This window comes from Motilimonas cestriensis, assembly GCF_021295315.1.
Lineage (GTDB): Bacteria > Pseudomonadota > Gammaproteobacteria > Enterobacterales > CBDFNC01 > Motilimonas > Motilimonas cestriensis.
Window position 1 is genome coordinate 115,343 of record NZ_JAIMJA010000001.1, and the last position, 57,671, is coordinate 173,013.

General features: G+C 44.1%; 49 protein-coding genes, 1 tRNA gene and 1 pseudogene (1 of these 51 cut by a window edge). 19 read left to right on the forward strand and 32 right to left on the reverse strand.

Annotated features, from left to right (window positions below; all coding sequences use genetic code 11):
- Positions 1–12 precede the first annotated feature (12 nt).
- Genes K6Y31_RS00510 through K6Y31_RS00520 form a run of 3 tightly spaced genes read right to left on the reverse strand, consistent with a single transcriptional unit; the run spans position 13 to position 3,631 of the window.
- Entirely contained in the window at positions 13–1,740 is a 1,728-nt protein-coding gene (locus K6Y31_RS00510) for a polyamine aminopropyltransferase (RefSeq protein WP_233050922.1), read from the reverse strand.
- Between the two features lie 5 nt (positions 1,741–1,745).
- On the reverse strand, positions 1,746–2,645 hold the full coding sequence (locus tag K6Y31_RS00515; protein WP_233050923.1) for a DUF350 domain-containing protein: 900 nt from the start codon (positions 2,643–2,645) through the stop codon (positions 1,746–1,748).
- A gap of 14 nt (positions 2,646–2,659) precedes the next feature.
- Entirely contained in the window at positions 2,660–3,631 is a 972-nt protein-coding gene (locus K6Y31_RS00520; protein ID WP_233050924.1) for a hypothetical protein, read from the reverse strand.
- Positions 3,632–3,891: 260 nt separating this feature from the next.
- Here K6Y31_RS00520 and K6Y31_RS00525 point away from each other — a divergent pair, with 260 nt between their 5' ends.
- Positions 3,892–4,380, forward strand: coding sequence for a DUF2919 domain-containing protein (locus K6Y31_RS00525; RefSeq protein ID WP_233050925.1), 489 nt, complete (start codon positions 3,892–3,894; stop codon positions 4,378–4,380).
- 44 nt (positions 4,381–4,424) lie between these two features.
- Here the strand turns inward: K6Y31_RS00525 and K6Y31_RS00530 are convergent, their stop codons facing one another.
- From K6Y31_RS00530 to K6Y31_RS00555, 6 genes are all read right to left on the reverse strand, one after another.
- A complete protein-coding gene (locus K6Y31_RS00530) occupies positions 4,425–5,711 on the reverse strand; it encodes an NAD(P)/FAD-dependent oxidoreductase (protein WP_233050926.1) in 1,287 nt (428 codons plus the stop codon).
- Positions 5,712–5,781: 70 nt separating this feature from the next.
- Positions 5,782–6,333 (reverse strand): alpha/beta hydrolase YcfP, encoded by a 552-nt coding sequence (gene ycfP, locus K6Y31_RS00535; RefSeq protein WP_233050927.1) that lies wholly within the window; start codon positions 6,331–6,333, stop codon positions 5,782–5,784.
- A 245-nt stretch (positions 6,334–6,578) separates the two neighbouring features.
- Entirely contained in the window at positions 6,579–7,175 is a 597-nt protein-coding gene (gene lpoB, locus K6Y31_RS00540) for a penicillin-binding protein activator LpoB (protein WP_233050928.1), read from the reverse strand.
- 11 nt (positions 7,176–7,186) lie between these two features.
- Positions 7,187–7,597 carry a YcfL family putative periplasmic lipoprotein gene (locus tag K6Y31_RS00545; RefSeq protein ID WP_233050929.1) on the reverse strand — a complete coding sequence of 137 codons (411 nt, stop codon included), beginning with the start codon at positions 7,595–7,597 and terminating at the stop codon, positions 7,187–7,189.
- Positions 7,598–7,619: 22 nt separating this feature from the next.
- Positions 7,620–8,942 carry a COG3014 family protein gene (locus tag K6Y31_RS00550; RefSeq protein ID WP_233050930.1) on the reverse strand — a complete coding sequence of 441 codons (1,323 nt, stop codon included), beginning with the start codon at positions 8,940–8,942 and terminating at the stop codon, positions 7,620–7,622.
- Positions 8,943–9,052: 110 nt separating this feature from the next.
- On the reverse strand, positions 9,053–9,412 hold the full coding sequence (locus K6Y31_RS00555) for an HIT domain-containing protein (RefSeq protein ID WP_233050931.1): 360 nt from the start codon (positions 9,410–9,412) through the stop codon (positions 9,053–9,055).
- A 483-nt stretch (positions 9,413–9,895) separates the two neighbouring features.
- On the opposite strand from K6Y31_RS00555, the gene K6Y31_RS00560 reads away from it, so the two are divergent.
- Positions 9,896–11,899, forward strand: coding sequence for a methyl-accepting chemotaxis protein (locus tag K6Y31_RS00560; protein ID WP_233050932.1), 2,004 nt, complete (start codon positions 9,896–9,898; stop codon positions 11,897–11,899).
- Positions 11,900–12,016: 117 nt separating this feature from the next.
- Here K6Y31_RS00560 and K6Y31_RS00565 read toward each other — a convergent pair whose 3' ends face one another.
- The 6 genes from K6Y31_RS00565 to yejK form a co-directional block, all read right to left on the reverse strand.
- Positions 12,017–12,880 (reverse strand): 6-carboxytetrahydropterin synthase, encoded by an 864-nt coding sequence (locus K6Y31_RS00565; protein ID WP_233050933.1) that lies wholly within the window; start codon positions 12,878–12,880, stop codon positions 12,017–12,019.
- Positions 12,881–12,969: 89 nt separating this feature from the next.
- Entirely contained in the window at positions 12,970–14,103 is a 1,134-nt protein-coding gene (locus tag K6Y31_RS00570; RefSeq protein ID WP_233050934.1) for an ABC transporter ATP-binding protein, read from the reverse strand.
- On the reverse strand, positions 14,084–14,965 hold the full coding sequence (locus K6Y31_RS00575) for an ABC transporter permease subunit (RefSeq protein ID WP_233050935.1): 882 nt from the start codon (positions 14,963–14,965) through the stop codon (positions 14,084–14,086). Before K6Y31_RS00575 ends, K6Y31_RS00570 begins: the two co-directional genes overlap by 20 nt.
- Positions 14,958–16,556, reverse strand: coding sequence for an ABC transporter permease subunit (locus K6Y31_RS00580; protein WP_233050936.1), 1,599 nt, complete (start codon positions 16,554–16,556; stop codon positions 14,958–14,960). The genes K6Y31_RS00575 and K6Y31_RS00580 overlap by 8 nt, the downstream gene beginning before the upstream one ends.
- Positions 16,553–17,743 (reverse strand): maltose/maltodextrin ABC transporter substrate-binding protein MalE, encoded by a 1,191-nt coding sequence (gene malE, locus K6Y31_RS00585; protein WP_233050937.1) that lies wholly within the window; start codon positions 17,741–17,743, stop codon positions 16,553–16,555. Before malE ends, K6Y31_RS00580 begins: the two co-directional genes overlap by 4 nt.
- Before the next feature lie 143 nt (positions 17,744–17,886).
- The gene (gene yejK, locus K6Y31_RS00590) at positions 17,887–18,894 is read right to left on the reverse strand and encodes a nucleoid-associated protein YejK (protein WP_233050938.1); all 1,008 of its coding nucleotides are present in this window, start codon (positions 18,892–18,894) and stop codon (positions 17,887–17,889) included.
- 74 nt (positions 18,895–18,968) lie between these two features.
- Between yejK and K6Y31_RS00595 the strand changes: the two genes are divergently transcribed.
- The 3 genes from K6Y31_RS00595 to K6Y31_RS00605 all read left to right on the forward strand — a co-directional run bounded on the left by K6Y31_RS00595 (position 18,969) and on the right by K6Y31_RS00605 (position 21,279).
- The gene (locus tag K6Y31_RS00595; RefSeq protein ID WP_233050939.1) at positions 18,969–19,181 is read left to right on the forward strand and encodes a YejL family protein; all 213 of its coding nucleotides are present in this window, start codon (positions 18,969–18,971) and stop codon (positions 19,179–19,181) included.
- Between the two features lie 95 nt (positions 19,182–19,276).
- Complete coding sequence (locus tag K6Y31_RS00600; protein WP_233050940.1) at positions 19,277–21,082, forward strand: DUF3413 domain-containing protein; 1,806 nt, start codon at positions 19,277–19,279, stop codon at positions 21,080–21,082.
- Positions 21,083–21,202: 120 nt separating this feature from the next.
- Positions 21,203–21,279 (forward strand) — tRNA-Pro (locus tag K6Y31_RS00605).
- 460 nt (positions 21,280–21,739) lie between these two features.
- Here the strand turns inward: K6Y31_RS00605 and K6Y31_RS00610 are convergent.
- The 4 genes from K6Y31_RS00610 to K6Y31_RS00625 all read right to left on the reverse strand — a co-directional run bounded on the left by K6Y31_RS00610 (position 21,740) and on the right by K6Y31_RS00625 (position 27,897).
- Entirely contained in the window at positions 21,740–24,913 is a 3,174-nt protein-coding gene (locus K6Y31_RS00610) for a glycosyl hydrolase family 18 protein (protein ID WP_233050941.1), read from the reverse strand.
- Between the two features lie 233 nt (positions 24,914–25,146).
- Entirely contained in the window at positions 25,147–25,536 is a 390-nt protein-coding gene (locus K6Y31_RS00615) for a RidA family protein (RefSeq protein WP_233050942.1), read from the reverse strand.
- 17 nt (positions 25,537–25,553) lie between these two features.
- Positions 25,554–27,005: an N-acyl-D-amino-acid deacylase family protein gene (locus tag K6Y31_RS00620; RefSeq protein WP_233050943.1), complete on the reverse strand. Its 1,452-nt coding sequence runs from the start codon at positions 27,003–27,005 to the stop codon at positions 25,554–25,556.
- Positions 27,006–27,030: 25 nt separating this feature from the next.
- On the reverse strand, positions 27,031–27,897 hold the full coding sequence (locus K6Y31_RS00625; RefSeq protein ID WP_233050944.1) for a MurR/RpiR family transcriptional regulator: 867 nt from the start codon (positions 27,895–27,897) through the stop codon (positions 27,031–27,033).
- Positions 27,898–28,164: 267 nt separating this feature from the next.
- Between K6Y31_RS00625 and K6Y31_RS00630 the strand changes: the two genes are divergently transcribed.
- Positions 28,165–29,427: an amino acid deaminase gene (locus tag K6Y31_RS00630; RefSeq protein ID WP_233050945.1), complete on the forward strand. Its 1,263-nt coding sequence runs from the start codon at positions 28,165–28,167 to the stop codon at positions 29,425–29,427.
- A gap of 91 nt (positions 29,428–29,518) precedes the next feature.
- Here K6Y31_RS00630 and K6Y31_RS00635 read toward each other — a convergent pair whose 3' ends face one another.
- Entirely contained in the window at positions 29,519–30,250 is a 732-nt protein-coding gene (locus K6Y31_RS00635) for a dienelactone hydrolase family protein (RefSeq protein WP_233050946.1), read from the reverse strand.
- Between the two features lie 154 nt (positions 30,251–30,404).
- A complete protein-coding gene (locus K6Y31_RS00640; RefSeq protein ID WP_251080724.1) occupies positions 30,405–31,253 on the reverse strand; it encodes a substrate-binding periplasmic protein in 849 nt (282 codons plus the stop codon).
- A 347-nt stretch (positions 31,254–31,600) separates the two neighbouring features.
- Here K6Y31_RS00640 and bamJ point away from each other — a divergent pair, with 347 nt between their 5' ends.
- From bamJ to K6Y31_RS00655, 3 genes are all read left to right on the forward strand, one after another.
- Positions 31,601–32,083, forward strand: coding sequence for a BamJ family beta-barrel-assembly machinery protein (bamJ, locus tag K6Y31_RS00645; protein WP_233050948.1), 483 nt, complete (start codon positions 31,601–31,603; stop codon positions 32,081–32,083).
- 124 nt (positions 32,084–32,207) lie between these two features.
- Positions 32,208–34,466: an arginine/lysine/ornithine decarboxylase gene (locus tag K6Y31_RS00650; protein WP_233050949.1), complete on the forward strand. Its 2,259-nt coding sequence runs from the start codon at positions 32,208–32,210 to the stop codon at positions 34,464–34,466.
- A 583-nt stretch (positions 34,467–35,049) separates the two neighbouring features.
- Positions 35,050–36,489: an SLC13 family permease gene (locus tag K6Y31_RS00655; RefSeq protein ID WP_233050950.1), complete on the forward strand. Its 1,440-nt coding sequence runs from the start codon at positions 35,050–35,052 to the stop codon at positions 36,487–36,489.
- Between the two features lie 341 nt (positions 36,490–36,830).
- Here the strand turns inward: K6Y31_RS00655 and K6Y31_RS00660 are convergent, their stop codons facing one another.
- The 7 genes from K6Y31_RS00660 to K6Y31_RS00690 all read right to left on the reverse strand — a co-directional run bounded on the left by K6Y31_RS00660 (position 36,831) and on the right by K6Y31_RS00690 (position 43,473).
- Complete coding sequence (locus K6Y31_RS00660) at positions 36,831–37,844, reverse strand: LacI family DNA-binding transcriptional regulator (RefSeq protein ID WP_345790225.1); 1,014 nt, start codon at positions 37,842–37,844, stop codon at positions 36,831–36,833.
- 36 nt (positions 37,845–37,880) lie between these two features.
- The gene (locus K6Y31_RS00665; RefSeq protein WP_233050952.1) at positions 37,881–38,723 is read right to left on the reverse strand and encodes an inositol monophosphatase family protein; all 843 of its coding nucleotides are present in this window, start codon (positions 38,721–38,723) and stop codon (positions 37,881–37,883) included.
- Positions 38,698–39,462 (reverse strand): MBL fold metallo-hydrolase, encoded by a 765-nt coding sequence (locus K6Y31_RS00670; protein WP_233050953.1) that lies wholly within the window; start codon positions 39,460–39,462, stop codon positions 38,698–38,700. Before K6Y31_RS00670 ends, K6Y31_RS00665 begins: the two co-directional genes overlap by 26 nt.
- Positions 39,452–40,492, reverse strand: a complete 1,041-nt coding sequence (locus K6Y31_RS00675) for an ABC transporter ATP-binding protein (RefSeq protein ID WP_233050954.1) — start codon at positions 40,490–40,492, stop codon at positions 39,452–39,454. The genes K6Y31_RS00670 and K6Y31_RS00675 overlap by 11 nt, the downstream gene beginning before the upstream one ends.
- A 10-nt stretch (positions 40,493–40,502) precedes the next feature.
- Positions 40,503–41,315 carry a carbohydrate ABC transporter permease gene (locus tag K6Y31_RS00680; protein ID WP_233050955.1) on the reverse strand — a complete coding sequence of 271 codons (813 nt, stop codon included), beginning with the start codon at positions 41,313–41,315 and terminating at the stop codon, positions 40,503–40,505.
- Positions 41,312–42,181, reverse strand: coding sequence for a carbohydrate ABC transporter permease (locus K6Y31_RS00685; RefSeq protein WP_233050956.1), 870 nt, complete (start codon positions 42,179–42,181; stop codon positions 41,312–41,314). Before K6Y31_RS00685 ends, K6Y31_RS00680 begins: the two co-directional genes overlap by 4 nt.
- A gap of 71 nt (positions 42,182–42,252) precedes the next feature.
- Entirely contained in the window at positions 42,253–43,473 is a 1,221-nt protein-coding gene (locus K6Y31_RS00690; RefSeq protein ID WP_233050957.1) for an extracellular solute-binding protein, read from the reverse strand.
- Between the two features lie 569 nt (positions 43,474–44,042).
- On the opposite strand from K6Y31_RS00690, the gene K6Y31_RS00695 reads away from it, so the two are divergent.
- From K6Y31_RS00695 to K6Y31_RS00720, 6 genes are all read left to right on the forward strand, one after another.
- Positions 44,043–44,267: a ParD-like family protein gene (locus K6Y31_RS00695; protein WP_233050958.1), complete on the forward strand. Its 225-nt coding sequence runs from the start codon at positions 44,043–44,045 to the stop codon at positions 44,265–44,267.
- Positions 44,260–45,045, forward strand: coding sequence for a type I methionyl aminopeptidase (map, locus tag K6Y31_RS00700; protein ID WP_232802575.1), 786 nt, complete (start codon positions 44,260–44,262; stop codon positions 45,043–45,045). Before K6Y31_RS00695 ends, map begins: the two co-directional genes overlap by 8 nt.
- A gap of 131 nt (positions 45,046–45,176) precedes the next feature.
- Positions 45,177–45,473 (forward strand): antibiotic biosynthesis monooxygenase family protein, encoded by a 297-nt coding sequence (locus K6Y31_RS00705; RefSeq protein ID WP_232802576.1) that lies wholly within the window; start codon positions 45,177–45,179, stop codon positions 45,471–45,473.
- 100 nt (positions 45,474–45,573) lie between these two features.
- The gene (locus K6Y31_RS00710) at positions 45,574–45,945 is read left to right on the forward strand and encodes a GFA family protein (RefSeq protein WP_233050959.1); all 372 of its coding nucleotides are present in this window, start codon (positions 45,574–45,576) and stop codon (positions 45,943–45,945) included.
- 214 nt (positions 45,946–46,159) lie between these two features.
- The gene (locus K6Y31_RS00715; protein ID WP_233050960.1) at positions 46,160–46,624 is read left to right on the forward strand and encodes a GNAT family N-acetyltransferase; all 465 of its coding nucleotides are present in this window, start codon (positions 46,160–46,162) and stop codon (positions 46,622–46,624) included.
- Between the two features lie 30 nt (positions 46,625–46,654).
- On the forward strand, positions 46,655–46,966 hold the full coding sequence (locus K6Y31_RS00720; protein WP_232802579.1) for a cupin domain-containing protein: 312 nt from the start codon (positions 46,655–46,657) through the stop codon (positions 46,964–46,966).
- Positions 46,967–47,201: 235 nt separating this feature from the next.
- On the opposite strand, the gene K6Y31_RS00725 is transcribed toward K6Y31_RS00720, so the two are convergent.
- Positions 47,202–49,127: a methyl-accepting chemotaxis protein gene (locus tag K6Y31_RS00725; protein WP_232802580.1), complete on the reverse strand. Its 1,926-nt coding sequence runs from the start codon at positions 49,125–49,127 to the stop codon at positions 47,202–47,204.
- A gap of 692 nt (positions 49,128–49,819) precedes the next feature.
- Here K6Y31_RS00725 and K6Y31_RS22240 point away from each other — a divergent pair.
- Positions 49,820–51,247: pseudogene (locus tag K6Y31_RS22240) on the forward strand (chitinase); the annotation flags it as partial.
- Positions 51,248–51,310: 63 nt separating this feature from the next.
- Positions 51,311–51,874 (forward strand): carbohydrate-binding protein, encoded by a 564-nt coding sequence (locus tag K6Y31_RS22480; RefSeq protein WP_427901886.1) that lies wholly within the window; start codon positions 51,311–51,313, stop codon positions 51,872–51,874.
- A 302-nt stretch (positions 51,875–52,176) separates the two neighbouring features.
- On the opposite strand, the gene K6Y31_RS00745 is transcribed toward K6Y31_RS22480, so the two are convergent.
- Positions 52,177–52,785 carry a glutathione S-transferase family protein gene (locus K6Y31_RS00745; protein ID WP_232802581.1) on the reverse strand — a complete coding sequence of 203 codons (609 nt, stop codon included), beginning with the start codon at positions 52,783–52,785 and terminating at the stop codon, positions 52,177–52,179.
- A 124-nt stretch (positions 52,786–52,909) separates the two neighbouring features.
- On the opposite strand from K6Y31_RS00745, the gene K6Y31_RS00750 reads away from it, so the two are divergent.
- On the forward strand, positions 52,910–53,818 hold the full coding sequence (locus K6Y31_RS00750; RefSeq protein WP_233050961.1) for a LysR family transcriptional regulator: 909 nt from the start codon (positions 52,910–52,912) through the stop codon (positions 53,816–53,818).
- Positions 53,819–53,997: 179 nt separating this feature from the next.
- Here K6Y31_RS00750 and K6Y31_RS00755 read toward each other — a convergent pair whose 3' ends face one another.
- Together K6Y31_RS00755 and glpD are read right to left on the reverse strand one after the other, a co-directional pair.
- A complete protein-coding gene (locus tag K6Y31_RS00755; RefSeq protein ID WP_233050962.1) occupies positions 53,998–54,762 on the reverse strand; it encodes a DeoR/GlpR family transcriptional regulator in 765 nt (254 codons plus the stop codon).
- A 283-nt stretch (positions 54,763–55,045) separates the two neighbouring features.
- Complete coding sequence (glpD, locus tag K6Y31_RS00760; protein ID WP_233050963.1) at positions 55,046–56,611, reverse strand: glycerol-3-phosphate dehydrogenase; 1,566 nt, start codon at positions 56,609–56,611, stop codon at positions 55,046–55,048.
- A 363-nt stretch (positions 56,612–56,974) separates the two neighbouring features.
- On the opposite strand from glpD, the gene K6Y31_RS00765 reads away from it, so the two are divergent.
- Positions 56,975–57,671: the 5' portion of an MIP/aquaporin family protein gene (locus K6Y31_RS00765; protein ID WP_233050964.1), read on the forward strand. The gene runs 152 nt beyond the window's last position; only the first 697 of its 849 coding nucleotides appear in the window; it begins with the start codon at positions 56,975–56,977; the stop codon falls past the right edge of the window.

Genomic DNA, 57,671 nt, shown 5'->3' on the forward strand with positions numbered 1-57,671 from the left:
CCGCTCTCACTGCTACTTTTCAGCTGTAATATCAATTTCTAACCCCATTTCGGCTTGCCAAGCTTGGTGATGATATTGGTATAAAGTATGCGTTCCCAACTCATTGACTTTTATCTGGTCGCGTTGGCGATAATAATCAGACGGAAAAACTAAAGCGGCCTGAAACACCTCGGCATTTAACCATGTAAGTTCGAAGGGCAACAATGGCTGTTGTTGTTTCGCACGCACACTAGCGGGAGCGCCCATTTTAGTTGCAATACTCCAACCCCATTCGCCAAAACTAGGCACATTCTGATGATATTGCTCAGTATGAGTGAACCCCGCGGCAGCAAGAGTGTTACCAATGGAAATAAACGCTTTTTTAGCATGAAATGGCGAGGTTGATTGCACCACTATCGCCCCGTCACCATACAAGAGTTGACGCAATCGAGCGTAGAAGTGTTTACTGTAAAGTTTATTTAAATCAGGATGACTGGGATCGGGTAAGTCAACAATAATGGTGTCAAATAAAGCACCTTGTTGCAGTAACGAGTCCACTTCAACAAAAGCGTCACTATTGATCACCTTGACCCTAGGGTCGTTAAACGAATCTTGCGTTAAACTCATCACCACCCGACTGAGATCACCGGGCAGGTAACGCTCAGGGTGCTGAAACAGATCTACCAATTCATCATCTAAATCGACAAGCTTAACACTTTGCACTGGCCACTTCAGTACTTCACGTAAGGCCAAGCCATCACCGCCACCGATAATAAGCACATTGTCATGACGCGCCGACACCGACATCGCCGGATGAACCAGCATTTGATGATAAATTTGCTCGTCCATACTCGAAAATTGTAAGCGGCCATTAATGTAGAAGCCGTAGGCAGAAGGCAAGTTACCTGACATATCTCGGCGAGTGAAAACAAGATTTTGAAATCGAGTTTGTTGCTGATGTACCACTTTATCTAAATAAAGTAAGTCCTGCATTTTGTTCGACCACTGACCGCCATAGCAATACACCATAAAAACCATTAATGCTAACATCAAATGACTGATGACCAGCCATACCCGAGTCTTAATTTGTCCTCGGTAGCGTACAAAAAATATCACTCCCGCCACCAAGTTTAGGCTCGCGGTTAAGGCCGCCGCTTGGTTAATTTCAATTTTTAGCATCACGATCACCCAGATCGCAGCGCCTACACCAGCCCCTATATAGTCCGCACCATAAATAGTGCCCACGTTATTACTTAAGTGCTTACCGTAAATATCTTCGCGGATCCTTGCGATGAGCGGGATTTCCATACCAATCAAAAAGCCGAGTATAAAGCCAAACACGTAAGGCATGACTAAAGTAAACTTGACTAAACTCGCAAACAAGCCACCTAAAGGCAGCATGTCAACGGGAATGGCAAAAGTGTCAGCAATTATTTGCGGTAAATATTGGGTAAAACCAATTAAACTAGCAAGGAATATCGTTGCCCCGCAGCCAATTAGCGCCACACTCACTTCTAACCAAGCGAAGCCTAAGTAGGGATCTTTGATTTTTTTCGCCGCAAATGCACCTAACCCCATGGCTACGATCATAATGCCTATCATGGCATAGATCACCGTTTCCATACTGCCGAGTACACGAGCGCTGTAGTGAGAGAGAAGGTATTCGTAGATTAAGCCACAAGCGGCCAGCACTGCCATGATGCCAATGAGCAGGCAATCATCAAGCAGCAACCTAGGGTTGCTGCGTAAATTTTTCAACATAAATTTTAAGCCATTAATGCACTAAGAACTAACGCAATCGATACATTAATCGCAAACTCAATAGACGCTACACCAACGTTGTGTTGCTGTTCTATCTCAACATCACGCTGAATCCCCATCAACACCATGCGCTTGGCAATATGGGCCAGTACTTTAAGTAGCACCATCATGATCAAACTAATACCAAACCACGATAATAGCCCTGCCACTAAGTATTCAGGATCATAGAACACAAAGTGACTTGCAGCGGTTACTGCGATCGCAGTACCAATGAGGTGGCCACTGTAACGCACCGCTAATGCTACATTGCCTTGAATAAGTGCAGGCTGAAAACCCGCAACATTACTTTGGTTATAGCGTTTTTCACGAATACGTGACACTAAAACTAAAATTATTTGGCTGATCAACCAACCAGTCAGGATAGCGATAAAGGTTGAAATGCCAAAGCCTTCTACCCAAATGAGTACGGCGCGAATAATAATAGCTGTAGCAATGGCACTTGCGGCATCGGTGAGCGCAACCGCTGTATTACGCTCTAAAATTAACTGCGCCTTATTAAACTGACCCAGGGAAAACTTATCATGTACCCAACGGCCCGCTTTTATTAAGAGTAAGCCAGCAATACCATATACTGACATGCCAATGATTTCATTCAGGTAGTTGTTAGCGCTTTCACCAGTGATGGCTCCGGTTAGTACAATGCCCATGGCCAGCACGCTGCCAGCCATACTAATGCCGTAGGCAAAATTATCACGTTTGGCCAGCTCTTCAGTAGTATCGATTTTGCCCATCACCCCCATGATATAGCGCATCGTACTTAGCAACAAAATAGCTATCACCACATCGATAAAAAGGTAGACTAAAAGTTCCGGATTAAATTCTAAAATGGCATTGATAGTGTTCATGTTATTGCCCTTCCTTATTTGCCACGACTGGGGCTACGCGAGCTAGTATTACGATTTGTGCGAAAGCTACTACTGTTTGAAGTAGTGCGGCTTGATTTGGACTTAGCATTGGAGTAACTCGATCGGCTAGCAAAGTGAGTCGTCGCCTTGGCTTTTTGGCTGGCACTAGACACTTGACTACTGCCGGTACGGCTCTTAGCGTAAGGACTGCTAAATTTACTATTATTATTGCCAAATTTTTTGCTGGTACGAGCAACTTGCTGCTCTTGGCTTTTATATTGTTTAGGACTGGTGTAGCGCGAACGACCATAATCGTTGTAATAACTGTAATCACGGTTGCGAGACCATGAATCATAAAGTACAGGCCGCGTTAAATTCGAGAATAACGCGTACATGCCGTACCATTCCCAAAACGATACGCCATTACTATTTTGACTCCACTGGCCGTAATTTGGGTTGCCCACTAACTGACTGCCATCACCAAAATCTTGCGCACCATTAGCTTGCAGACTCGATTGCTTACTTACCGCATTAACCCGAGCTAATTTGCCATCGGACATATCTGCCAGTACATTAATGGGATCAGATAAGGCATCTGAAAACAGATCAGGATTCGCCGCCTCTACAATATTTTCAAGCTCTGCCAGCTGCTCTTCTTTGGATACAAAGTTTTGTGGCGAGTCAATCGCTTGTTTTAAACGCTTTTGCAGCCCGGTAAACATCGGGCCGGAGGTAGTCGCATCTTTAGCCAGCTCATCAATCAACGGCCCATAATCTGGCTTTTGCTGTTTAAGCAAAGTGGCGTATTGTTTTAGTAAGGTGGCATTGCGTACTTGCCCCGCATCTAATTCACTCGCAAGGGTATTTAAGCGTAGCTTGGCCACACGTGAGTTAGCATCAATGGCCTCCCCCAACTTATCACTGCACCCAGAGATAAATAATACAAGCCAAAATAATAAAAATGCCCCCACCTTCGGATGGTTCATTTTGCTCCCTTAGTCTATAGACTGATAATGCCCAGACTTTACTTAAAATAAATGAAAATTAACAGCGATATTAATGTGTTAGTTGCTATTTCTAAAATAAGCTCCTCGCCAGTATAAAACGTCTCACAGCAAGAATAGTAAAACACAGCAGTTATTAAAAAGGGTTACGAAAACAGATATCAGTATCGCTGTACTTGAAATTCGTGACACAGCCCACATATCTGTTTAATCTGTGGCTCTACGTTAAGGATAACCACGCCATGCGACATTTATACCCTATCTCACAATATGACAATAATGGCGATCTTAAGCCACCTATTTGGTTTTATGCTAGCTTATTTTTTCTAGCACGAACTTGGGTCATTTGGATCATGTCAGCGACAATCCGCCCTGATGGCAGTAAAATTATGGCACTGTTTTATCCCATCAAAGTACACTTTTTTATGGGCATGGCCAGTGGCGCGTTAGCGGTTGTGTTATTTCTCATCGCAAGTCGTAAAGAAAATAAATGGATCGCGCCGCTTTGGCACAAAGGCAGAGCATTGCTGCTGTTTGCTGTTCTCATCGATTTTGGCTTATTGCTTAATGCCATTGTGGATCAACATTTTAGCTATTCTTGGGCCAGTGCTTTACAACTCGTTCTGGTGAGTTGGATTTTACTCTACACCTTAAAGAGCCAACGTTTAGCCGATTGCTTTAACAATTATCAGATTGGTAAGAAAACAGCCAATAAAAAAATACCTGCATAAAGCAGGCATTTTCCTAGGGTCTAAGACAAATCGTAACTATCGCACTAATGCAATTTTAATCGCGGTCGTAATACTCGGTTGATCCGGCCAACGACCGTCATTAATGCTGTTTTAATGTAGCCATGTAATGCTATTTGGTGCATACGATACAAGGACACGTAGACTAATCGCGCCATGCGCCCTTCTACCATCATCGAGCCACGCATCAAATTGCCCATTAAACTACCCACTGTACTAAATTGGCTAAGTGAGACTAAAGAGCCATGATCTTTATAAACATAGTCTTTTTCTGGTTTACCTTTTAGGCGGGCTAAAATATTGCTGTACACACAGCTGGCCATTTGATGTGCTGATTGCGCGCGAGGTGGAACTTGCGTGCCATCGGCCAAAGTGCAGGCAGCGCAATCACCCAGAGCATAAATGTTCTCATCTAAAGTGGTTTGCAAATTGGCTTTAACCACTAATTGATTGGCGCGGTTAGTTTCAAGTCCAGCAATCTCTTTCATGAAGTCAGGCGCTTTGATCCCTGCCGCCCAAACCATCAGATCAGACTCTATTAACTCACCTGATTTGGTCATTAAGCCTTCAGGCGTGGCTTGCGTCACCATCGTTGCCGTTCTAACATCAACGCCTAATTCTGTTAATTCATGATGCGCCGCACTTGAAATGCGCAGCGGCAATGCAGGTAAAATTTTATCCCCCGCTTCAACTAATGTGACATGTAAGTCACTGGCCGACATATCATCAAAGCCATAACTTTTTACTTGCTTAAGAGAGTTAAATAACTCAGCAGACAACTCAACCCCCGTTGCCCCCGCACCGACGATAGCAACGCTCACTGCCGCCGTTTGTTTTTCCCCTAATTGTAAAAATTTATTGAGCATTTTATGGTGGAATTTATGTGCTTGCTCTGGACTATCTAAGAAAATACAGTGATCTCTTACCCCTGGCGTACCAAAATCATTACTGACACTGCCCAGCGCCATGACTAAAATATCGTAATCAAGTTGACGCTCTCTAAGCACTTCTGAGCCATCATCATCTAACATGGCGCCCAAAGTAATGCTTTTTTGCTCACGTGAAATCGCTGACAGAGTGCCAAGTTGAAAATAAAAGCCGTGATTTTTTGCGTGAGCACGATAACTAAGGGCATCTACGCCATCATCAAGTGAGCCAGCTGCAACTTCGTGTAATAACGGTTTCCATAGGTGGGTGCGATTTTTATCGACTAAGGTGATATGCGCTTTCTTATTTCGGCCTAATTTTCGACCTAACTTAGTGGCAAGCTCTAATCCGCCTGCACCGCCACCAACAACAATGATTTTGGTCATGTAATACTCCAGTCAAAAGCAAAATAGCGCAGAGGGCTGCACTATTTTAGTCTTAGTAGAGTATTCAGACTTAAGCGAGGCTTCCCTGAGCTTTAAATTTTTTTATCGTTTGTAAGTGATGGGAAATATCTCGGAACTTGTGTTTTTGCTTTTCATCCCACACTATTTCGTAATATTCTTTCAGTTCCGTTTCAGATTTACTATTATCTAATACTTCATCGCCAGTTGAAAGGATACATAGGCAATTTCCTGAATTTTTATTACGAAAATCCGACACACACTTACTCCCGATATCCGTATATTCTTCTGGCCACTCTATTTTCCCGACCATGTTGTCTTCCGGATGAAGATTAGGATTGAGTAATACTTGGCGAATACCACATAAAAAACCAATGCGCTCACTCCAATAGCCACCGAGTCCGACACCACAGATAAGCGGAGATTCATCTTCACAGTGTTGGATATGCTTGTGTACTTCTTTTAGTAAATGGCTCATATCCATTCTGGGGTGGATAGTACTGTAATGAACAAAGCGTACATCATCGTCAATAAATTTCAGTTGCATCACTTTTTCATGATTACCCGGACTTGTAGCATCAAACCCGTGCAAGTAGATAATCATAAGCTCTCCTTCGTTGCCTGTGTTACCCGTCTTTTGCGAGTTTAGGCTAGTCTATTTTATTAAATATCAATTTACCCCGATAAACACGCTGGTCACTTGCATCTTTATCCCTCAGCTCATTCACAATGCACAATCATGCTCATTTGAAAGCGAAGTAAGAAAGTTTCAATTCTCTAGGGTCGGTTTGTCTCTCGAGGTTTCACTTTTGTTCGAGATAAAAGCCCGCATAAAGCGGGCTGTTACGTTTATAATCCGAACTTATTGCGTTCTTCCAGCTTGCGAATTTCTGTTTCATCCGCCCATTCAATGATGCCACTTTGCAAGTCCATCAAGCGCATTGTGAATTTATAATATACGTCTTTCTTTTTGCCGTTGTCTTTCACTATGCTAGACAAATTGCCATAGAGCATATATTGCGCGCCGATTTGCTTGCCAAACGAAATGGCCGTGGTTGGGTCAACCATACCGCCGTCATTTTGAAACTCTAACTGTTGGCGCACCGCTGCAACGCGTCCCATGTCAACAAAGCGAAACTTACCTGAGCGTAGTAAATTAGTTGAAATAGTATCTGAGATAGACTCAGTATCAATGTGCTCACTGGTTTTATTCTTAATACGCTCAACATACACCACAGGACGTGCTTTGGCGGTGATCGCTACAACCGCAGGAAAGGTCAACATATCGTCAGTCATGTCTTGGGCGACTTTTTGTAGGTCAGTTGAGCCAAAACCAATGTCGGTGGTCTCTACTTCGGTTGCATCACCGTAGCTAATTTGATTGGAACAACCCGCCATGGTTAACGCTGCAATACCGATTGATACTGCCATCAGTGTCTTCTTCATCTCAATAAACCTTACTGTTTAACTACTTCTCGAATATAGATATGTGCTTGTGCCGCACTGGCACTGGGCGCTGTTGCTTGAACGGTTACGTGCTGGTGCCCGTGTAACTTTAACGGTCGCCATGGCGTGCCATCGCGCTCAACTTCAAAACCAAATTGATCAAACCAATAAAACTTATATTGCAAGGTTTGATCTGTATCTGTGGTACTGATTGCACTTGCGTGAACAACTAATAAATCGTTGACCACTTTGGTCTTAATATCATTTAATACTAACTTGTTTGCCAAATTATGATTGTCTATTTTAACTACTGGTTGAGCGTTGATACTATCGATACTTAAGTCTATTCCCGAGGTGTTTTGGCTACAAGCCCCTAGTAATAAAGCTGTTAAACAAATAGACCATTTACTAAATAGATTCATAATTGAAGACCTATTGAGTGATTCATAAAGGAAAGACCTGACTAGTGATACCGCTGTTTTGTACCGAGATCAAGACTAAATTTAGCTTACCGGCCTGAACCTTGAAATCGATAGGGTGTTGGTGACGGCCATCTCGTAATATCACGCCGTGCTGACCGAGAGCAAGATGAGTATCAATAACAAGAGCCTCATTAGGTAATAGGCTCCAACTTCGTGTATCGGCTGTTTCCGAGGCCATATTGTAAAGGTTAATCAACAAATTTCCCCAATCACCCGCTTCTTTTGCCACTTTCTGGCGTAACATTTCTTTGGCGAACAAACGGATCCCCTGACGGATTAACTGCCCGGTTAAATCTTCTTGTAACTGTTTTGCCGCCATTGCAGTCAGCTTGGCAATGGGGGCGGCATCAAGTCGACGGCCTTCATCAATAATAGAAAAACTCTGTGCCTGGCCGTCGGGCTGATAAACAGGCATCGCCACATTAAAAACACCATAATAGCCATCAGAAGAACGGATTGGCACCGGTAAGCGCACTTCCTGCTTAGCTGCAATAAGTCCAGACTCAATCAAGAACACCACTCTAGCCGTCGATGTATTATGTTCAACCCTTGGTTTAAGTTGCCTAAAGTCACGTTCAAACTGTGCAATATCATCAACCATATTCAGCTGGTTAGCTAAATCAAATAAGCGGCGTTGAACATAGATATTATCGGGGGTAATTTCTAACGCACGTTTGTAATCGATGTACGCCGAATTGTATTCCCGCGCAGCATCGTATAACAGCGCCGAAAAATAAAAAGTATAAGCATTTTGATAGCCATTTTTCAGCTCACCAATAACCCCACTCATATCCGGGTAGGCATTTAAGGCACTTTGCGTATCGGCAAGTATTCCATTCTGCTTGGCCTTATCTACCGCACTCTGTAACCAAACTTGATGCTCCGCTAAGGCTTTTTCTTGTTGCAGATTCGCCCTGCGAATTTCAACTAATGCCGCCTCAGGTTGCTGTAAAGCAAGATAGTTCAAGGCTAAATAATGGTGTAATAAAGTACGCTCATAACTTGGCACAGCATAGATGATGGCATTATCGTTGCTTATTGCTGTGCTTAGTTGGTTGATACCTTGTGATAAACGGTACTGCGCCGCTTTATCTTGTGCCACTAAAACTGCATCAGCCTGCTTAAAAGTTTCTAAGCTTTGTTGCCATTGCTGAGCGAGAAACTGAGCTCTACCTTTTTCCAATAACAACAAGGTATGGTTATGTTCTGTGGGAGAGCCCGGCTCAATACTGTCTGCAGCAAGGCCAAATTGACCTTGTGCGACCAAGGTTCGCTGCGGCTGCATCTGTGCGCTGTATGTGACAAAAATATTTTTGACATTCGATGTTGAACACCCGCTAACCAGCAACACAAGCAGTATAAAACAAGAATACCATTGGCACCGAATAACGTTTGTTAGCATTTATTAACCGTCAGCATTGGACCTAACGGCTCGCCTCCGACCAAATGCAAATGAATATGGTAAACCTCTTGGCCGCCATGCTCATTACAATTCATGATCAAACGGTAGCCTGATTCATCAATGCCCTGCTCTTTCGCCAATTGTTTAGCAACACGGTACATCCGACCAATGACTACTTCATCTTCAATTTCAATATCATTGGCGGTGGCAATTTGTTTATTTGGTACAATTAAAATATGCACTTTAGCTTTTGGCGCAATGTCTGGAAAAGCGGTCACCAACTCGTCTTGGTATAACAAGGTAGCGGGAATCTCTTGACGAATAATTTTACTAAAGATGGTTTCCTGAGCCATGTCCTATCCCCTATGTAGTGGTTAAAATTGTGATATATACCATATAATGACAGAAGGCTTATCATTAAGCATGTTTTTTCTAAGCCAATGTAATTGCGATAAAAGCCTTCCTTACTTGACTCTCTTTTGATCTATCTGCCGAAACCTTGAGGTGTCTAGATTTGACACTAGTGATAACTTGATCCTCATTAAATTGAATGAGATTTTGAATGTTACAATTAGTTAAAAAGGGTGATGCACTCCAAAGTTGTAAGAAAAAATGTCATTTTTGATAGTTAAGTTAAAGATAAATAAGCATTTAACGATAACAATATAGGAAAGCAAAAAAAGTAAGACGCAGGATGCGTCACAATTACGGGTATAAGGGATGCCTTAGGTAAAAAATGTTTGAGGCACAGAATAAGTGCCACATTTTATATCTATGCTTGCTTAATAAAAACAAGGGCCTTGGCCTCTCTTTCTAATGCAAAGCACGAGTATTTTATGAAAAACTTTTGGAACAATCTATCCATCATACGCAAAGTAAGTTTGGGCTTTGTTTTGTTAGTGCTCATGTTGTTGTTCACTAACTTTATGTCCTTACAAACAGGCAACAAGCTTGAAAGTGCTATGGCTGACGTTACCGAACGCGCTACGCCCCTTGTTTTACAAACCAGTAAAACAGCGGTTGCACTGCTGCAAGCCGATAATGATCTTAAATATTTTCTACTCAGTGATAAACCAGAAGAATTAAGTAACCTAGTTACTCGTTTCAAAGAAAAACAACAAAGTTTTGAGTCTGAACTGAACCAGTTAGCGCAGATGGCACAAGGTCAAGGTGGATTAAGTGGACAGGTTGCCAGCATCACCGAGCAAGAGGTGCTTTATTTTGCTACAGCTAACGATGTAATGCCGCTATGGATTGATTTTGTTACTCAACGCGCAAAGTTCACTTCACTAAAAAGTCAATTCGCGGTAATGACACCGAACCTTAAACAAAAAATAGTCAGTTTAGCGAAAGACGATCCGAGTGCCGCAGCGACAGCCGATGCCATGGTTTCAAAAATATCCCTTTTAGAACTGAGTACCAATGACGCGCTTAATCAAGAAGACCCCGCAAAAGTAAAATCCACCTTGAGACGCAATAAATTTCAGATCCGTTCGATAGAGAATGCTGCAAAAACACTCGCAAAAATAAACCCAGAGTTTTCTGGCCAAGCGGCTGACTTAGTGGCACAACTTGTAAAAGACACCACCGATCCCAAATCAGGCCTGTTAGCTGATTACCAAAAACTGATGATTACTCAAGAAGGCATCATCACGCAAGTACAGCAAAGTGCCGAACAGGTTAACCAAGCTATTAATATGTTGATTGAAATTAACAATAGCGCGGAAGCGGTGGTATCCAGTGCAGTACAAAATACAAAAAGCACCCTCATCACTAGCCGTAGTAACCTGATTGTTGTGGCCGTTATTTCATTAATAGTGGCGTTTGTCGTGGCATTCAGCGTTGCTGTCAGTATCCGCAAACCATTACAGGCAATTTTAAATGTATTAACTGCCGTAACGGATGGTGACATGACGCAACAGGTAGGCTACAAAAGCAACAATGAGTTCGGTCAATTAGCCGAACAAGTCAACATCCTGGTTAAGCAAATGCGCGCTATTTTATCTGAGCTTGCAGAGGCCTCGCACAAGCTGTCAGATCTTGCCAAACTCAACCAGTCAACGATGGATAAGTCGAAGCATGAGCTAGACAACCAACGCCATGAAACCGCCAGTGTCGCCGCGGCCATGACCGAAATGGAGCAGTCGGTGCGTGAAGTCGCCAATGCCGCACACTCAACATTAGAGCAAGTCAATCACGTAGAGCAAGCTTCAAACACGGGCCGAGAAGTGATGGCCCACAACATCTCAACGACTCACCAACTTTCAAGTAAAATCCAGAATTCAAGTACAGTGATCGCCGAAGTAGGCAATTTAAGCAACAACATCGGCGGTATATTAGATGTTATTAGAGGCATTGCAGCGCAAACTAATCTACTTGCATTAAACGCGGCAATAGAGGCGGCACGTGCCGGTGAGCAAGGCCGAGGTTTTGCAGTGGTTGCTGATGAGGTGAGAGACTTAGCGCAAAAAACAACCAACTCGACCACAGAAATTCAAAGCATGATTGAAAACCTACAAACCAGTGCCAAAAAAGCGGTTGACGTAATGGCTGAGTGTTCAACAGAAATGGAAGCGAGTATCGCGCAAAGCTCAGATGCCAACGGTGCAATGGAAGAAATTCAAGGCATTATTACTTTGATATCCGATATGAGTAGTCAGATTGCGGCAGCGGCTGAGCAACAACAAGCCACCAGCGCCGAGATAGCGAATAACTTAAACCGCATCTCTGATATCTCCGATGTAAACTACCAAGGTATTGAAGAGTTAGCCAGCACTGGTCATGTGTTAGAAGATCTTGCCGCAAACCAAGATAAACTCGTTACCCGATTTAAGCTTTAAATAGACGAAATGACGCACTTTAACGCTGGTCAGTAAGCAACAAAAAAGCCGAGTTTTACTCGGCTTTTTGCTATCTCATCACTGCTTAAATATATGATTTTTTCGTTAATAGTGCATTTAATCAAGCTCTACTATTGCGCCCTTGCCTATGCCTTCATAGCCCATCACCTTGACTTTACATGTGGGATGATCAGCTTTAATCGTATGACAAAGGTACTCGGTTAAACTTTCAATGGTAGTATCAAGGGGTAGTAATTGACACAAACGCTGAGGAATGATCAACTCAAACAAGCCTTGAGAAGCCGTGTATTGAAAGGCATAACTCTGCTGCTGTTGATCGCACTGAATTGACAGATCCGCTAAGTCCACTTTATCTTCCATACTACCTAGGTAAATGTCCTGCCAAGCCTTAGCCCAGTGGTCAACAAGCCCATGCTCCCACTTGTCATCAAGGAAGATATCTAAACGCGAGCGATGACCATGTGCAATGCGCTGGCAATTGCCATCATGCTTTTTTAAACCGTGACTGTAATGATAAAAAGGGGTATCAATTTTTTCGTGACTTAAATTTAGCTTCAAGCCAGTTATATTATTGGGTAACTGAGATAAAATAGCGTGCTCCAAATAAGCGGTCAATCCAGCGATTGAAACGCATTCACTCTCTAGTAAACAGTAGGCTTCAGCTGGTCCGTTCAGCACAATAGCTTCGCCAGTATTTAGGGGAAAGCGAATTTGTTGTTGCTGTGTCCCTACCACTGAAATACCCGCGACCTGAGTTGGAACAATCAATTTATGATCAACCACATCATCAATGATCGATTTAATTTGCTTTTTGACTAACGAAAAGTCCAGCAGCATATTTTGATCATTAACACGCCCATCAAGCTCGACATCTACTTGATAGCTTTCTCCTACCATCCCTCTCGTCGTATCTAAGTAAGAAGAATCAATCACGGTAAGGGCTTTCACAAACAATTTCATAATAGGACCAAATTAACAATCAAGAGGCTATTATAACGGGATCTGACTTAGCAACAAGGGAGAAAAAGTAAGGTCAATAATTGGGTTAATCATAAATAAAGCTGCTCAGAGGTTCTTGGAAAAGCAATCCCCTGATCATTGAATAAATAGCAGGCCTCGCTTGGAAAGTGCAGCGGTATCTCACTGACGGAGGGCAAAGCAGTGGCCGTTATCATTCTCAATACCAGTTGCCTGCCTTGATGATTTAGGTACACAAACGTATCCGCGCCAAACTTATCAATGCCAACCACTTGCGCTAGGAGGTGTGTTTCTTGCGGATTCTGCGCTAACCGCAAATGCTCTGCTCTGATCCCTAGCGTGATGGCTGAACCGACCTCCCCTTGACGGGTATCGACTTGCACCGCAATTCGCTCACCTGAAGTAAGCTTGACCATACTAAGCTTATTATTGGTTTCGACCAGCGCCCCTTTTAAAAAACACATTTTAGGCTCACCAATTAACTGCGCGACTTGGGTATTTCTAGGGTTATGATAAAGCTCAAGTGGCGGGCCTACTTGCTCAAGGTTAGTCATGGTTTGATCAGATAAATGACTTATCACCGCCATACGATCTGCCACCGCCATTGCATCTTGATAGTGATGAGTCGTCATCACAAAAGTAGTGCCAAGTTGACGCTGAACACGGTTAAGCTCAAGCCTTAACTGACTTCTCGTATCACCTGACAAGCCGGCAAACGGCTCATCAAGCAAAACCAGCAAAGCCTGTGGGGCGATAGCTTTAGCTAGCGCGCCTCGTTGTATATTTTCACTGGATAGATGCATCGGCAACTGATTTATCACCCGTTCTAAGTCGAATAACTTACTTACCCATTTAACTCGCTGCCTTTGCTCCGCCTTAGTTAGCGACCGATGCTTCAAACCAAACAAAATGTTCTGCTCTAACGTCATATGGGGAAATAAAGCATGTTGCTGAAATACCATCTCCAAACCTCGACGGGTCACAGGCACAGTATTCATCAGCTTTTGATCGATAAAGATCTCACCTTGAGTCAAGGTTTCTAACCCCGCAATCATCCTCAGCAAAGTCGACTTACCCGAGCCAGAAGACCCTACAATGCCAAGGCATTCACCCTCATCGACATATAAATTAATGTCTAATAGCAGGTCAGGACGCCCCTGACTAATAAATGACTTACTGACATGACTAAGGATCAACTGCGACATAATCGGACTCTTTAACAGGTGTTTGACTAAAATGAACCAGCCAGTACTGAATCAATAGTAATAAAATAACTGCTGGGCTAGCACTGAGTAATGCAAAGGCGCAAAACTCCCCCCAGTTGTAATATTGCTCAGAGAGGTAAAATTGCGACCCAATTGCTAACGTGTACTGGTCTTGTTGCTGCAATAAAATCGACGCCAGTGGAAATTCGCCAAACGCCATCGTAAAAGAAATCAAAAAAGTCACCAATAGACCGGGTAACAGGAGTGGTAAAATAACATATGTCATGGTTTGCCATGAGCTAGCCGATGACACGCGAGCACTTTCTTCATACTCACTAGGCAGCCCTGCGATTTGCTCTTTTAAAAACCAAATAAAAAAAGCTAAGCCACCTAAGTAAACCACCACCAAGCCACCGTGACTGTTCACGCCTAAACTAGGAATATAAAAACCAAGTTTGCGCACTAAAATATACACCGCAACCAACGCCAACACCGACGGGAAAAACTGCATAAACAACAGACCATTTGCGATGGGCTTGGAGGCATATATATTTTTACGGACTAAGCCATAAGCGGCCATTGCGGCGAGGACGGTGCTCAAAACCGCGTAAATGAAAGCTACTTTTAAACTATTAAGTAGCCAAAGTAACGCGGGAAAGGGAGAAGTCACCCACTTGCCTTGATCGTTTTGTATCGCAAACCCCAGCACTAAACGCCAATAATCCAAGGTCCACTGCCCAGTTTGACTTCCAGGTGAGCCCAAAGACACCCATACAACCAATATCACTGGCGTTAAAATCAACCCACAGATACAACACAAAACTAAATGCTGCCACCAAGACGCATAAGACGGGTTACGCATGCCTTATCCCCGCAGGCAGAGAATTGCTGTTTAGCCAACGCCAACCAGCCAGCGCAACCAAACCAATGAGCACTAAACCAAAGGAGGTAATGGCACTGGCCAGTGCATAATTTTGCTGAGCACTAAATGCAATGGCATAAACATAATTGAGCAATAATTGTGAATAACCTGCCGCAGGAAAGGCATCCAACATCATCGGACGACCTTGATTGAATAAGTAAACCAACACGAAATTGTGTAAATTAAAAGCAAAAAGTGCAACTAGCACGGGCTTTAATGGCTTAAGCACCAAAGGAAAGGTCACATGAAAAAAACGTTGTAACGGTCCGTAACCAGCCACAGCTGCAGCTTCATAATACACAGCAGGAATGCGCTTTAAACTGGCTAAAACCAACAACATCACATAAGGGTAACCCAACCAAATACTTAGTCCTAGTAGTGTATAACGAGCCGAATCAACATCATGAGCCCAGTCAGGAGTAGTTGAAAACAGCAGCATGAACAAATTCGCCAGTTCGCCATGGTGCGGGGCGAGCAACACTTTAAAACTTAATATGCTTACAAACGGTGGAATAGCCCAAGGCAACAATAAAATACACCGATAAAGATAACCACAATACCCTAATGGACGAAGCGTTAACTGCGCTAAAATCAAACCGATAAAAAAACTACCTAGCAGGGATAAAGCTGCGAATACTAAGGTCCAACTCAGCACCTTTAGCAGCGGTAACAAGCTAGCAGGATCCGTAAAAATCGCAGCATACTGCTCGACACCGGTTAGCAATACAAACCCAGGCGTAACATATGGGCCAACAAATTCGCCTTGACCATCAATGGCTTGAAAATAACCTGTGGCCATATTGGCACGTAAAAAGTGCTCTGTCTGATTATCAAATAACGTATTTTCATCGCGGATCATGGTCCCGTTCGCCAACACTAAGCCTTCATTTAATTGCCGATAACGAGTCGCTACCAGCGCATAAGTTGAAAAATCCAACCGAGTGAGCTGTTGGCCAGTTGGTAAGACTAAAGGCTCAAAGGCAAATGCTTGTCGGAATATTACTTGCTTAGTCAAGTCAGCCTCAGGCAAAAATAAAGAGGCGCCTCCGGCTCGTAAACTTAGAGATTGTGTTGCAACGGGCGGTAATGAGAAGGGATTGCTTAAATATGATTCATCTTGTCGCATTAACTTTAACCGATAGAGCTCTCCATCGGCGAGCACTTGGTATTTATATGTTAGTCCTGTGACATAATATTCTTCTAGTAGGCGTGCGGTGACACTTTCTAAAGAGTTCATGTGACTACTGGCGTAATTAGTCACACTCATAAAAAGCGTGAACAATAAGGGCAGCACACTAAAACTAAAAATAACCGCTAACGCAGGAAACATCAGGCGGTAAGGACGACCAGCGCGGCTTCTATAAACCCACATCCCCGCCAAAGCAAGACAAAAAAAGAGCAAAGCAAAAACATATTCTTGGGCAGCCAGCAATACAACTAACAACACAATAATGATAGCGCCTAACAGTAAATCGATTATCGACAACCAACTACGCCGCTTGTTGAATTCAGTTACCTCATTTAATCTCATGGCAACGCGACCTCAGCCGGCATCATTTTGCGCTGAGCATCCAATAGTATGTCTGCGCCAGTGCGATCACTCGGGAGTTGCAACCAAACGCCCATAATTACACTAAAAAAACGACTAATTTCAGGGGTGTTAGGCGTCAACTGACCATACTTTAAGCTGCTAAAACTGGCTTGGATCCATGGGTTACTAGCCACTTGATTCAAGTATGGAATGTAGGCAGGCACTCCCAATGACACCTGATTATCAAGTGATGCTAACCCTTGCTCGGTGGTTAAATAATTTTCAATAAAATACCCGGCAATATCCTTCTGGTCGCTGTATTGATTAACTAACGCACTGTATACATTAATAAATGGTTTAGGTGGTACACCCTCTATGGTGGGAAGTACGCTTAACCCAACTTGAAAACCAAGCTGCTTTAAGCTTTGCCATTGCTGCGGTTTCACTAACATCATGGCTTGCTGCTGTTGACGAAAGTCTCGCTCGATCTGCCCTTGGCTAACCTCATCAGACAGCCATTGTTGCGCCAACAATGCGCGAATAAAATCAATGCCACGACTAGCCTTCCCTGCATTTAAGCCAACGTTATGACTATCAAAAACAAATCCAGAATGAGCAAAACTATAAGCACCGTATGCAGACAAAAATGGAAAACTCATTTCCGTGTCACGATAAGGCCAAACTAAGGATTTTTTACCTTGGCGACTGAGTATTTTTTGCCAATATTGCATTTCATACCAAGTGCTGGGAGGGTTGTTAATCAAGTTCTTATTGTAAGCTAAGTTCAAAACTTCAATACCCAAAGGATAACCATAGTATTGGTTTTGGTATTTGAGGCTATTAATGGCTAGGGGCACATATTTAGAAAAAGATGGAACGCTGTAATCAATGTCAGCTAGTAAGCCTTGGCGGGCCCATAAGCCAACATGGTGATGGTAAGTTAAAATGATGTCGGGGCCATTGCCGTTAGGCGCAAATAACGGAAACTTAGCGTCCGCAAATAGTGGCGTTTGCACTATCACTTTGATGCCCGAGGCTCGCTCAAAACGTTTCGCGATCGCTTTTATCCCTGACACACTCTGTTGCGCCGACATCCAGATAGTCAAAGGGGGTTGTGCCATTGCTGTATTAGCGAAAAATAATAAACCAAACAAGCTGCAGCAAACTCGGCAAAACAGGCACTTCAAAGCAAATTCAATCCTTGAATAGCAATAAACAAACGATAACAGTTATCTCACAGTGTTAATAAATAACAAGATAAGAATTAACATTTTGCCACAACGATCATTATGAGAGGCAACACTTCCCCTCATAATGACATAATAGACAACTATTTTCGTTTTAATTGCTCTCTAAGGTTGGGTGGCAATCCGGTGATGGTCAAGGTGTCAGTTAGCTCATCGTAAACCACGCGCTCACCTAAATGTTTTTGATCAAAACTAATACTTAAGCCGCCACCTGAGCCAACATACTTAGTCAATTTACGGATAGTGCTGCGATCAACGGGAAAGCGCTCTTCTAATTCGTAATCTTGCGATACAAAGTCATAAAAGCTGGCTTCATTTTGTTGTTCTGGTAACACTTCTGCTAAGGTTTTTAATTCTACTTCCTCACCTTGGCTAAGCTGCTCGGCACAGTAATTAAATACCGTTTCGCGGTATTCTTTGGTTTCGGTCTCAGGAAGCGCTTGGGTTTGACAAAACTCATCAACGGCTTTCATCAAGCCGACATTTTGCTGCTTAGCATCAAGGCCCGGCTGGCAGCCCATAAAATCTAAAAAGAAATCAGCCACTTTGCGCCCTACTCGCCCTTTAACATAAGAGATATAGCGATTACTTTCCGGCTCTCGTTGCCATTGAGTTAAGTCAATACGGGCCGCTAACTGTGCTTTACTCAGATCAAGATGTCGGCTTGAGCTAATATCTAGCTCGTCGGTCACCATCACAGTGTCTTTATTTGCCAACATCACTAGTAATAGGTAATCACTGGCCACCCAAGTGTACTTAGCAAGAAGCAACACGCCCTCTTCAGCAAACTCGTATTTGGATACCTCATTAGCCAGTAAATGCGCGGCTGACTGCGAAAATTCAACAAAACTGGTCTCATCAGAGACCACTTGCTGTAATAATCGAGAAAATTCCCCATTATGGTCTTCTTCATTAGAAAAAAAACCAAAGCCTTTGCCAGCCTTACTTTGGTAACTACTTTGTAGTTCTTCCACTAAGTGGTTTACGCTGTTATTAACTGGTAGCTCTTGGTCTCGCGTACGACAAACCAATTGCCCCTCGTTTCCCATCACTAGGGAATGTAAAATAATATTGTTTAATTCAAGACTCATAGAAAAAAAGTGTGTTAAGGATACCTGTGGGGTATTATATGCCGCTTTGCCAAAACAATCAGCACAGGATATTTATGCCAATCGTTTCAAAATATTCTAATGAGCGCGTGGAACAAATCATTGACGACGTTGTCAATGTGTTACAACGTCATGAAGCGCCATTAGATTTAGCCTTAATGGTCCTCGGAAATGCCACCACTGAGCTAATTAACGGAAGTGTTAAAGCCGAACAACGAGCCGCGGTGGCAGACAAGTTTGCTAAAGCGCTCACAGCCTCAGTAAAATAATACTAAGCTATTGTTTGCGCAGGTCTTGCTTGCGCAATAATAGAGAACAATAATGGATATTTTAAATCGCTATGGTCGAAACTGGTAATCGATATATGGACAATGTTTCCAAGCTAATAAGCTGGGGCCATTGGTTTAGTAGCTTTAACATACTGTTTGCCTTGATTATTGCGATTCGATACCTGGTTGCTGCTGAATGGCCACCAACCTTACTGGGTCAATCTTATCTACTGATCAGCTGGCTGGGCCATTTTAGTTTTATCAGTTTTGCTTTTTATTTAGTTTTTATCTTCCCAATCAGTTTTTTAGTGCCTTACGAGCGCATGTTACGGTTACTTGCCGTTTTTGCTTCCACCGCAGGCTTAACCATACTGTTGCTGGATACCCAGAGCTTTAGCTTATTTCGTTTTCACCTTAATCCGTTGATGTGGCAGTACCTCTTCAATGATAACAATCCAAGCACCGCCAATTTATTGTTTATCGCCATCCCCTTTATCTTTTTGTTGCAATTAACCGCATCAGAGCTCATCTGGCGCAATTTACGGCCCTTATATCTGGCTAATCGAGGCCCTAAAATAGCAGCAACATTAATCGTAGCGTTTCTCTTAACTCACTTGGTAAACATCTGGGCAGACGCCACGTTTTATCGCCCCATTACCATGCAAAAAGCTAACTTCCCACTTTCTTATCCGATGACAGCAAAGTCTTTTTTAATCCGTCAAGGATGGGTTGATGAGGCTGAGATCAGAGCGCATCAAAACCCACATCACGAAGGACGTACAATTAAGTACCCTCTTCGTAAAATCGAGCATAACTTACAAACACAATATCCAAATATCGTGGTGATCATGGTCGATGCGCTACGCGCCGATATGCTAAATAGTACCAACATGCCAAACTTGGCACGTTTCGCTCAAATGAGCACAAATTATCGCAGCCATTTTAGTGGCGGTAATCACGAAGATTTAGGTATTTATAGTTTCTTTTATGGCTTACCGGGCCGTTATTGGCCCGACATAGAGCAAAATAAGACCCCTTCTGTGCTATTGAGCAATTTGCAGCTGGCAGGGTATGAACTGGGTCTATTTAGCAGTAATCAAGCGCCGTCACTGCAGTCTATCGCAGCCAATAGTCAGCTAGATGTTGCCACTAATGAGGGCGCGGTTAAGGGCGATATCAAAGCGATTAACGAGTGGAAAGATTGGCAAAAAGAAAATCAATCTAAGCCGAGTTTTAGTTTTATTTATTTAACTGCAGCATCGGCAATGGAAACACCACCTGATTATCCTGAGCTATTTAGCCCTACAGCAATCACCCTAAAAAATAAACAAATAGCCGACTCTCAGCAACAAGAAGCTTTATTTAATCGTTATAAAAATGCAATTTCTTACACAGATGTTTTACTTGCCCAAGTATTTGATAGTTTGACTCAGTCAAACCAGTTTGACGATTCCATTGTCATTATTACCGGCGCTCATGGACAAGAGTTCAATGATTTAGGAACCAATCAATGGGGCAGTCACTCCAACTATGGTTGGCCGCAAACACAAGTTCCTTTAGTCATCCACTGGCCGGGCCAGACGCCAGAACAAATTGATCAAGACACCAGTCATTTAGACATGGTGCCTACGTTAATGGAACAAGTATTAGCGACTAAAACCCCGAGCCGTTTTTACTCAACAGGGCAAAACCTACGCGAGCCATTAAAACGTAATTACATTTTAATGGGAGATGATAATGACTATGTGGTTTATCAAAAAGACAGCATTATCGAGCTTAACGCGAAAGGCGATACTTATGTACTCGATCGCAGTTATCAACCTATTCCAAAAGCGGAGCCTGATGTATCAGTGCTGATGCAGGTCTTAAATGATTTACGACGCTTTTATCCTACAAAATAGCCACTTAACCTAAAAACTAACCAATTGGCTATGCCATTGATGATTTGCTGAGCAGTCAGTTTTGAAATGGCAATTGTTGCTTGCAATGCGTTAATAAATGCTTAATATAGCCTTACAAATCGGGATATAGCGCAGCTTGGTAGCGCATCTGCCTGGGGGGCAGAGGGTCGCAGGTTCAAATCCTGCTATTCCGACCAACTTCTAAGAAACCAGCCTTTGGCTGGTTTTTTTCGTCTATGAAACTATCAGGTACCGCAGCGCTTTGACACCGTCTTTCAATCCTCTAGACTAACCCTCTTTTATCCCCAACTAAGTGTAGATAATGAAAACAGTGGTACTCGGCGCGAAGGCCTAATCGGCCATGAATTACTTACCCTGTGCCTGCTCCTCGTGCAGCGCCCTGATACGCGCGCCCTTGAAGATGCCTGCCAGTGTGCTCTCGCCCCTAACGGCATTACTTATTGGCCCCTTAATAATAGTGCGCCCCATGAAAGCGGAGCTCGTCGCGGCGAGCATGCTCAGAACAAACACTGAATTATCAGCTTCACCTATCAAGGTAGCGACTAATTAACACAATGCACTAGCGATAGAATCAAACTAATCAGCCACAAAAAAACCCGCCGAAGCGGGTTTTAAGTATTAACTTTAACTAGTTAATTAAAGTGGACAAACTGGATTCCAGCCTGTTACCCAGTTCTCTGCAGAGCCGGGTTGACCATCGTTACCACCCCATGCACGAGCCCAAACTTGGCCTTTATGCGTTACCATATCGCCTTTACCGTAGTTAGCAGACCAACCACTTGTCCAAGGCTCTAATGTAGATACATCGATGCCACGGGCTTCACAGCCACCGTCAGTGATCATTTTCACTTCAGTTTTAGCCGCAAACTCACCTGAGCCAGTAGTAAATACGAATGAAGATGGGCCACCACCAATTGGTAAGTGAGCATCAATTTTAATCGTATGGCTTGCACCTGGCGCAATATTTACCGATGTAGCGAAACGATGGAAATCGTCTTGCATACCTGGCGCACCTTTGTTGCCACCGTTGTTAGCGTGGTTTAGTAGCGTGCCGACTGCCTTAAGGTCTTTGCTAACGTCAGTTGAAGACGGGATACTAAATGCAATCTTCGAGATAGTTTGAGTACTGTTATTAGTAAACAACCACTCTGAAGTTTGTGGCCATGCAACACTCTCGTCAGTTACGTAACCAACTAGTGAAACGGCAACATCCAGTTTCTGAGCAGGAAGATTAACTAAAGGATCAACCATGTTCATATCAGCCGCACCTGCCGCCGCTAGAATCTCATGACCTAATGAAGTTAAAGTACTACCCATGAAGTACTCACCGTTACCGGCAGCACAGTTTGATTCAGGAACAATCATTGAGGTACGAACACCATCTACTAACGCGTAACAGTTGTAGTCACCCGCCATTTCCCAGAACATGATACCGCCTAAGCCTTTATCTGCTACATATTGAGATTTAGCACGAACCGCTTGCTCGTCTTCAATGTTTAGCATTACTTTCTTAGTTGGGTTCCATAACCATGCCGCTTCAGCATCGTTGTCGTAGAAACGAGTATACGTACCTACCAACTTGTCAGCTTCGTTGTTAACTGGATCTAAACCATGTTGCTCAGCGTATGTACCGATATGAGCATTAGCTAAGTTTTTAACATGCCAGATTGGGTTTGAACCTGCGCCTAACTCTGCACCATGTGGGTCAGAATCATGCCACATGTTGTCGATACCAACTGCGCCGTTACCACAACCTTGCTCAGTACCTGTACCTGTACCGCGTTCACATTGGTCAGTTGGTGCTTTACCGCCGTAACCGTTCACGCCACCTTCAACGCCTTTCCAGCCACGCGTGTAGAATGGTAGACCAACGTTAATACGACCTGCTGGTACTACACCGCGGAAGTAATGGTAAGCCCAATCAATGTTTAAGTAACCAATGTTGCCATAAGCACCGTAAACACCAAATAGGTTCATTTCAGGATCTTTACCGTTATCGTAAAGTGGACCATTGAAACCAACTACTTCACCCCAAGAGCCAGAGAAGTCATAAGTCATCATGTTGATGAAATCAAGGTATTGGCCTGCAGAATACACTTCCATACCACGTAATAGGTAACCAGAAGATGGTACCGCTACAGTTAGGTAATAGTGAACACCATCTTCAGCAGACGCTTTATCGATTGCTTCACGAAGATCTTTCATTAACACATTGTAAGAAGCCATTAAACCACTACGACGAGGGTTTTGTGCCGCACGGTCATATGGATTACCGCCATCCATTAGTGCCGTTGGGTATTCGTAATCTAAGTCGATACCGTCAAAACCATAAGCACGAATGAAGTCTACCGAAGACTTAACAAAGGCATCAATACCTGCTTGATTGACACTACCGTCAGAGTTAGTGGTCATTGAGTAGAAGCCGCCGTTAACAACACGGCCAAGATCGTCAATTGGACAAGGACCTGTGTTTACTACACCATTCTTATCTGTTTGACCCGGCATCGTCCATTTGTCTTCAGCTGTTGGAGCATCTGTCATTGGACAAGTAGAGCCAGTGTTCGCGCCCCAGAAACCACCTGTTTCAGCCCAACCACCGACAGAAACCAGCGTTTTAACACCGTTTTCTTTCTTGTACTTGTTCAGTAAGTTTAAGTGGCCTTTGTATTTCATGCTTGGATCCATATCGGCATCCGTTGCACCTGGTACATCATTCCAAACCATACCCGTGTTAGGGTTAGTTGGATCAAGTTTGTAACCCGCTTCTGTTGGGTAAACATTATCACCAATAGAAACACGGTAGTTGTTATCGATATGAGCAAACGCATAGTTGATGTGCGTTACTTTATCCCATGGCACATCAGTCGCTAAGTAAGTCGCTTGACCGTTAGCACCATTACGCCAGTTAGTGAAGTAACCGATAACTCGGCGTGAGGTACCATTGATCTCTTTCTCAATACCACCTTCTTGGTAAACAGTACAATAAGGTACGTCTACGCCAGGTGTTTTGTATAAACCTTCAGGACGACAAGCTTCGTGATTGCCTGGACCAGGAGTTGGTTCAATGGTTGGCTCTGCTGTTGGTTCAACTGTCGGCTCAACTGTTGGTTCAGCTGTTGGCTCTACCGTTGGTTCAGCTGTTGGCTCTGCCGTTGGTTCAGCTGTTGGCTCTGCCGTTGGTTCAGCTGTCGGCTCAGCTGTCGGCTCAACTGTTGGTTCAGCTGTTGGCTCTACCGTTGGTTCAGCTGTTGGCTCTGCCGTTGGTTCAGCTGTTGGCTCTGCTGTTGGCTCTGCTGTTGGTTCAGCTGTTGGCTCTGCTGTTGGTTGCACGCCTGAACAAGGCACTTCCGTCCAGAACCAGTTTGAAGTCGATGGCGTTTCCCAAGTACCAGGGTTATTTTTTGCTTCGTAACAAACGCCTTTATGAATAACCACGTCGCCATTTTTAACTTTAGTTTGACCTGGTACCCAAGGGATTTCATTGCCCGGTACTGGCGTAGGTGCAACAGTTGGTTCAGCTGTAGGTACTGGTGTCGGTGTTGGTTCAACTGTAGGTAACGGAGTTGGAGCAGGCGTTGGCTCAACACCAGAACATGCTTGAGGTGTCCAGAACCAGCTTGAAGAAGCCGATGGAGTTTCCCATGTGCCCGGGTTGTTTTTAGCTTCGTAACAAGTACCTAAGTAAGAAACGACATCACCATTAGTGACTTTAGTTTTACCAGGAACCCATTCGATGGCATCAGCAGCATACGCTTGGCCGCCAATAGCCGCACTTAGCGCAAGCGCTAAGACAGATATCTTTGTCTTCATATTTTCATCCTTGAGATAAACAACCATCCATTGATTGCGGTTATATATTAGAGCAACTCGTTACCTACAGTGATGTATTTGTTTATACAACATGAGCTGTTTCAAGTTTTTTTGCTATATTCTTTAGTTAAACGACAAAAACGATGTAAAGATACACAGTAAGGAGAAGGTATTGCGGATAATTTATAAGCAGAGCCACCTAACTGGCAGCTCATATAAAGGTTAAATTATTGTTAAGCTTGTGCTTTAAAGCAGGTCACATCAACCTCAACTTTCACATCTACCACCAAGTCACATACCATACAAATACGCGCCGGAGGGTGCTCACCAAAGACTTCTTTAAACACTTTATTAAACGATTGAAAATAGCGCGAGTCCGTTAATACTACTTTTACGTGCACCACATCTTTAGTTTCATAGCCCGCATTAGCCATTATATCCAAGCAGTTTTGAATCGCTAAACGTGATTGTTCAACAATACCACCTTCAACGACTTCACCGTCTTTCATTGGCGTTTGACCTGACACATATAAAAAACCGCCCGCTTCAACTGCACTTGAAAACGGCAAGTGCTGCCCACCGGTTCCGGTTCCACCTTCTGCGCCATAACGTGTAATGCTCATGTGTTTCTCCTGATTATTTAATTATTAATTCCACGACGTAAAAAACGCCCTGCCCGCGCGGCGGGTAGCCGCCCTTGTTTAAAACTTAATTCTCCATTCACCCACACTTGCTCTATCCCCTTGGCACTTTGGATCGGGTCGCTGAAGGTGGCGGTATCAATAACAGTGTTAGCGTTAAATAAAACCAGATCGGCATAATTGCCCACTTTAATAACGCCACGCTTAGCTAAACCAAATTCTTGAGCACTCAGTCCCGTCATTTTGTAGATGGCTTCAGGAAGCTCAAACAACGCTTGCTCACGGCAATACCGTCCTAACACCCGAGGAAATGCCCCCCATAAACGCGGATGCGGGTGCGGATCGTTAGGTAAGCCATCAGAGCCTATCATAGTGCGTGGATAGGCCAATACACGTTCCACATCTTCAGGATGTAACCCATGGTAAACCGCCCCAGCAGGTTGTAATTTAATCGCTGTATCTCGTAGTGGCAGCTGCCATTCAAGGGCAATATCCGCCAATAATTTTCCGGCTTGCTCCGGCGCGCCTTCAGACCAAGTAATGAATATATCGAAGTCATCGGTCACTTGCGCTAAATCTAAAGTTGAAGAGCTGGCACTATAGGGGTAACAATCGCACGCTACTTTTTGCTGCTGAGCTTGCTGCTCTAAATAGGCCAACGTTTCTGTGGTTCGCCCCCAATTTGCAGCGCCAGCACATTTTAAGTGAGAAATAATCAATGGCACCTTACCATGCTCTGCGGTCTCAAACGCTTCTGACATCGCATCAATAATGCCATCAAACTCGGTTCGCATATGGGTCGTATAAATGCCGTTAAATTGCGCAAGCTCTGACACTAAGGCTTTCACTTCATTCATTGGCGCTTGCTTAGCACTAGCATAAGCAAGGCCAGAGCTTAAACCTAATGCCCCCTCAGCCATGCCTTGATTTAATTGCTGACACATTTGTTGTATTTGCGATGTATTCGCGGCTTGCAATAAATCATCCATATGATTACTACGCAGTGCCGTATGGCCAATTAACGCCGCCACATTCACGCGAGGGCAAGCAGCAGTCACAGCTTCTGCATATGCCGAAAAAGTAGGGTATTGAAAATCAGCGCGCTGACCTAATAAGTTCATCGGATCGGGCGGATCGCCCTTTAGCGTTACCGGGCTAGCACTGATACCGCAATTACCAACAATCACAGTGCTTACCCCTTGGCTAATTTTAAACAACATATCCGGCGTGCGGATCACATTGGTATCGTCGTGGGTATGCACATCAATAAAGCCCGGCGCGAGCACTAAACCATTTGCATCTACGGTTACTGTACTAGTAAATGATAGCTGCGGCCCAATGGCGATAATTTTATCACCTTTGATTGCCACATCGGCCTGCACACCGGGACTGCCAGTGCCATCTATTACATGTGCTTGTTGAATCAAGGTATCACAATACTCTTTTGTCATCGTTGCGCCTTTTCTTTCATCCCTATCAATCACCTAACGGTTGACGATCTACGCCACCACGATGTTGCTCTAATACCTGCTTCATTTTTCTTAGCTTATCTCTCGACTTGCGCTTATGTTTGAGCGCTAGCTCAGTCACTAACACATCCATTGCGGCCATCATGACAAAACGAGAAGCCGTTGGCTTAAAAATAAAGTCCGTTTCATGGCTTTGAATGGGTAACAAGACGTCAATCGCCTCTGCTAAGGGCGTGTCTGCTTTAGTAATACCAATCACTTTTACTTGTAATTGTTTAGCAATATTTGCCGCGGCTAATACATCCGGCGAAAATCCGCCTATCGATAAGCACACCACCGCATCACTGCTGTCCATGGTCGCACTGGCCATGCGCATTAACATAGGATCGCTATAAGCCGTGGCCGCATAACCCAAACGAAACAAACGATATTGCAGCTCTTGCGCAAGCATGGTTGATCCTCCGCCTACACCAAAAATAAAAATTTGTCGCGCCCGACTGAGTAGTGAGGTGGCGCTATCAATGAGCTCTTGGGTGATTAGCTGGCTGTTAAGATCGAGCGCGGCTTTAATGCCATCATAAATGCCAGAAATGCCAGTAGGTTCAACATTCAGATCAGAAATAAAGCGCTGACCCAACGCCAAGGACTGAGCAATTTTTAGTTTCAAATCGCGTACATTTCGACAATGCACCGCCTTCGCAAAGCGAGTAATGCTGGCTTCACTCACTTGCGCACCTTTGGCTAATTCACTAATACTGGCGTTGGCTGCAAACGTTAAATCAGCCAAGATAAATTGAGCCACTTTTTTTTCCGCATCGCGCAGCTGGCCAAAATGTTCGCCGATGATAGTCACTATATCGATTTCGTAATTCACACACTTCACCTAAGTCACTGCGTTATGAGATTAAACCTCTGTTCTATTTAGATTATTTTAAGCTAGCGATTAAGCCTTTTTAGACAACCATCTAACGGAGACAGAACAAACTTCACAATATACATTTTTGTTTGAAACTATCAAACTTTATTGATATTTACTACCGGTGTAATTTTATAGTCAACCCTCTAGAAATAATAGTCTCACTGATGCATCATGCGGTAAACCTTATATCTCTTTGTTTTCACCACTCAGTTAGAGGCTGTCATGTTTGTTACTAAGTATCAAGAATCATCCCTTACCAAAGGCCTAGGTGAGATAAGCTTGCCAAAATGGCGCTTATTAGAAGAAGAAGTAAGCTTACCTGTTGCCGTTCTTTATCAAAGCCGTATTGATAACAATTTGAATTGGATGCAAAAATTTGCCAATGCTTATGGAGTTAAGCTTGCTCCCCACGGTAAAACAACCATGACACCTGCGTTATTTCGTCAGCAACAAGCCGCTGGCGCATGGGGCATTACTTTAGCTACCGCACCACAGGTCGTTGCAGCTGCCGCACATGGTTGCAAGCGCATCATTATGGCCAATCAATTAGTGGGCAAACAAAACATGCGTTTGATTGCGTCTGTACTGAATGATCCTGAAGCAGAGTTTTACTGCTTGGTCGACTCTATCGCCCAAGTGCAGCAGTTAGCGGCATTCTTTGCTGAAACAGAGTTAACACTTAAGGTATTAATTGAAGTGGGCGTCAACGGCGGACGTTGTGGTTGTCGTACCCCTGAACAAGTCAAAGCCGTGGTCAACGAAATAGCCCTTCACCCCTGTATCGCCTTGGCAGGCATTGAGGTATACGAAGGTGTGATCCACGGTGAAAATGCACAGGCTCAAATACACGACTTTTTAACTGCCGTAATAACAATTTGCCATGATTTAATCACTCAAAACGCCTTTGACACTGAGCAAGTAATACTCACGGGTGCAGGCAGCGCTTGGTATGATGTGGTTGCATCTACGTTTGCCGAAGCAACATTACATCCAAGTATTATCCCAGTGATCCGCCCTGGCTGTTATCTCATTCACGACACGGGCATCTATCTAGACGCGCAAAATGACGTGATGGCTCGAAACTCAGTGGCATGTGATTTAGGCGGGGATTTACAATCGGCATTGGAAGTGTGGGCGTATGTCCAATCTATCCCTGAGCCGGGTCATGTCATCATAGGAATGGGTAAACGTGATGTCGCTTTTGATGCTGGCCTGCCTACCCCAGCATTACATTATCGCCCAGCACAACCAACAACTGAATCACGTCAGCAAAACCTGCCTACTGCAGCACCTAAAGAATGGCAAGTCACCGCGGTAATGGACCAACACGCGTTCTTATCTTGCCCCACTAACAGTGATATTGCCGTCGGTGACATGATTGCATTTTCAAGCTCACACCCCTGTTTAACGTTTGATAAATGGAAACATATCGCAGTTATAAATGATGAGTACCACGTCACCCAGTTACTCAACACTTATTTCTAAAAATAAGCCCCACTTAAGTGAGGCTTAACGCGAGATGACTTTGCATTGCAAGGTTTGCCAAGGATGGCAAATTTTTCATATTAAAGCGACGTTATAACTGTTTGTCTAAAAATTGCAGCATAGCCGCCCATGATTTTTCATCGGCTTGCTGCTGATAACGATCACTGCCGAATACGGTAAAAGCATGAGGCGCGCCAGAGTATACTTGAATTTCATAATCCACTTTAGCCTGCTCAAGCTCTACCGACAATTGTGCAACATCGGTCATCGGAATACCTGCATCAGCGCCGCCATGAGCAATGAGTATTGGCGCGTTTGCTGCGCTATAATTTTGCCCTTCTGGTGTCGCTAAACCACCATGAAAACTAGCGTAACCCTTCACTCCAGTACCTTTGCCTGAGCGCGCTAACTCAAGCACTGCCGCCCCACCAAAACAGTAGCCCATGACCACCATGGATTTGTTATTACTCAGTTGCTGCGCTTGAGACACACCCGCTAAAATCAGCTGGCGCATTTTCTCTCGATCTTGATACAGTTTCGCCGTCTCTGATTTTTTCATTTGCATTTCAACTGGGCGATTACCTTTGCCGTACAGGTCAACAGCAAAAGTATCGTAGCCTAATTTCGACAACATTTGACTGCGCTTTACTTCATAATCCGTTAGGCCATCCCAATCGTGAATCAAAATCACTAACCCTTTATTGGTCCCTTGAGCAGCCTCAAAAACGCCTTCATAAGTCTTATCGGCCACTTTATATTCAATGGTTTGCGCATTACTCGTGTGACTGAACAGTAACGCGGTCAAAAGTAGAGCAAATTTCATATCAACTATCCTTTTTTGCGGTCGACCGACCATGAGCTAGCAATGATTTGTACCCAAGCGAGTTAACAGTGCAGAATTCAGCACAAACACGTTTACGTTGTTTGGGTATAGATCGTAACGAATGAGCAAATAAAAGTGATCACCAGTGATTAGCCTAGTTCTCAGCAAGTTGCGTCTTTTGTTGTCTGATCCACTCAGCTAAATATTTTTCAAACAAGGGATCGAAAGTTTTAAACTCGGTCAATTGGGTAACCCGCTTGCTTAGGTAAGATCTCAATTGTGGCGTGTTACAACCTGATTTTTTTGACAAGGTAAAATACAGACCTTCAACTGAAATAGGTGTTTTGAGGTGAACCACATGATTTTTAAGGCCGCTAGTCTCAAGTATGGTCAAGCCTTGGTAAAGCTCATACAAAGCATAATCAAAGCGCCCAGCAATCAACATGGTAAATGAACGTTCAGCCGAAGCACTATTGCGAATTTCTAGGTGTTGCTTAGCGTACTGATCAAAAGCTTGACCAAAACTGTTATTAATTAAGGTGCCACCACGTTTACCATTTAAGTCTTGCCATTCTTGATACTTAAACTCTTTGCCTTTGGCCACCCAAACCACACTGGGCACGTCAGTAAATTGTGGCTTAATATAATCCATATACTGCTCACGCTGGTGCGTAATAAACGCCCCTGCTAGCATGTCAATTTCACCACGGCGTGCATCTTGCTGGGCCCTCGCCCATCCGCCTCGGTCTCTGGCATCAACAGTGATCCCCGTCCCCATTAACGCCAGATCTAATAATTCAACAGCCACCCCAGTTAACTTGCCAGGATTATCCACATCACGCCACAATATCGGAGGATACTCTGCATTTCCCGTCACCAAGAGACTGCGACATATGCTTAAATGGCTTTTTTTTTGTACTTCTGCATTTGCCTGCATACACAGAAGTAAAGTGAAGGTAAGAGCCGTCAACCAGACTCCGAATCGACGTAATATAGTCACCATATAATTCCACTACCGTTTAATTCAAGACCTTATAAGGCTAGTCATTAATGGGTTAATCTTCAGCCCTGAAGGTACATTGTGAGTTTTGTAATGCATACATTGAGAAACATCACTCCCAACCCTTTTATTGATATTAGTAGATGAATGATGTAAAGCCGAAAAAATAGCAAATATGTGTGTGTAGCGCGTCGATGAAAAGATTGGCCTTTATGTTAAGACGAGCTGACTCAAACAGTCATTTCAACGATAAATGCTCTTTTTTAAACTGTTTGCCACAAAATAGTTATCACGTAATGCCCGCTAATGTTTACAATTCACATAACCTATCAACACAATAAGGACCCCATGTGTTTAAGTTTATTATTGCTATTGCGCTCATTGGTTTCATTGCGTTTTATGTCACGCGAAATGCCAGTGACAAGCGCGCTGCCGCTGATAACATCGCAGCAGGAGAGGTATTCTTGCAAAAGAACCGTCTTGAAGAAGGAGTCATTGTCACAGACTCAGGCCTACAATATTTAAGGCTCAAAGAAGGCGTTGGCGGCGAGCACCCTAGTGCTAAAGACAAAGTAAAAGTGCACTACCATGGCACGTTAATTAATGGCTCCGTCTTTGATAGCTCTGTTGATAGAGGCAAACCTATCACCTTCGCGTTAAACCAAGTAATACCAGGGTGGACTGAAGGCTTACAGTTAATGAAGGTCGGTGAAAAAACACGTTTTTTTATCCCTAGTACTTTAGGTTACAAAACGCGAAGTGTCGGCAGTATTCCTGCAGGGTCAACCCTTATTTTTGATGTTGAACTCATCGCTATTAACCCAACGCAATAGCCAAACCAATCATTGAGGATGCCCAACCATATTGGGCATCCTTAGTCTTTGTAATAAACAACTCTTTTATTTATACCCACCTACTCTATACTCGCACTTTTATACCTTTGGCACGGAGCCCGTTATGAAGTTTCGCTTTCCCGTTGTAATTATTGATGAAGATTTTCGCTCTGAGAATATTTCAGGATCTGGTATCCGCGATTTAGCACAAGCGATCGGTGAACAAGGCTATGAAATAGTTGGTTTTACCAGCTACGGCGACTTAAGTGCCTTTGCGCAACAGGCAAGCCGTGCCTCTTGTTTTATTTTATCCATCGATGATGAAGAATTTGGCTCAGGTACACCTAAGGAAGTAGACGACGCACTAGTAGCTTTGCGTAGTTTTATCGCCGAAGTACGAAAACGTAATAACGATATCCCCATTTTTTTATACGGCGAAACCCGTACCAGCCAGCATATTCCCAATGATGTGTTACGCGAGCTACATGGCTTTATTCATATGTTTGAAGACACGCCTGATTTTGTTGCCAAGTATATTATCCGAGAAGCGAAAAAGTACCTTGATGCACTGGCGCCGCCTTTTTTTAAAGCCTTGATGGATTACGCCAGCGACAGCTCTTATTCATGGCATTGTCCGGGGCACTCGGGGGGCGTCGCATTTCTAAAAAGTCCTGTTGGCCAAATGTTTCACCAGTTTTTTGGCGAGAACATGCTACGCGCCGATGTTTGTAATTCCGTTGATGAATTAGGCCAATTGCTCGATCACACAGGGCCAGTAGCGAAAAGCGAGCAAAATGCTGCGCGTATTTTTAACGCTGACCATCTATTTTTTGTCACCAATGGTACTTCAACATCCAACAAAATTGTTTGGCACTCAACCGTTGCACCCGGTGATATCGTAGTGGTCGACCGCAACTGCCATAAGTCGATTTTACACTCCATCATCATGACTGGCGCTATCCCAGTATTTTTAATGCCAACCCGTAACCACTACGGCATTATTGGGCCAATCCCAAAACACGAATTTTCGCCAGAGTCGATTAAAGCAAAAATTGCCGCTCACCCATTCGCCAGCAAAGCGAAAAACAAAAAACCACGCATTTTAACCATCACCCAAAGCACATACGATGGTGTGGTCTATAACGTGGAGCAAATTAAAGCAGCCCTAGGCTCATACGTCGACACCTTACATTTTGACGAAGCTTGGCTACCCCACGCTACTTTCCATGAATTTTATCAAGACATGCACGCCATCGGCGGTGACGACAGACCCCGCTCAGAAGATGCGGTGGTATTTGCCACCCAATCAACCCATAAATTACTGGCGGGTATTTCACAAGCATCCCAAATTTTGGTGCAAAACGCGAAAAACCGCCCTTTAGACACCCATCGATTTAACGAATCGTACTTAATGCACTCATCCACCAGTCCGCAATACTCGATTATTGCGTCATGTGATATTGCTGCTGCCATGATGGAACAACCAGGTGGCCGCGCTCTTGTAGAAGAGTCGTTAGCGGAAGCGGTGGACTTTAGACGCGCAATGCGCAAGGTCGATCAAGAATTTGGCGATGATGACTGGTGGTTTAGTGTTTGGGGACCGGAAAGCTTACCTGAAGAAGGCATTGGCGAGCGTGAAGACTGGTTGCTCGACGGCAAAGAAAGTTGGCATCGATTTGGTGAAATAGAAGCGGGTTTTAATATGTTAGACCCGATCAAAGCCACCATTATTAACCCAGGCTTAAACGCCAAAGGTGAGTTTGAAGAGACCGGGATCCCCGCAGCTATTCTCACAAAATACTTAGCTGAACATGGCATAGTCGTTGAAAAAACCGGCCTGTACTCGTTCTTTATTATGTTTACCATCGGTATTACCAAAGGCCGCTGGAATTCCATGGTTACCGAGCTGCAACAGTTTAAAGACGACTATGATCAAAACTTGCCATTATGGCGCATCATGCCTGAGTTTATTGAAAAGTGCCCACAGTATGAAAAAGTAGGCTTAAAAGATCTTTGCCAACAAATTCATGCAATTTACAAGCGCTACAACATTTCAAAAGTGACCACTGAAATGTACTTGTCTAACATCGAGCCAGCCATGCTACCTGCCGATGCGTGGAGTAAAATGGCCCACCGTGAAGTTGAGCGGGTCAGCATTGATGAACTTGATGACCGTATTACCGCCATGTTAGTCACCCCTTACCCACCGGGCATTCCCTTGATGGTACCGGGTGAGCGGTTTAACGAAACCATTATTAACTACTTAAAATTCACCCGTGAATTTAATGAGTTATTTCCGGGTTTTGAAACCGATGTGCATGGCTTAGTCAGAGAAAAAATTGACGGTAAAAACCACTACTTTGTCGATGTAGTCCAGCAATAAATACTATACCCAATCAATCTGGAGATGCTTAATTTCAGCAAGGCTTTACACGCGTTTAGGTAAGACATTGATTGTGGTAATGATTTCCTCATTACCACAATCAGCTTTTGTTAATAGAATGCAGCATAACCGCGCGTAAAACTTGCCATTTGGGGGCGCCGCCGTCTTTCCACTTAATTTGAAAACACGGTGGTGCTCTGAAACATGCATCATCAAATTGATTGGGTATAGCGGAAATCGGCAAAGACCCCATCGAAAACGAAAAATTTAAGCCATACTCATAGTTAACCTCAGTTCAGTTTAAGCCTATCTCAGCTAGATAGAGCATGTTTTACGGCAAAGTTTCGTTTTCAGGGATGAAAACGCAAAGCGTATAGGGACATATACCCAAACAATCTCAAGGTACGGCGCTCAACGCTATTTACTGGGTATTGCTTGGGCCTATTCACAGCGTTTTTGCCGGGAAATATACTATTTCGCTTATTCAAACTCCGGGTTAATTAGCAAAGGTAACACCTTAAGTGTAACGCTCTTGTACCTCGAAGCAGCTGATGGTTTTTCGTGGCACTAAGGATGGCCATTAATGAAAAAAAACAACACTATTCCTTGGTTTGCCTTATTAATAGGCCCGTTTGTCATGTTAATGACCTTGCTTACGGAGCCACCCGCATCTGACTTATCAGAAACGGCATGGCGCACGGCTGGTCTTGCATTTTGGATGGCAAGTTGGTGGGTTTCAGAAGCGCTGCCAATTCCTGCCACTTCCCTACTGCCTTTATTACTCTCTCCTTTGGTTGGTATTGCAGACATGAATACCGTGTCAACCTCCTATGCTCATCCCTTAATATTCTTATTTTTAGGTGGCTTCTTAATTTCTATCGCGATGGAAAAATGGAACTTGCACAAGCGCATCGCCCTAAAAACCATGCTACTGGCGGGCTCAAAACCCAGTATTCAAATTTTTGGCATGATGGTGGTTACAGCATTTTTATCCATGTGGATGTCAAATACAGCAACCGCAGTGATGATGCTCCCGATTGCCCTTTCTGTGGTGATGATAGTTAAATCAAGGGACCAAGAAAATGGCACATTTGCTAAAGCCATGCTGCTGGGTATCGCTTACTCTGCCAGTATCGGTGGTATTGCCACTCTGATAGGCACGCCACCCAATGCATTAATGGCCGCTTATTTGTCTGATAGTTATGGCATCGAAATCGGTTTTGGCAAATGGATGATATTAGGCCTGCCACTGGCTTCAGTGCTATTAGTCATTGCTTGGTTTTGGCTAACAAAAATCAGCTATAAGGTAGATCAAACGGGTGCCATATGCAGTAAGAAGATTTTTAAACAACAGCTGGTCGATCTAGGCATCATGAGCCCAGCCGAGAAAAAGATATTAACCGTGTTCATCTTTGCCGCCATTAGCTGGGTTTTTAGGCCATTAATTACCCAAACAACGGGTGTCGCACTCTCTGACACCGGTATTGCTATTGCAGCGGCGGTGTTACTGTTTACCCTGCCAGTTAAAATTGGTAGTAATGAACGCATACTCGATTGGGAAAGCGCAATAAAAGTACCTTGGGGAGTATTAATTCTCTTTGGCGGTGGCTTAGCTCTTGCCGCTCACATAAAAAGCTCAGGTTTAGCGGAATTTATCGCTGAGCAAATTCAAGGCATGGCCGCCGTCGAGCTTATCGTTGGGGTGTTAATTGTGACCGCGGTAATCACTTTCTTAACTGAAATAACCAGCAACACCGCCACTGCGGCGGGCTTTTTACCACTCTTGGGGCCGGTGGCTGAATCATTGACCGGCACGCCGTTAATTTGGGTGGTCCCCGCCGCCCTCGCAGCCAGCTGCGCCTTTATGATGCCGGTAGCAACACCGCCCAATGCCATTATATTTGGCTCTGGTGAACTTGAAGTCAGGGACATGATGAAAACCGGCTTGGTACTCAACATCATTGCCATCATACTTATCACCATTGCGACTGTAACCTTACTGCCTTTGATGTTTAACTTTTAAACCCACAATAAGGTAACCATGGTAAAGTCTACCACGGCGTTTGCATGGATACCCCTTGCTCGCTAGGCATGTGCGCTGAGAGGAATGCAGTTGCCAATATGCTTACTCATGGGGAAAGCCAGATGACAAAATTGGTTTGTGTCAGTGCCAATAACAAAATACTAATGCCTTGTGGTGCTTGTCGGGAACGATTAATGCAACTGCATCACCACTGTTTCATTAAACGAACTATTGCCCGACTGCAGGGGTAAAAACCAACATCTTGGCTAACTTAAGATTTACTTCACATACGAAGCCGACCTCGCGCTACACCTGAGCCGTTAAATTGCCAACTCCCCCTGCTAAGTTCTACGTACTTTCAGTTTCGGGCTGAGCCGTGTTAGCGTTGGAGCCAGTTCTTGGTTTTGCCAAATTTGGTTTAACTTCAGCATTACAGTATCGGCTATTTCACCAACAGGCTGGGCAATGGTTGTTAGCTGGTACCCTTGCCAAGCGGCTTGAGGTACGTCATCACAACCCACTATTCGCAGTTGTTCGGGCACTCTAATGCCAGAGACATTTCGGCAACTATCCATCACGCCCATCGCGAGTGCATCTGATGCGCAAAACAGGCCTTCAAGGTTACGTATGGCTTCTATCGCTCTGACTGCTAATTCAAAACCTGCAGAATAGCCGTAACTATTTGCATACAAAACCAGCGCTTGTTCACCAAGCCGCTCAGTGATTAAATGCTGAAAGCCCAATAATCTTTCATTCGAGGCCGAGCCATCGTTTCTACCCGCGACAAAACCAAGCTTGCTGAGACCAAGGCTAAGTAAATGCTCAGCAGCCAAACGTCCAGCTTGATAATTGTCGGTCTGAACCGAGGAAATGATCCCGCGCTCATCCGCTCGCCCTAAAGTAACAAGAGGAAGAGACAACCTTAAGCACTGCTCAAAACCTTCGACAGCGAGTGAACCCGCAACAGCAACAACGCCATCAACTTGGTAGCCCGACAAACGCATTATCGCTTGGTCTAGATCCTGCTCGTGCTTAACATTCACCAGCATCGGCTGCTTTGCATGTTGCTGAAGGGTATTGGATAATACTTCAAATAAATACGATTGAAATGGATTTGAAAAGTCACTAACCAAGATCGCAACCAAATTGGAGCGTTGTTTTTGCGCTGGCGTACTTAACGTGCGGGCAAAGAAATTAGGCTGATAACCCAACTCTTTTGCCGCTGCAACAATGCGCTCGCGTTTGTCAGCTTGAATACTTGCGCCTTCTGTAAACGCACGCGATACCGCTGAACGAGAGACACCAACATAATTTGCGACATCAGATGCTGTTACCGCTCTTTTATTGTTATTAATTTTCTAACTCCTTATCACATCACTTTTTACCAGCAATCAAATCTTGCGGCGTAAATAATCTAACACTGAACCTTGGGGCCACGCCCACATTGGCCCAGCATAAGTGGCAGATAATGCTGGCGCCACCGCTAAGCCAACTTCTTCACAAATCAGTTGCGCGGCACACACATCCCAAATATAAACATGGCCTAAATAACATCCATCAAGCTCGCCGCACGCAACTTGGGTCATTGACCAAGCTGCTGAGCCACTCACCCGTACTTGGTGCCCTTGTTTAATTAGCCATTGCGTGTTTTTTAAATACTCCTCGGCCACCCCCAGTTGGTAGTTAAGATTCAATCCCACCACCAACTCATCGGTTGCGTTTGTTCTTGGCACTAAGCGTCTGGTTAAGCCGTTCTTAACTTCATAAGCCCCTTTTCCTCTAAAACCATAGATCAAACGACCTTGAATAGGATTAGCTATCACACCTATTGCCGTGCCATGTTCATCTATAAGTGCGATGCTGACGACAAAGTCACCGTGTCCGTAGAGAAAGTTTGTCGTGCCATCAATAGGATCAATAACCCAACACGGAGGAGTAAGCTCTCCACCTAACTCTTCACCCAAAAAATGATGTTGCGGAAATGCCTTGTGCAAGGCTCCTCGAATGTACCGCTCTACTTCTCTATCTGCTTGTGACACCCAATCATGGTGTCCTTTCGTTTCAATCAACAAATCATCCCGCTGTTCAAACCACTTGATCGCAATATTCGCCGCCTTACCAGCAATCATATTAACGGTTTCAACCATCTGCTTTAGTTGACCAGAAACTTTTTCGCCACTTGATGAATCAACGGCCGCCCCTTGTTTATTAAGCAACGTAACCTCTCTTATCATCAATAAGCACCGCAATGACGCTCCCTTCTACTGCTAGCTCAAACTCAGCTCGGCTGGCAACCGCCACAGATAAAGCAGAGCGTACCGAAGGGTCGATATGATAGAGCTGCCATTGACTGCCGCGCTTGACGTGAGTAGTCGACAATTGCGACCATGAACCGTGGCTGTCATGATGCTCAAGGGTCTCACATTCAGCAAACACCAGATCACTGTTACTGGCAAACTTAAGACTCTGACCATGCAACTGTCCATCTCCGGAATAGAAAAATTTGCAGCCAAGGGGAGATGTTAATTGTAGGCTTAAATTACTGACCGCATGTTGCGTTGGCGCGGTTTGAACCTGCCATGGTCCCAGCACATTTAAAGACTCACTCTCACACCATTCCAAAGCAAACCCCAACCCCTGCTCAGGCCAATACGCAAACATAATGAGGGGCTCAATCACACACCTTTGCAGACGTTGGACAATGATCTTAATTGGACGACGCCTTTGGTTGGAGTCCATCCAGTTAAGCAGTGTTGTTAACCCTAAGCAGTGATCTGGGTGAGTATGAGTAATATAAATAGCATCAAGCTCGTGACAGCTAATGGGCTGTCGAAACAACGCCGCAGGCACAGTGGGGCCACAATCAATGAGTAGACTAAAATCATGCTGCTTTACTAACACGCTAGCATTGGTGCGATCGCCATCGTAAGCATCACCCACTCCCAAAATATAAACCTCTAGCTCACGCGGCATGCGATACCTCTTTGGCACTGATGCGCTGCTCATTAGCATCAAACCAATGTTGCACTGATCGAGGTAAACTAATTGGCAACTCGTCACCTACCCCATACTGCGCATCACTCTCAACAATAAAAGCGTTGCCCTGTAACTGCCCATAATAAAGACGTGCGTAACCCAGCGGCTCCATCACTTCAATGGTCATCATGCAGCTCGGGTTTGTTGCATCAACACACACTTGATTTGGTCGAACGCCTACCGTGTGAACACAGCTTGGTAGCGCTTGTTGACGGCTAACCTGACCATAAATATTGGCGGGTAAAAAGTTCATCACTGGCGAACCAATAAAGGAGGCGACAAAGGTATTCTGCGGCGAGTTGTAAAGCTCTTCCGGCGTACCTACTTGCTCAATGGCCCCTTTGTTAAGCACCACGATTTTGTCAGCAAGCGTCATCGCCTCGACTTGATCATGGGTAACATAAACCATTGTCGACTTTAGCTGTTGATGAAGTTGCTTCAAATAAATACGCATCTCACTGCGCAATTTTGCATCTAGGTTTGATAGCGGCTCATCAAACAAAAATAGCTCTGGGTCTCGCACAATCGCACGGCCAATTGCCACGCGCTGGCGCTGTCCACCAGACAGCTCACTTGGCAATCGCTTTAGTAACGAAGTGAGCTGTAAACTCTTCGCCGTAGATTGCACTTGCTGTTCAATGGCCGCCTTTGATAATCCAGCCATCTTTAACGGAAAACCAATGTTCTTCGCTACCGTCATATGTGGGTAAAGCGCATAAGACTGAAACACCATCGCGACCGCTCGCTTTGATGGATGAACCTTGTTTAACACTTTATTATTCAGCATCATCGTGCCACTAGTGATACTTTCTAAACCTGCAATCATGCGCAGTAAGGTTGATTTACCACAGCCAGATGGGCCAACAAACACCACAAACTCGCCATCATTTATGGCTAAATTCACTTCTGGAATAACGGTATTATTGCCATAGGCTTTATGAATATTTTTTAATTGTAATTTCATCATCGTCAATTCCTTATTTCAATCCCATTGAAAAGCCGCGCAGTAAATAACGTTGCATATAGCTTGCAAGCACTAGCATCGGGATTGAAGAAATAATCCCAATCACCATCAGCTCTCCCCAAGCGGTGCCGTCCTCAGTCATAAAGTTTGAAATAAACAATGGAATCGTTAATTTATCTGGCGAATGTATAAACAGCAGAGAGAACAAAAATTCATTCCAACCCAAAATCATGGCAAATATTGATGTCGCAACCAGTCCCGGCGCGCACAAAGGGAAGACGATATGCAGTAAACGCCGAAATAAATGCGCCCCATCCATCGCCCCCGCTTCTTCTATCTCTAATGGAATATCACGAATAAAGCCAAGCAGCATCCAAATACAAAATGGCAATGTATATACTTGATACGCAAGGATCAGCCCGGCTTTACTATTCAACAAGCTCAACTGATTCATCAGCGAATACAAAGGGATGGCAACAACTATTGGCGGCATCATCTTAATAATCAGTACCAACAATAGAAATAGATAATCGAGTTTCGCCGGAAACCGATACCTGACGAGGCCATAAGCAGCAAAAAAAGCCACCACAACAGAAACAACCGTTGCCGATAGCGAGACCAGCACCGTATTACTAATAAGCGTAAATAAGCTTCCTTGCCAAACCGCTAACCATGAGTCGAAACTGAGCGTAGTAGGCAGCAATGATGCCCCGGCATTTAAAATTTCATTAGGGGACTTAAACGCAGTACCAAACATCCAAACAATAGGCAGCAAAAATAATCCAGTGCAACACCAAACGACTATGCCATGAACACGAGCATTCATTGTTTGCCCCCTTTCATTACACGTTTTGCGTAAATTAATGTCATTGCCAGTGAGATAGCCAGCATAACCAAAGAAGACGCACTGGCCATCCCTAAGTCGAAGAAGCGAAATCCATATTTGTAGACAAACATCGACAAGGTTTCAGTCGCATTACCCGGACCGCCCCCTGTCATAACGTATACTTTGTCGAAGAGCTTAAAGGTGTCGATAGAGCGTAATAAAAAAGCGAGTAAAATCTGCTTTTGAATAAGTGGTAAGGTAATGTAAAGCGTCGACTTCCATCCTGTTGCACCATCAACCATCGCCGCATCACTGATGTCTTTTGGCACCGATTGCAGCCCCGCCAGAATGATCAGAAAGGCCATTGGGGTCCACTGCCAAGTATCAACAATAGCAATAGCATACAAAGCAAAATCAGGGTTGAACAACCACTCTTGTGGGGGCAACCCAACAGAGACAAAAGCAGCATTCAAAAAGCCAAAATCGTAGTGGTACCAGGACCGCCAAATTGATGAACACACTAGGGTTGATATCATCATGGGGTAAATAATGACAGGTAGCGCAAATCGCCGACCAGGAAAATTGCGATGAAAAAGTAGCGCTAATACCAAACCAAGTAACACCTGAGCGGTTGAGGCAACCACAGTAAACAGCAAGGTATTTTGGATCGCAGTCACAAAGAAAAAATCATCAAAAAGTTCGGCAAAATTAGCCATGCCGACAAAGTGATGTTGCCCGCTCCCTATATCAACACTTAAAAAAGCGTTATAAACAACAGAGATGATGGGGTATGCCGTGAGTAAGCCGAGCACCACAATAGCCGGTAGCAACAGCGTGCTAAGCTGCTTACGATTTTCAAATAACATAGAAAAGCCCAAAGACGGCCATCATTTTACCTTCCACTTGGAAAATAAAATAATGGCTCGCATAAGATATATTAAGATTTAACGATTCGATCAATGCGAGCGTGAGCTTGCTCTAAAGCTTGCTCGGCACTCATTTGCCCCATCATTGCTAGCTGTAAATAATCCCCTAAGATACTTTCTACCTCGGCCCAGTTATGGATCCGAGGACGCGCTTTACCGGACGCTAACGCTTTTGCCTGTTGTGGGTACCAGCGGTACTTGCTAACTACGTCTTTGTCAAAATACACGCTATTACGGGTTGGTGGCATGCCATAATCTAATGCCAGCGCTTTTTGAATCGCGCTACTGGTAGCAAACTTGATGAAACTCTCTGCTGCTTGCTTGTTGTCAGAGTCGGCTGGCACCGCTAACTGCCAAATACCTAACATGGGCGCGGGCGCTCCTACTTCTGCTGGTGGAGCCATTAGCTCGATATCGCCTACCACGTTCGATACTTCAGCGTTATCTAAGTTAGGTACCCAAGCTGGCCATACTTCAATCGCCATCGCGGTGGTGCCTTTTTGCAGCGATTCACGCACCTCATCTGCGTTGTAAACATCAACTCCTTTGGGCGCATACTGTTTCATGGCTAAAAATGTGTCTAACGCTTTTTTAGCCGCTGGAGAATTGAGGGTTGAGTGTCCATCTTGATCCACTACATCCGCCCCATACCCCCACAGAATGGGCAAAAATCCTGTAACGATAGGATTACCTTTCACGCCACGAAATACCACTCCGTTGGTATCGCTAGACTCACTGATCTTCTTGGCTGAATTTAATACGTCAGTCCATGACGTTGGCTGAGACAAACCGTATTTGGCAAACTCGGCTCGATTCCATGCAAACATGGCAACATTCCCGACCATCGGCATGGCATATGCTGAGCCCTTTACATCAGGGTAGCGACCAATATCGAACGTTGCTTGCACAAAGTCTTTATCTTCTACCGCCTTTGACAATGGTGCTAGCCACTTGTTGGTTAAAAACTCCGTGGACCAAGTATCGTCCATTAAAATCACATCGTAGTTACCTGTTTGCTCACGCATTGACAGCACCAGGCTTTCATACAAGCCCTTACTGGGACGCTTAACCAAGGTAACCTTAGTTTCTGGCTGCAGTTTGTTGTATTCACTAACAATAAACTCCATGGCTTCGCCATAACTACTGTCTCGACCCGCGATAACCAATTCACTCGCATTAACCATAGGTGTAGTGGCGAGAATGACAGAAGCAATAATTGCTTTTCGGAACATGTGGCTCTCCCTTTATATTATCTAAAGCGCTTTGCACGCGCGTTCATTTATTGCATACAAAACTAAGTGAAGTTAATGTCAGATTAATGACAACAACATGAAACATAAAAGCTTAAAAATTAAAAAAGTGGCGAAGCAACCTTCGCCAACTAGGTTCACTGATGTGTGTCTTGCCAACGATTGACTGGCAAAAGGGAGAAGCGCGTATTAGCGTTAAAATCGCTGCATGAATATACTTGCCACTGCGTATTTACCCCAGCTCCTTGGTTGTCCATACAGTAGCCATTTCGGTCATCGCCACCATTAGGGTTATGCCAATTAATAAAGGCACCTAATTTGGTAATGCAACTAAAACATTAGCAGCTGAAGTTTGTGACTATGAGTACTAGTCCACGCCAAAAGAACTATGTATCGTTTCTCCTAAATCTTGCACGCGCGCTCACATCATTATTAAGCGATTAATTGCCTGTTACTCACACAACGAAGAGCCTAACCCCGGTTAACTATTCCTTGACGAACCAATAATAAAAATTACAATTAATATACGTTTTATATATGAAGCATATATTTTGGGTATAGTTAAAATATCGGATGAGCTACACAAAGAGCTAAGAAATGCCAGCTCTGTCATGTCGCGATCGATTAATTCACAAGCTGAGTTTTGGATCAAAATAGGCATGTTGGCCGAGCTACATCCACAAAAATCATTTAATGAAATCATCGCCGAACTGATGAAATCCGTTAATGTTTCGGCCAGTAATATTACGCTAATCGCAGGGCATAACGATGAATAACCAAGTGATAATTAAATCTAACCGTGAAAGAGACCTGATGCGCCAATCAGGCAAGTTGCTGGCAAAGGTTTTTGAGATGCTTGATGGCTACGTTAAGCCCGGCATTTCCACTATGGCGATAAATGACCGAGTTGAGGACTTTATTGTTAATGAGCTTAATGCTCGCCCTGCGAGTAAGGGACAATACGATTATCAATTTGTATTGAACGCATCCGTTAATGAAGTGGTTTGCCACGGCATACCTAAAGCGACTCACTTTCTTAAAGATGGCGATATTGTCAACTTAGATATTACCTTAGAAAAAAATGGCTTTATCGCCGACTCCAGCAAAATGTATGTGATGCCCAAAGCATCGCCACTGGCCAAGAAATTGGTAGACGTTACCTACAAAGCTATGTGGCAAGGGATCAAACAAGTAAAACCCGGCGCCACACTTGGCGACATTGGCCATACAATTCAGCAATATGCCCAAACCCATGGCTACAGTGTGGTAAGAGAATATTGTGGACATGGTATCGGCCGAGAAATGCACGAAGAGCCACAAATACTCCATTATGGCTTACCCAATCAAGGGCTGGTACTTAAAGAAGGGATGACGTTCACCATTGAGCCCATGCTCAACCAAGGGACCGCGAAAACTAAAACAAAAAAGGATGGCTGGACAGTCATCACTCGTGACAAGAAGCTTTCAGCTCAGTCTGAGCACACGATACTAGTGACAAGTACGGGTTACGAGGTACTCACCCTACGTCAAGAAGAACAACCAGGAAAAAGCTAACTAGCAGCACATAAAGAGTGCTGCGCTGACAGCGATTCTCTTTCTAATACTTTAAAATTAGGTATGTACCTAAACAGCCTCCCGCTGAACCCGCATCTTGAAGTTGCCTGGGTATACAATAAGGATTTGATATGTTTAGAGTTATCTATGAATGGCGCGTACCAGCTGAGAAAATGAACGAGTTTCAAGACGTTTGGCGTTCAGCCACTGATTCCATTCACCATTCGGTCGCAGGTGCGCTCGGTAGCTTTATGCTGCGCTCTTCTGACTCCCCTGAAAAAGTCTTAACTATTGCAAAGTGGCGAACGCGCCAAGACTGGGAATTATTCTGGGGCAACTGTAATCCAGAAAAAATGCAGAAGATGCGTGAAATTGCTGAACGAATTTCGGTTGAAGCATTCGACGAAATTGAAGATAGAACAAGGTAATGGCAACAACGCTTACCAATCAAAGCGCAGCAAACGTTTGGTCTGCAGCTAATAAAAGTAGTTAGTGCCATCACTGTCATTATTAGGAGTAACTTAAAAGTTGAAAGATAAAATTTTTGAAGGAGGCTGCCTTTGTGGCGATATTCGATTTTCGGCAACTGGGCCAGCATTAAAACCACATACATGTTCTTGTCGACAATGCCAACGTCACTCAGACTCATTAACCCAAGCATGGGTTGAATTTCCAAAAGAAAATGTCACCTGGAATGGCGTTGCTGGAGAGCCTTCGACATGGCGCTCTTCTGACTATTCTTCTCGGGCTTTTTGTTCTAACTGTGGTAGCACTATTGGCGCAATTGACGACGCACCAACAATCGCTATTGTGTTAGGGGTGTTTGACCGTCCCACCTTAAAACACTGGCACCAAAAAATCACTCCTATATTTCCAAAAGGCCTAAATGGTGGAAAGTAGAGATAGACGCCTAACGGATATAACAGGAGCCACTTAGCCCACAGCTATGTTCGATTGTGTAACAGGTTTCACTCACGGCAACTAGCGGCTTCTTTAAAGCATACCTGACAATTCCCTCTTGTCATTGGCTGGCTATTATCATTTAATAACAACCAGTTATTAAATGCCTGTTGTAAAAACTTCATTAACAGAGAGCAACTTCGGGGGAGTTAATATGCAATTAGTTCAACCTACAGAGCAGCATCTAGTTGCAATGATGAGTTGGTTTTCCAATCAGCAAACGCTCACAGAATGGTCAGGGCCAAATTTCAGGTATCCGTTCAATTTAGCTTCATTTACAGATGATCTAAACCTGAACAAGCTCAGTTCATATGCCCTACTATCCGATAGATCTGAGTTTTTAGCCTTTGGACAATACTACCAACGATTAAATAAGTGCCATTTGGGTAGGTTGATCGTGAATCCGAAATTTCGAGGTTATGGTATAGCAGCAAAACTGATGTCTCATTTAAGTGAGCAAGGTTTAAAGCAACTAAAGGTAAATGACATCTCATTATTTGTCTTAGCCCATAATGCCAAAGCCATAAAAGCCTACGAAAAATTTGGATTTTCGTTTACTGATTATCCTGATGAAATGCCATTAGAAAATTGTTTATACATGGTTAAATCAGTTCATTAAGCTAGCCGCTCTTTATAATTTGGAAGAATTATGGAAATAATCAGAAGTAAAGATTTTAAATCGGAACGCCCTTGGGGGGCAAAAGACATCGCAAATATGAAGGGAATTACAACGCGATTGCATTGGACAGATCAACCTTACAAGTGGCACATCAACGATGGCGAAGAAGTGTTTGTTGTGCTACATGGTATTGTTGAAATGTTTTTCAAAGAAAACGGCATTGAACAATCGAGTGTTCTTGAGGCGGGCGATATATTTTATGCCACGATAGGAACCGAGCATGTTGCACATCCTCGGGGGGAAGCCAGAATCTTAGTCGTGGAGTCTGAAGGCAGCGTGTAACATTATTGGGTGAAACAAACGTTATGCCCTATCAGTTGCGAATATATCAGGTTACGACCCGAGTTATCGCGAACTGCTGTATCGGATGATAAGCATCGTTTAACTTAGCAGAACTGTGGATTAAAACCTAAATGGAAAGCGACTGAACCAAGAAAAAGCCGCTTTACATTTTACACCATCAGCTTGCAGCCCCTTAAGCGCTAACAAGCTGTGAACGTTCATTGTTAATCAACGACTAAACCTTAAACGCCGACATAGTATGCTTCAAATCGGCTGAAAGAGCTTGCAGTTGCGCAATCACTTCACTGGAGCGCGCCACGGCGAGTAACGACTGCTCAGATTCTTGGTTCATTCTGTCGGTGCTGGCATTAACTTCACTGGCAACGGCAGTTTGCTCCTCGGCCATGGCGGCAATGGAATTGATCATGTCGTACAAGCCTTGAATGGCATCGCGTAAACTGTGTTGAATGGCGTCTGAGCGACCTATTTCATTCATACTCTGCTGTGCATCGTTAGCTGCAGCTTCAATCACACCCACTAACCCTTTTGACTCCGACTGTAATCGTTCAATGCTTAATTGAATTTCTTCTGTTGATTCACGGGTTTTACTGGCCAGCGCCCTTACTTCATCAGCCACTACCGCAAAACCTCGGCCACTTTCACCGGCTCGTGCGGCCTCAATAGCGGCATTTAGTGCCAATAAATTAGTTTGCTCTGCAATCCCCTGAATCACATCCAAAACACTGCCAATCTGTATACTAAGTGAATCAAAATTAGTGACGCGTTGATTAGCATCGTCCACTTTTTGCACTAATTGGCTAATTTGCTTAGTCACTTGCGCCGCAATGACACCACTGTCTTGTGAGTCTGACTTAACGCTGTCAATATTTTCTAAGGCCGCTTGAATACTCACACTTTCTTGTTCAATCGCGCGCGTCACCTCAGCCATGGCGGTGCTGACATGAGCAATTTCTTGTTTTTGACGCTGCACTGCATGATCGACATCTTGGCTGCTCGATAAAATAATACTAACTTGATTGGTCGTATTATCTGCTGCTTGATTAGCATCAATGATAAGGGAGCGCGTTTTCGCTAAAAATTCATTCACGCTATTCGCCATCAGGCCAATTTCATCTTCACTATGAATGTCTATTTGCTGAGTTAAATCCCCGCCCCCCTTGGCAAGGCTAGCCAACGCACGAGTTAATACTTTCACTTTTGAAATAATGCGGTTGACTAAAATAAACGATAACGCCGCTAACATGACGCCACCTAGCACCACCATAACCCAGGTTAAATTAATGACCAATCCACTCGATGCACGGTTCATTTCATCATCAATTTCTCGGATTAATTCACGGTTACTTTTATTAACATCGGTAAAACTAACCTCGAGCTTATTCTGGTTAATCACCGCTTGTTGCGTAATGATTTGCTCTACTTGCGCCGCGCTATCGGTAATGAGCTGTTTAAACTCTACTTCTGTTTTTTCGATTTCTTTGTTTTGTAAGCTTTTATCCAGCGCAATAATTAACTTACCGACCACACGATCTTGGTAAGAAACGTCTGTTTGTGCCAAATATATATTCGGGTTATTTTGCGCACCATTTAACAGCTTTTCCATTCTACGGTTACCTTGCCCCTCATTAACCAATTGATTAACCATAGGGTTAGCACTGTTAAGGTAACGAGTCAGGTAGCGCCCTTTATCGTCATAAAAAGTAGCAAAAACGACACTAGAGTTTTGGTGAGCGGCCTTCACCAGTTCAGTTAGCTTAGGCATATCACGGTCAACAATCGCTAAAGGTGAAATAGAGGCCAGCATGGTCGCCATTCCATCAGCGCTAGCTTTAGCATTATGGTCAAGCAGTTGGGATATACTTTGCTGTTTTTCACTAAGCTGCTGTTTCAAGCTCATGCTTAATGCTTGATGAGTGTCTTGCGCCATGGCTGTTAAAGCGTGCTGACTCTCAAGTTTTGCTTTACCCAACTCTTGTTCAAGTGCTTCAGAGGAATCAGTCAACTTACGATGTAAATCAATCACAAGATTTGACACGCTACTTTCAGTAAAAGAAATAGAACTGTAGGTTTGTAATGCTACCAAAACGAACACAGCAAAAAGAACTTGTACCAGCAGAGATTGCTTCATTTTTGTTAGCATAACGGACCTTAATTGAATCTTACAAGCGGGCGTATAGGATACCTTTAAAGAAAGGGAGACTTAATAGCCTGCTCTCGGTAAAAGGTAAAATTACCAGCCTATTTTAATGATGTTTTAGTCAATTTAATGATTCCCACTTGCAAAATGAGCTTTATATCCATTTAAAGTAAGAAGGATGTTGCTATATCAAACATAGTCAAACGCAGCAAAAAAAGAAAAATGATCCCTTGAAATTAATCTGATTAACCAGATTAAACTAATACCAATAAACCCATTAGTTTAATAAGCTAACAAGACCGACCATAGAAGATTTTATAACCAAAGTAACTGGTCAATTAAAAATAAAGTCAGGGAATTTGGGTTACAAATAAGATCTAGTTCAAACTCATAAAAAAATAATATTGCGCCCGATAACTCCTGCGCTCTATAGTTACCCTATTACGCGAGTGATGCTGTGATGTGGAGGTGAGTGTCTTTCAATCGGATTGATTGACTATTAAACCTTCAAGACACCAAGGATGGGGTGATTCATAGTACAAGGAATAGTTTATCCAATTGTGCAATTTTCATGTTGTATCCCTTCCATATTTGTCTTTCACTTCCTTGCTTAATATCAACCAAGTACTGTTTAACATGCGGTATTTGGTCACTCATGGACCTTACCCGTAAGGGTAATTTAATAAGGATATAACATGTTTAAGCTTAAACTATTAACCGTAATGGTTGGCTGCGGTATTGCAGCAAATAGCTACGCCATGAACCCTCAGCCAGACCCTCTCAACCCAACGGGTTACACTGTTACTAAAGCAGAAATTCAAGCCGCTGAAGACGCGAAAACAATGAACCCTATGTACGATGTTTGGGCACAAGCCCTACGCACTCGTCCAAATTCGGTCGTTGAAGCAATTGAGCCAGGTGCGGCCAGTAACCCTGAAAACGTTAAACGTGTTGAGCGCGTGTTCCCGCAAGCTGAGTGGGACTTCTTAACGGGCATGGCTGCTCCTGAATACACTTACACCCGCTTCCTACGTGCCATTGGTAAATTCCCAGCCTTTTGTGGCGAGTACACCGATGGCCGTGATTCAGATGCCATTTGTAAGAAATCTATCATCACCGCATTTGCTCACTTCTCACAAGAAACAGGTGGTCACATTGCCAAAGACAATACGTGGGACAACCCACTTGGTCTTGAAGAGTGGCAACAAGCGCTTGTACACGTTCGTGAAATGGGTTGGTCAGAAGGCCAAGCGGGCTACACCACGGGTTGTGGCCAAAATGATTGGCAAAACAAACGTTGGCCATGTGCTGCAGGCCAAGGCTACTTTGGTCGCGGTGCAAAACAACTTTCATACCACTTTAACTACGGCGCATTCTCTGAAGTCATGTACGATGGCGATGCAACCGTACTACTTGATAACCCAGGCCTAGTCGCTGATTCTTGGTTGAATTTAGCTTCTGCTATTTGGTTCTTCCTAACGCCACAAGCGCCAAAACCAGCCATGTTGCACGTTATTGACCGTACTTGGACACCATCACAACGTGAATTAGATGCCGGTATTGGTTACGGTTTCGGTACCACTATCAACGTGATCAACGGTGGTATTGAATGTGGCGAGCAAAACAAAAATAAAGGTCAGCCAGTTAACCGTATTCGTTACTGGGAAGGTCTGTCTTCACATTATCAAATCCCAATCGAAGATGACGAGAAAAACACTTGTTACCAACAACTTCCATACGGCAGCTTAAACCTAAACGGCGCCACTGACGTGCTTTACACTAACTGGGACGGTAACTGGAAATACTACAACGATCGCCCAGGTGGCCAATCATTTGAATGTGAATTGGTTGGTTTCCAAACCGCTTACTCTGCACTGGTACCAGGTGATTACGAGAAGTGTGTGACTAACTTTTACGAGTCTCATGCCAACTGGCCAGAAGTCCGTGTTATTGACGGGCCTGTTGATCCAACACCAACGCCAACTGAGCCTCCTGTAGGCGGCGTGTCACCTTGGGACGCAAGTAAAGTTTACACTGGTGGCGACAAAGTTAGCTATGCGGGCAGTACCTACGAAGCGAAATGGTACACTCAAGGTGATGAGCCAAGTAAAGGTGGCCCATGGAAGCAAATCCAAGGCCCAACGCCAACAGCTGAACCGACTGCAGAGCCAACTGTTGCACCAACCGTGGCTCCTACGCCTAAACCAACGGTAGCGCCAACTGTTGCGCCTACTCCAACACCAACAGTTGCACCGACTGTGGCGCCGACACCTCAGCCAACGGTAGCGCCTACTGTAGCACCAACGGTTGAACCAACTCAGCCTCCAGCGGGTGACTTTATCACTTGGAAAGCGGGTTCAACTAAAGTAAACAACGGCGATAAAGTAACCCACCTAGGTAAATGTTTTGTAGCACAAAACAACCCAGGCGTTTGGGAATCACCGGTTGCTACTAACTGGTTCTGGAAAGAAATTTCTTGTGGAGTTGCCACTGAACCAACAGCTGCGCCTACTGCTGAGCCAACTTCAGCTCCAACAGTAGCACCAACCGTTGCACCAACAGTAGCGCCTACGGTAGCACCTACAGTAGAACCTACTGCGCCACCAACAGGTGATACCACTTGGAGTGAAAGCACTATTTACAACACTGGCGATACAGTGGTTGTTAATGGCGTAACTTACACTGCTCAATGGTGGACACGCGGTGAAAACCCAACGACAACTGGCCCATGGGGTGTATGGAAGAAGTAAACATACCTCTTCCTCAGTTTAACTAAGTAGCAAAAATAGGAGGCGCTAGCGTCTCCTATTTTTTATCATAGTGTCGGTTATCTTTCATCGGCTTCATTTAAAGGAACAGCCGAGTCAACACCTCTGCTTTAGTACTTACTACGCTCGCTACTTAACCTCTACCCTGTTTCAGCGTAACGCAGCCAAATAAAGTAGTTTGACGGCAAAATTTCGTTTTCAGGGATGAAAACGGAAAGCTTATAGGGACATATTCACAGCGTTTTTGCAGGAAAGCATACTATTTCATTTATCCAATATTCAGGTTACTTAATTTCAGTTGGCGCAATAAACCCATCAAGCGCTTCAACCCGAGCAAGCCAAAGGTTAATTGACTGGAATGGTGCTAAATTGATTCCTCCTTGCGGTGCTAACTTGGTATAGGTATAGATCGCAAGATCCGCAATGGTCGGAGTTTTACCCACCAACCAATCGCGTCCGGATAAATGCTGTTCCAAATAAGCTAATAACTGCTCACTCGTCGCCATTGCAGCATCGATATCAATTGCTACCCCCAATAACTTGTGTCGCCTTAACGCACCGGGACCATTCGCTAGCTGACCAGCAGCGAGGGATAAAAAACCTTGAACTCGCCCCTGCTCTATCGGCTGTTGTGGCATCCATTGACCAGACTCATCATACTGACGGGCTAGATAGACCAATATCCCATTTGAGTCAGCTATTATCTCGTTATCATCTTGTAGTACTGGCACTTGTCCTAACGGGTTAAGCTGCAAAAATGCCGGCTGTTGTTGTTCGCCCTTAGCTAAATCCACTGTTACAGAGGTATAGTCCAATTTTAATATTGATAAAAATAACGCCACACGATGGCTATGGCCCGATAAAGGATGGCTATGGAGTATTAAATTTGTCATCTTTTTTCCTTTAATTCAAATAACTAAGCAAATGCAGTATGGGAAAAAATTGCGACGAGAAAAACCATTTTAACGTAGAATCTCTATCAACAAATAGTTAACAATAACTCTAATTGGTGATCTAGTGGATACTATAGTGGGCATAAACACCATCGTTGCTGTTGTAGAAACGGGCTCATTTACCGCCGCAGCCCAGCGTATGGATATATCTAAAGCGTTAGTCAGTAAATATGTGGGGCAAGTAGAGGCTCAGCTTGGTACGCGGTTATTCAATCGCACCACGCGACAAGTGGTTTTAACCCCTGTCGGTCAAGATTATTACCAACAAGCACTTATTCTGCTGCAGCATTACCAAAAAATGCAGGCCAGTGCCACACATGCCCAACATCAACCTCAAGGTAAACTGCGCGTCACCACTTCAGTTATTTTTGGCGATACTTTACTCGCCCCTTTACTGCCAACATTTTTAGCAATGTATCCTGAGGTTGAGTTAGATATTCTACTAACCAACAAAAAGGTGGATTTATTAGCTAGCGGTATTGATTTGGCCATTCGGATCGGCCATTTGGCAGACTCCAGCTTAGTCGCGCAAAAAATCAATCAACTGCCGCTCATGCTTTGTGCCGCTCCGGAATATTTAGCGAAAATAAATCCCCCCAAAGCCGTTGCCGATCTGGCAACATTAGACTGCCTGATAGACAGTAACCATAGCCAACCTCACAGATGGACGTTAACCGATAGAGATGGCAAAACAGAGAGTGTCAATGTAAAGGGCAGGATGACGATTAATAGTTCAAGCTCGATCGCTTCACTTGCTATTGCTGGCGCAAGCATCGCTATGTTGCCCACCTTCCTAGCAGAGCCTGCCATTAATCAAGGCAGGCTAGTAAGAGTATTGCCTGAATATAACGCGTCAACCTATGGTCTTTATGCGGTTTACCCACACCGACAATTTTTATCCCCTAAGGTGCGCTGCTTTATTGACTTTATTCGAACACATTTTGGCCAAAGAGATATCCGCCCTGACCATTAAAAAAGGATGTAACCTCAGCTTTTCTTAAGTCTATTACGAGTGGATAAAGTATATTTTGACTGCAAAATTTCGTTTTCAGGGATGAAAACGCAAAGCGTATAGGGACATATCCACCGCGTTTTTGCAGGGGAAATATACTATTTTGCTTAGCCAGAACTCGGGTGATGTACAACAACCCGCTATTGCTGAATTTGCAACTGGATGCCGGATGCCTTTATTAAGTCATCTATCTCTTTTGGTGGTGTTTGGTCGGTCACGATTAAATCAACATCTTTAATCGTACCTAAGTTAACCATGGCATTGCGGCCAAATTTTGAATGATCAACCGCTAAAAATACCGCGCGGCTGTTTTCAATAATCGCGCGTTTTACCCGTACTTCGTGATAATCAAAATCGAGTAACGAGCCATCAAAATCAATGCCACTGATGCCTAAAATGCCAAAATCTAAACGAAACTGAGAAATGAAATCGAGCGTAGCTTCACCGGTAACGCCGCCATCTCGGTTACGTACTTCGCCCCCGGCTAAAATCACTTTAAAGTCAGGCTTATTCATTAAAATAATGGCCGCATTGATATTGTTGGTAACAATGCGAAGTTGCTGGTGATGTTCAAGCAACGCTCTTGCCACCGCCTCTGGCGTGGTACCAATATCAATAAATAAGGTGGCGCCATCGGGAATGTGTTTGACTAAGGCTTGCGCGATGCGATTCTTCTCATGTTGGTTCATGATTTTTCGTGCGCTATAAGGGGAGTTCTCAGCGCTATTGGCTAAAGTGGCACCACCGTGATTACGGCGAATTTTATTAGCATCAGCGAGTTCATTTAAATCACGGCGAATCGTTTGCGGGCTCACCTCGAACATCGCAACCAAATCATCCGTACTGACATAACCTTGAGCTTTCACTATCTCAATGATTTTTCCATGTCTTTCGCTCGCCTTCACGCTCTTTCCTTATATCCAACAGCCCTATTGAGTGGCAATTAGTTTACGTGATAAGCGCAATAAAAGGCAATTTATACCCAAACGACTTCTTATATCCAAACAACTTCAGGATATGCCACTAACTTAGCGAATGTATCAAGGCCAAATGTGCGGTGGCTGAACGCCACTAGGAGTATTACTGGATGGTAAATCGATTTGGGCTGAAAAAAATTTAGCTTAAATTGCAACTGACAGTCACCGATTGAAAACGGGTAACTGTCAGAGCAAGTCTGAGTTAGTACAACTAACCCACTTTTTGATTGGTTTCGAACAAGGGTTGAACCACAGCAGATTGCGCTTTAGGGGTTCGCCCTAACTGCTGCGCAACATAGTTGCTCACGGAGCTTTGCTCATCCGCATTTAAGATAATGCCAAGTTTTGTTCGGCGCCATAATATATCTTGTGCAGTAAAAGCATACTCACCTGTGATTAGGTAATCAATTTCACATTGGTACACGCCTTGACCAAAGTGCTGCCCCATTTGCGCCTCTGTAGTTATCCCTTGTAACCATGTATTTACCTGTGTGCCGTACAACTGGCAGTAACGACGAATGGTTTTATCACTTAACCAAGCACACTGCTGGCGTAACTGATTGCTTAATGCAGCTTCATCGTAGCCTTGCGCGCCAGGGAGTAACGAGTCAGCTGTCCAGCTGCCGCCCATACGCGGAAAGAAAGGCGCCAGCTGCTTCATCGCCGCTTCTGCTAGTTTACGGTAAGTGGTGAGTTTGCCACCAAAAATCGACAACAGTGGTGCACCAGCCCCTTTTTGCTCTAGCGATAAAGTGTAATCACGGGTGATCGCTTGAGGTGAATCAGACTCGTCGTCACATAATGGTCGAACACCACTAAAGCTCGACACCACATCATCACGCTTAATTTGGTGAATGAAATGCTTATTAACAATCTTAATCAAGTAATCAACTTCTTCCTGATCAATCTCAACCTTTCTGGCATCGCCTTTAAACTCGACATCGGTGGTGCCAATCAACGAGTAATCTTCAAGATACGGGATCACAAACACAATGCGCTGGTCATCGTTTTGCAAGATGTATGCTTGTTCTTCATTGTGGATCTTCGGCACAATAATATGTGAGCCTTTAATTAAACGAATACCGTAGGGTGACTTCGCGTCCATATTATCGGTAATAAAACTGCGCACCCAAGGGCCAGTTGCATTAACCAGAGCGCGAGCTTGGCGCTGAAAACGCGTGTTGGTGCGCTTATCTAATAACGTAACTTGCCAAAGCTCTCCTACTCGCTCCGCTTTTTCAACATGACAGTAATTCTTGATTTCCGCGCCATGTTGCTCTGCTTGTTGAATGTTCAGCAGCACTAAGCGCGCATCATCTACCCAACAATCAGAATACTCAAAGCCTTTTACCATCTCATCTTTAAGTACGTTGGTTTGGCGAAAATCAACGCCATGACTGCCTTTTAAGGTGGTACGTTTGCCTAAGTGATCATAAAGAAATAAGCCCGCACGGATCATCCACGCCGGGCGTAAAAAAGGACGATGAGGCAAACGAAAACGCATGGGTTTAGCAATATGCGGCGCCTTTTTAAGCAAGACTTCACGCTCCGCAAGGGATTCAGACACCAAGCGAAACTCATAATGCTCAAGGTAACGCAAGCCGCCATGGATTAACTTTGAGCTAGCAGAAGAGGTTGCAGAGGCAAAATCGCTTGATTCATATAAACCGACCTTTAACTGTCGGCCAGCAGCATCGGCGGCAATGCCCGCGCCATTAATCCCACCACCAACAATAATCAGATCTAACACATCATTCACATTTTCTTGCTTGTTCATTTTCAACCTCTGTTCGAATTGGTAATTTTTAATGTTCGTTCGAGCATTTGTGGTTAATCTACCGAAAATTACAATTAAGTCTAGTGTATTTTTTGTTAATTAATTTACATTATTCAACCATTTCAATATAAGACACTGTTTTTAATCAAAAACAGCATATATAAGCCTATTTGCATTTTTCTCCCCATCGTATAAACAGGGCCAAACAGTGCATAAAATAGACAACAAAAGGCTCGATAATGAACATAAACATTAAAATTATGAGCGTACGCACATTTTTGATTGTTTTATGTTTACAACTTGTAAACATATTGTAACTTTGCGTTCGAAATCTTCCAAAAAACAACGAACAGGTTAATTTTTATGAGAACAAATAATGAAAAACAATTGCTCGGAGAATGCCTCTCAGAATTTATCGGTACTGGGTTACTGATTTTTTTCGGTGTTGGTTGCGTCGCTGCGTTAGTGTTAACAGGCGCAACATTTGGCCAGTGGGAAATAAGCATTATTTGGGGCGTGGGTGTCGCGATGGCTATTTATTGCTCGGGTGGTGTCTCTGGCGCTCACCTTAACCCAGCCGTCACCATTGCATTAACGTTAAGCCACGGTTTTGATAAACGTAAAGTGCTGCCGTATATCGGTTCACAATTGCTGGGCGCGTTTAGTGCCGCGGCACTGGTCTATGCCTTATACAGTAATTTATTTATTGACTATGAACTCACTCACAACATGGTACGAGGCAGCCAAGAAAGCTTAGCGCTGGCGGGGATCTTCTCTACTTACCCCAACCCATTACTCAGCTTTGGCGGGGCCTTCGCAGTAGAATTAGTGATCACTGCGGTGTTGATGTTTGTGATTTTAGCGTTAGGGGATGATCGCAACGGCGCAGCCAATGGTGCCGCCACGCCGTTACTGGTTGGTTTGTTAATCGCGGTAATTGGTGGCTCGTTGGGTCCACTAACCGGCTTTGCCATGAACCCTGCGCGTGACTTTGGCCCAAAATTTTTCGCCTACCTAGCTGGCTGGGGTGACATCGCCCTGACTGGCGGTAAAGACATTC

Bases quoted from the DNA above. Each gene is read 5' to 3' on its own strand.
- K6Y31_RS00520 (WP_233050924.1), bottom strand. From the start codon at position 3,631: ATGAACCATCCGAAGGTGGGGGCATTTTTATTATTTTGGCTTGTATTA.
- K6Y31_RS00720 (WP_232802579.1), top strand. From the start codon at position 46,655: ATGGAAATAATCAGAAGTAAAGATTTTAAATCGGAACGCCCTTGGGGG.
- K6Y31_RS00630 (WP_233050945.1), top strand. From the start codon at position 28,165: ATGTTTGTTACTAAGTATCAAGAATCATCCCTTACCAAAGGCCTAGGT.
- map (WP_232802575.1), top strand. From the start codon at position 44,260: ATGAATAACCAAGTGATAATTAAATCTAACCGTGAAAGAGACCTGATG.
- K6Y31_RS00575 (WP_233050935.1), bottom strand. From the start codon at position 14,965: ATGCGTAACCCGTCTTATGCGTCTTGGTGGCAGCATTTAGTTTTGTGT.
- K6Y31_RS00565 (WP_233050933.1), bottom strand. From the start codon at position 12,880: ATGAAATTGTTTGTGAAAGCCCTTACCGTGATTGATTCTTCTTACTTA.
- K6Y31_RS00675 (WP_233050954.1), bottom strand. From the start codon at position 40,492: ATGATGAAATTACAATTAAAAAATATTCATAAAGCCTATGGCAATAAT.
- K6Y31_RS00665 (WP_233050952.1), bottom strand. From the start codon at position 38,723: ATGATAAGAGAGGTTACGTTGCTTAATAAACAAGGGGCGGCCGTTGAT.
- K6Y31_RS00680 (WP_233050955.1), bottom strand. From the start codon at position 41,315: ATGAATGCTCGTGTTCATGGCATAGTCGTTTGGTGTTGCACTGGATTA.
- K6Y31_RS00595 (WP_233050939.1), top strand. From the start codon at position 18,969: ATGCCAATCGTTTCAAAATATTCTAATGAGCGCGTGGAACAAATCATT.
- K6Y31_RS00530 (WP_233050926.1), bottom strand. From the start codon at position 5,711: ATGACCAAAATCATTGTTGTTGGTGGCGGTGCAGGCGGATTAGAGCTT.
- glpD (WP_233050963.1), bottom strand. From the start codon at position 56,611: ATGAACAAGCAAGAAAATGTGAATGATGTGTTAGATCTGATTATTGTT.
- K6Y31_RS00580 (WP_233050936.1), bottom strand. From the start codon at position 16,556: ATGAGATTAAATGAGGTAACTGAATTCAACAAGCGGCGTAGTTGGTTG.
- K6Y31_RS00600 (WP_233050940.1), top strand. From the start codon at position 19,277: ATGGACAATGTTTCCAAGCTAATAAGCTGGGGCCATTGGTTTAGTAGC.
- lpoB (WP_233050928.1), bottom strand. From the start codon at position 7,175: ATGAAGAAGACACTGATGGCAGTATCAATCGGTATTGCAGCGTTAACC.
- K6Y31_RS00670 (WP_233050953.1), bottom strand. From the start codon at position 39,462: ATGCCGCGTGAGCTAGAGGTTTATATTTTGGGAGTGGGTGATGCTTAC.
- K6Y31_RS00745 (WP_232802581.1), bottom strand. From the start codon at position 52,785: ATGACAAATTTAATACTCCATAGCCATCCTTTATCGGGCCATAGCCAT.
- K6Y31_RS00560 (WP_233050932.1), top strand. From the start codon at position 9,896: ATGAAAAACTTTTGGAACAATCTATCCATCATACGCAAAGTAAGTTTG.
- K6Y31_RS00615 (WP_233050942.1), bottom strand. From the start codon at position 25,536: ATGAGCATTACACGTTATGGCGCAGAAGGTGGAACCGGAACCGGTGGG.
- K6Y31_RS00640 (WP_251080724.1), bottom strand. From the start codon at position 31,253: ATGGTGACTATATTACGTCGATTCGGAGTCTGGTTGACGGCTCTTACC.
- K6Y31_RS00620 (WP_233050943.1), bottom strand. From the start codon at position 27,005: ATGACAAAAGAGTATTGTGATACCTTGATTCAACAAGCACATGTAATA.
- K6Y31_RS00715 (WP_233050960.1), top strand. From the start codon at position 46,160: ATGCAATTAGTTCAACCTACAGAGCAGCATCTAGTTGCAATGATGAGT.
- K6Y31_RS00515 (WP_233050923.1), bottom strand. From the start codon at position 2,645: ATGAACACTATCAATGCCATTTTAGAATTTAATCCGGAACTTTTAGTC.
- K6Y31_RS00555 (WP_233050931.1), bottom strand. From the start codon at position 9,412: ATGGCTCAGGAAACCATCTTTAGTAAAATTATTCGTCAAGAGATTCCC.
- K6Y31_RS00725 (WP_232802580.1), bottom strand. From the start codon at position 49,127: ATGCTAACAAAAATGAAGCAATCTCTGCTGGTACAAGTTCTTTTTGCT.
- yejK (WP_233050938.1), bottom strand. From the start codon at position 18,894: ATGAGTCTTGAATTAAACAATATTATTTTACATTCCCTAGTGATGGGA.
- K6Y31_RS00510 (WP_233050922.1), bottom strand. From the start codon at position 1,740: ATGTTGAAAAATTTACGCAGCAACCCTAGGTTGCTGCTTGATGATTGC.
- K6Y31_RS00545 (WP_233050929.1), bottom strand. From the start codon at position 7,597: ATGAATCTATTTAGTAAATGGTCTATTTGTTTAACAGCTTTATTACTA.
- K6Y31_RS00635 (WP_233050946.1), bottom strand. From the start codon at position 30,250: ATGAAATTTGCTCTACTTTTGACCGCGTTACTGTTCAGTCACACGAGT.
- K6Y31_RS00550 (WP_233050930.1), bottom strand. From the start codon at position 8,942: ATGCAGCCGCAGCGAACCTTGGTCGCACAAGGTCAATTTGGCCTTGCT.
- K6Y31_RS00570 (WP_233050934.1), bottom strand. From the start codon at position 14,103: ATGTCGCAGTTGATCCTTAGTCATGTCAGTAAGTCATTTATTAGTCAG.
- K6Y31_RS00685 (WP_233050956.1), bottom strand. From the start codon at position 42,181: ATGTTATTTGAAAATCGTAAGCAGCTTAGCACGCTGTTGCTACCGGCT.
- K6Y31_RS00650 (WP_233050949.1), top strand. From the start codon at position 32,208: ATGAAGTTTCGCTTTCCCGTTGTAATTATTGATGAAGATTTTCGCTCT.
- K6Y31_RS00610 (WP_233050941.1), bottom strand. From the start codon at position 24,913: ATGAAGACAAAGATATCTGTCTTAGCGCTTGCGCTAAGTGCGGCTATT.
- K6Y31_RS00690 (WP_233050957.1), bottom strand. From the start codon at position 43,473: ATGTTCCGAAAAGCAATTATTGCTTCTGTCATTCTCGCCACTACACCT.
- K6Y31_RS00525 (WP_233050925.1), top strand. From the start codon at position 3,892: ATGCGACATTTATACCCTATCTCACAATATGACAATAATGGCGATCTT.
- K6Y31_RS00655 (WP_233050950.1), top strand. From the start codon at position 35,050: ATGAAAAAAAACAACACTATTCCTTGGTTTGCCTTATTAATAGGCCCG.
- K6Y31_RS00705 (WP_232802576.1), top strand. From the start codon at position 45,177: ATGTTTAGAGTTATCTATGAATGGCGCGTACCAGCTGAGAAAATGAAC.
- ycfP (WP_233050927.1), bottom strand. From the start codon at position 6,333: ATGATTATCTACTTGCACGGGTTTGATGCTACAAGTCCGGGTAATCAT.